This is a genomic window from Kribbella qitaiheensis (assembly GCF_042657745.1).
Classification (GTDB): Bacteria; Actinomycetota; Actinomycetes; order Propionibacteriales; family Kribbellaceae; genus Kribbella; species Kribbella qitaiheensis.
On record NZ_JBHSKE010000080.1, the window covers coordinates 171,032 to 227,084 of the forward strand.

Genomic DNA, 56,053 nt, shown 5'->3' on the forward strand with positions numbered 1-56,053 from the left:
ATCCCGGGTACAAGCCGGTCGACGAGGAGCCGTCCGGACTGGCCGGCCGGCGGGTAGCCAAGGTGAAGACCGTCGAAATGGTCTACGTAGCGGACGATCGAGTCGCCGCCGCGGGTCTGGAGACGGGCGAGTTCGACATCATCACCCGGGTACCGCCGCAGGATGTCAAGCGCCTCAACGATCTGCCCGACGTGGACGTCGCAGCCAGTCCCGGATCGGCGTGGATCGCCATCAACCTGAACGCGAGTGCGGGCGAGGTGGCCAACCCGAAGATCCGGCAGGCGATCATGTACGCCACCGATCCGAGCGCCATGCTGCAGACGTCGGGCTTCGGTCAGGGCCGGCTGACCAACAGTTATACGCCGCCTGAGGTCGACTGGTACACCAAGGACGCCTCCGGGTACTGGCCCTACAAGTACAACCCGGACAAGGCCAAGCAGTTGCTCAGCGAGGCCGGTTACGACGGCGGGCCTATCACCGTCATCGCGGGTGCGCCGCCTTATCAGGAACAGAACGCGGTGATCCTGCAGCAGCAGGCCAAGGCAGTCGGGCTGAACCTGAAGGTCGACAAGATCGATCACACGACCTTCATCGAACGGACCCAGAGCGGCAACTACGAGATGAACTCGGCGGGCGGTCCGTTCCAGACGACGCCGGATCTCTTCTACGTGCAGTACTACTGCGGTGCCGCGGGCAAGAACCGGTACGGCTACTGCGACAAGGAGTACGACACGATCTATGACCAGGCGGCCGCTGTCACCGACAAGGCCAAGCGCAATGCCCTCTTCGCGCAGCTGGAGAAGAAGCTCAAGGATGACGCGATCATTCTGCCGCTGTATTTCAACGACGTCGATTTCGGCGTCAACAAGCGGGTCAGCGGATTGAGCGCCAATGCCTTCGAGTGGCTGATCATGTGGAATGTCTCGGTCAATAGCTGATCCTCTCCCGGGTTGACACCAACGGTGCTGACCGATCCGCTCGCCGCAGGCCAGGGCGGCGAGCGGATCGGTCGGCGGCGGAGGTCCCCAGTGGCCAGACCTGTCGATTGTGAGGGAAAGCCCGTGAACCCACGACAGAAGAAGCTTGCCGCCCCAGAGCTCAGTTCATGAGCTCGACATTCCGGGCGCTCCGCTATTTCAATTACCGGCTCTGGTTCTGCGGCGCCATCGTGTCCAACATCGGGACCTGGATGCAGCGGGTCGCGCAGGACTGGCTGGTCCTGACCAGGCTGACTGACGAGTCGGGCGTCGCGGTCGGCATCACCACCGGTCTGCAGTTCCTCCCACCGATTCTGCTTGCGCCGTATGCCGGTCTCATCGTCGATCGCGTCGACAAGCGGAAGCTGCTGATGACGACGCAACTGAGTTCCGGGGCGTCGGCTCTGCTGCTGGGCGTGCTGGTGCTGACCGGCACCGCGCAGCTCTGGCACGTGTACGTGCTCGCGGCCGTGCTGGGCGTGGCGACCGCGTTCGACTTTCCGGCCCGGCACACCTTTGTCGGCGAGATGGTCGGCGGCACCGACCTGCCCAACGCGGTCAGCCTGAACAGTGCCACCTTCAATGCCGCCCGCGTCGCCGGGCCCGCGGCGGCCGGCCTGCTGATCGCGCTGGTGGATATCGGTCCTGTCTTCCTGATCAACGCCCTGACGTTCCTTGCGGTGGTCCTCGCGCTCACTCGGATGCGGGCGAGCGAGCTGCAGCTGATTCCACGGGTCATTCGCGGCAAGGGGCAGATCCGGGAAGGTCTGGCCTACATCCGGGGGCGACCACAGATCACGATCGTCATGGTCGTCGTGTTCCTGGTCGGCGCCTTCGGGGTGAATTTCGAGCTGACGACAGCCTTGATGGCGCGGGTCGAGTTCGAGCGTGGCGCCGAGCAGTACGGCTTGCTGGTATCGGTCATGGCGGTTGGTTCGCTCGGCGGTGCCCTGCTGGCCGCCCGCCGGGAGAGACCGCGGGTGGGCGTCGTCATCGGTGCGGCGTTCTTGTTCGGCGTGGCGGAGCTCGTTGCCTCCGTCATGCCGACCTACCTGATGTTCGCCCTCGCGTTGATACCGGTCGGCCTGACCGCTCTGACGATGCTGACCACCGCGAACGCCGTCGTACAGCTCAACACCGATCCCGCGATGCGGGGCCGGGTGATGGCGCTGTACATGGTGATCCTGATGGGTGGCACCCCGATGGGCGCACCGCTCATCGGCTGGGTGGGCGAGAGGTTCGGGGCGCGTTACACCATCGCACTCGGTGGCGCCGTCTCGCTGATCGTGGCAGTCGCCGCAGCCGCCTATCTGCTGCGATCGCAACGGCTGCGGGTCAACTACCGCCTCCGTGCCCGGCCCCATCTACTCATCCGCAGCGCTGAGGTTCGTGCGGAGCAATCGTCCACGATTCCAGGAACAACGGAGGACAATGCATGTTGGCCGCAGTGATCGTCGAAGGTACCGTCGAGCTTCAGCAAAGACCCGACCCGCAACCAGGCAACGGCGAGTTGCTCATCAGGATCAAGGCCGCGGGGATCAACGGCGCGGACCTTCTCCAGCGCCGCGGCCGGTATCCCGCTCCGCCGGGCGCCCCAGCCGACATTCCTGGCCTGGAGTTCGCCGGCGAGGTGATCGAACGCGGCCCCGGGGCGACACGCTTCGAAGTCGGGCAGCGCGTGATGGGCATTGTCGGAGGGGGCGGTCAAGCGGAGCTCATCGCCGTGCACGAACGCCTGCTGATGCCTGTCCCCGACCTGCTCGACTGGCCTGAGGCTGGGAGTCTGCCGGAGATCTACTGCACCGCGTACGACGCGCTGTTCGGGCAGGCGGAACTGCGTGTCGGCGAGCGGGTGCTCATCAACGGGGGAGCGGGCGGCGTCGGTACGGCAGCGATCCAGCTCGTAACTTTGACCGGTGCTGTCCCAGTCGCGACGGTACGAAACCCCGCCATGGCGGCGAAGGTGACCCACCTCGGTGCGACGGTGGTGGTCGCCGAGGCGGGCTCCGACGCAGCCGGCGAGCACGGTCCGTTCGACGTCGTCCTCGAACTGGTCGGTGCCGGGAATCTGCCGAATGCTCTGCGCGCGCTGGCGCCCGGCGGCCGGGTCTGTTTCATCGGGGTCGGTGGCGGCGCGAAGACCGAGTTCAACGCCCTGTATGTGATGAGCAAGCGGGCCCGGATCCACGGTTCCACACTTCGGTCGTCGTCGCTCGAGGACAAGGCCGCGCTGGCGCGTGCCGTTGAGCGCCACGTGCTGCCCGCATTCGCCACCGGGGCCTTGCGGGTGGTCGTCGACAAGACGTTCGACCTGGCTGACGTGCACGACGCCTACGAGTATTTCGCGGCCGGAGGCAAGTTCGGAAAAGTCACCCTGCTGATGTAGGGGCTCCCGGCAACGGGTCGGACTTGATCGCGCCGGCTGAAGATCCGTCCTTTATGGGCCGGCAGGCGATTCAACCGTTGACACCGTCTGGGCAGACTGCTTCACTGATTCAACTGTTCCTGATAGAAGACCAGCGTTCCGGTCATCGGAACGAATTCGGGATGACAGCGACTCCGCCCAATGTCAGCACCGCCGCCAAGTGAGGCCGTACGGCTGAAAGGTGAGGAATGTGAGCGCGGGCAAGAAAAGACTCCGATTGGCAGGACTGGTTGTCGCGGTATGTGTCGTGGTGGCCTCGTGCAGCGGGAATTCCAGCGGTGCGGTTGATGCCGGCGGTGGCGGTCAGCAAGCCATGCCCGACAAGCCCTCCGGCAAGGTCAGCGTGCGGCTGTGGACCGGGATGCAGACGTCGGACCCCTTCCAGGACGTCGGCGCGTCGAGCTGGAACCTGCTGCGCTCGGCCTACGAAGGCCTGACGGCACTGGACGACAAGCTCGTCCCGCAGCCGATGCTGGCGAAGTCGTGGAAGGTGAGCGACGACGCCAAGACCTACACCTTCGCGCTGCGCGACGACGTGCTGTTCCACAACGAGAAGCCGATGGTCGCCTCGGACGTGAAGTACTCCTTGGACTACTACCGCTCCAAGTCGCTCGGCAAGGCGAATCTCTCCTCGGTCGGGAGCGTCGACGTCGTGGACGAACACACGGTTGCGATCCACCTCAAACGTCCGTCCGGGGGGCTGGCCGCCGACCTGGCCAATCCGATCGTCGTGCCGATCGTGCCCAGCGGCTCGGCCGACGGCGGCAAGCTCGCCACCACACCGATCGGCACCGGGCCCTATCAGATCGAGTCGTTCGAGCCGCAGGTGCGAGGTGTGCTCAAGCCGTTCGCCGGCTACAAGCCGCTGACCACGCCCGCCGCCGGGCTGGCCGGTCGCAAGGTCGCCCTGATCGACACCCTGGAGTTCCTGCTGGTCGCCGACGACCAGGTGGCCGCCGCCGGGCTGGAGACCGGTGAGTTCGACCTGGTGCCCCGGGTTCCGACGTCCGACATCAAGCGGTTCAGCTCACTGCCCGGCGCGAAGGTGCTCACCGGACCGGGTTCTGGTTCGGTGTCGATCAGCATGAACCTGGGCAAGGGGCCGCTCGACGACCCCCGGATCCGTCAGGCGCTCACGTACGCGATCGACAAGTCCGCGATGCTCGACGTCACGGCCTTCGGCTTCGGCCGGATCGCGAACAGCTTCCATCCGCCGGAGGTGAACTGGTACCTCAAGGACGCCGAGGACTACTGGCCCTACGCGCACGATCCTGAGAAGGCGAAGAAGCTGCTCGCCGAAGCGGGCTATGACGGACAGCCCATCGTCGTCTTCGCGGGCAGCCCGCCCTATCAGGAGCAGAACGCGGTCATCCTGCAGCAGCAGGCCCAAGCGGTCGGCCTCAAGCTGACGGTGCAAAAGATGGACCAGACCACGTTCATCACCAGGACGGCCAACAGCGACTATCAGATGTCGTCCACGGGCAGCCCTTTCCGGGCCTCGCCGGACCTGTTCTACAACCAGTACTACTGCGGCGGTGGCTCCGCCAAGAACCAGTACGGCTACTGCGATCCGTCGTACGACGCGGGTTTCGAGAAGGCGTCCGCCACGATCGACCAGGCGCAGCGCAACCAGTTGTTCGCCGGACTGGAGAAGAAGCTGAAGGACGACGCGGTGATTCTCCCGCTGTACATCAACGATGTCGCGGTGGGTGTGTCCAACAAGATCAGCGGCTTCACGCCGAACGTCTATGACTGGCTCATCGTCTGGAACGTCTGGATCTCGTCGTGATCACGGTCGGAGGGGGAGTCCGCGCATGATGTCCTACATCGTCAAGAGGCTGGGCAGCACGCTGCTGACCCTGTTGCTGCTCAGTATCGGCATCTTCATGCTGATCCGGCTCATCCCGGGTGACCCGGTGGTCGCGATGCTGGGTGAGGATGCCACCCCGGAACGGGTGGCGGACCTGCGGGCGCAGTACGGGCTCGACCAAGCACTGATCCCGCAGTTCCTGAACTGGCTGGGCAACGTGGTGACCGGCGATCTCGGCCAGTCGGTGCCGACCTCGCGTCCGGTTGCCGACCTGATCCTCACCAGATTCCCGGTCACCCTCGTGCTGGCGCTGTTCGCCACGCTGCTGACCATCGTCGTGGCCGTGCCGATGGGTGTCGCCGCCGCGACCCGGCGCGGCAAGCTGGCCGACAAGACCGTGCTGCTCACCAGCCTGGTCGGCATCTCGATCCCGAGCTTCTTCCTGGGCATCATGTTGTTGCTGCTCTTCGCGGTGCAGCTGCAGTGGTTCCCCACCTTCGGGTTCCGGTCGTTCAGCGAGGACTTCTTCGGCAGTCTCAAGGGTTTCGTCCTGCCGGCGGTGAGTCTGGGGGCGCTGTATCTGGCGATCGTCGCCCGGATGACCAGGGCGTCGATGCTCGAGGTGCTGTCGCAGGACTACATCGTCACGGCCGAGGCGTCCGGACTGAGCCGGCTGAGAATCCGCTACCGGCACGCGTTGAAGAACGCACTCATCCCGGTGGTCACGGTGGTGGGCCTCAACTTCGGCGCGTTGCTGGGCGGCAGCGTGATCACCGAGCAGGTGTTCAACCTGCCCGGCCTCGGAACCTTGCTGCTGGCAAGCATCGACCGCCGGGACTATCCGGTCATCCAGGCGATCGTGCTGCTGATCAGCGTGATCTACGTCGTCATCAACCTGCTGGTCGACCTCCTCTACGGCTTCCTGGATCCGAGGGTGCGCTATGCGAAGAACTGACATCACGCCGGAACAACCGGTGCTCGTGGAGGCGGCGGCGGAGATCGTCGTACCGCCCGCTGAGGTCCAACGGACCCGGATGAAGCTGCTGCGGCACATGAGCCCGATGTCGAAGATCGGCCTCGCCGTGGTCGGCATCATCGTGCTGCTGGCGCTGGCGGCGCCGTGGCTTGCTCCCTTCGATCCGCTGGCGCCGTCGGCGACCAGGCTCGCCGGGCCGTCCGAGACGCATTTGTTCGGTACGGACCTGTACGGGCGGGACGTGCTCAGCCGGATGCTGGTGGGGGCGAGGGTGTCGGTGATGGTCGGGTTCGTGGTCACGCTGTCGGCGCTCGTGATCGGCGGGACGCTGGGCTGTGTCGCCGGTTTCGTCGGTGGGGTGGCCGACGCGGTGGTCAGCCGGATCACCGAGGTGCTGCTGGCGGTGCCTGGTGTGCTGCTTGCGATCGCCATCGTCGCCACCCTGGGTTCTGGCGTGTGGAACGTCTGCATCGCGCTGACCCTCGGCCAGGCTCCGATCATGATTCGCGTGGTCCGCAGTTCCACCCTGGCACTGCGGGAGCGGCCTTTCGTCCGGGCAGCACACGCGGTCGGTGCCACCCGGGTGCGGATCCTGTTCCGGCACATCGCGCCGTACGTGCTCGGTGTGGCCGCTGTCCAGGGCACCTTCGTGTTCGCGCACGCCATCTTGTACGAGGCGGCGCTCAGCTTCCTCGGAATCGGGGTCAAGCCACCGGATCCGACCTGGGGCAACATGATCAGCGAGTCCCGGGCGTTCCTGAGCGTGCAGCCGTGGAACGCGATCTTCCCCGGCCTGGCGATCACGGTGCTGGTGCTGGGTGTGAACTTCCTCGGCGACGGACTCCGTGACCTGGTCGATCCCGAGAATCAGGAGAGGTCATGACGAGCACGATCCAAACCGGCCCGCGCGAGAACGGTTCCGCGCCGAAGCCGCTGCTGGAGGTCGAGAACCTCCGGGTGAGTTTCCAGCTCGCGCAGCGAACGATCGACGCGGTCCGTGGGGTGAGCTTCGCCGTCCAGCCGGGCGAGGCCGTCGGGATCCTCGGCGAGTCCGGGTCGGGCAAGAGTGTCACCGGTCGCGCCCTGATGGGAATCCTGAAGTCCCCGCCGGCCCTGGTCACCGCCGACCGGATGCACTTCCGTGGCACGGACCTCGACCAGCTCCGGCAGGAACGGCGCGGGAGTGACGGGTCCGGGCAGCCGATCGCGATGATCTTCCAGAACCCGTTCACCGCACTGAACCCGGTGTTCCGGGTCGGCAACGCGTTGACCGAGGTGCTCGTCAGCCAACGTGGAATGACCGCCGCGCAGGCTCGCACCGAGGCGGTCCGGCTGCTCGATGCCGTCCGGATTCCCAACGCGAGCAGGCGGATCAAGAGCTATCCGCACGAGTTCTCCGGCGGCATGCAACAGCGGATCATGATCGCGCTCGCGCTCGCTCTGAACCCGGACGTGCTGATCGCCGACGAACCCACCACCGCCCTGGACGTGACCGTACAGGCCCAGATCCTGACCCTGTTGCGAGAGCTGCAGCAGGAACGCCAGATGGGGCTGATCTTCATCAGCCACGATCTCGACGTCGTCTCCGAAGTGGTCACCCGGGTGTACGTGATGTACGGCGGCCGCATCGTGGAGTCGGGTCCGGTCGACAGCATCTACGCCGACTCGCGGCATCCCTACACCAGAGGACTGTTGCTGTCCGCACCGACACCGGGCGTCCACAAGAAACGGCTGGTCGCCATCGCGGGCAGCCCTCCGGAGGCCGGCGCCACGCCACCTGGCTGCCCGTTCCACCCACGGTGTCCACACCAGACGGAGGTATGCCGCGAGGAGATGCCGCCGCTGTCGCCGTCGGTGGACGGACCGGGTGTCGCGGCCTGCCACCACGCCGCGCAGCTGCCCCGCCTGGAGGTCGACACCCATGTCTGACATCGACACCGACGCAGTCCTCGAATGCCGTGACCTCCGCAAGTACTACAGGCCGTCCGGGCGCAAGTGGCGGGGCGAGGCGGGTGTCGTGCGAGCGGTCGACGGTGTGTCGCTGAGCGTACGGCGTGGCGAGACGCTGGGCATCGTCGGTGAGTCCGGATGCGGTAAGAGCAGCCTCGCGAACGCCGTCCTGATGCTCGACCCGCCGACATCGGGTGAGGTGCTCTTCCGTGGCCAGGACCTGACCAAGGTCAGCGACCGTGAGCTCCGCAAGGTCCGCCGGCGACTTCAGGTGGTCTTCCAGGACCCGTACGCGTCGCTCAACGCCCGGATGACCGTCGAGCAGATCGTCGCCGAACCGCTGGTGGTGCACGGCGAAGTACGAAGCCGTGCGGAGCGCGCGATCCGGGTCGGCGAGGCGCTCGAGCGGGTCGGCCTGAGCAGCCGGGACGCCGCGCGCCACCCGTTCGAGTTCTCCGGCGGCCAGCGTCAGCGGATCGGCATCGCCCGGGCGTTGATCTCCAGCCCCGAGGTGGTGATCTGCGACGAGCCGGTGTCCGCCCTGGACGTCTCGGTGCAGGCACAGGTCCTCAACCTCCTGCAGGACCTGCAGGCGGAGCGAAATCTGTCCTATCTGTTCATCAGCCACGACCTGTCGGTGGTGAGCCAGCTGGTCGACCGGGTGGCGGTGATGTACCTGGGACGGATCGTCGAGGTCGGTTCGGTGGCCGAGATCTTCCGCGAACCCAAGCATCCGTACACCCGCGCGCTGCTCGGCGCGGTCCCCAGCCGGCGCCGCGGTGGTGGCAGCCGGATGGTTCTGGCCGGGGACGTGCCGAACCCGGCCGCGCCGCCATCCGGGTGCACCTTCCACCCTCGTTGCCCGCTCAGTGACGGCGTCCTCTGCGCCGAGGCCGTCCCGGAGCTGAGGCTGCTCGGTGAAAGGCAGGAGGCGGCCTGCCACCACCCATTGCTCGATGCCGCGGCGCCGGCCGGCGTGCGGCCGCATTGACCCAGACCCGTCACGAGACCACTGACACGCTGTCGTTTATCCAAGGAGCTGGACATGGAGTACGAAAACATCATCTATGAGACCGTGGACCGGGTCGCCCGGATCACTCTGAACCGGCCGGAGTACCGCAACGCACTGTCGCGTCCGCTCCAGGAGGAGCTGGACCACGCGCTGCAGGCCGCGATGGCCGACGACGGCATCGGAGCGGTCATCCTCGCGGCCAACGGGAAGATGTTCTCCGCGGGACACGATCTCGGTACGCCGCAGCAGAAGCAGGACCTGATCGATCGGCCGAAGCTGGAGCCGGAACTGCGCGGCGACTTCCAGTTCGCCTTCGACACCGTGCTCGGCATGCCGCTGCGATGGCGGGACCTGCCCAAGCCGACCATCGCGCAGGTGCACGGACTGTGCATCTTCGGTGGCTGGAAGGTGGCCGCGGCGATGGACATCATCGTCGCCTCGGACGACGCCCGCTTCATTCCCGGCCCACCCCAGTGGATGTCGCTGCCCTGGGACATCGGCGCCCGCCGGGCCAAGGCGATCCTGCTGGACGATCAGTCGCTGACTGCGGAGCAGGCGCACGAGATGGGCATCGTCTACAAGATCTGGCCGCGGGAGGAGCTGGAGGAGCAGACGCTTGCCCTGGCGGCCAAGATCGCAGCCCGGCCGCCCTTCCTGCTGCAGATGACCAAGCTCGCGGTCAACCAGGCCCAGGAGTCGATGGGATACCGGGCCGGGGCACTCGCCTCGATCGGGTACCGGGCGCTGCACCACGCGAGCGGGGAGCAGAAGAAGTTGCAGGAAGGCGAGCGTCGTCAGATCCCGTCGGTAGCCCGGATCCTGGCGACCGACGGCGGCGTCTCCAGCAACGGTGCCGCCGACGAGGTTGCCTCCAGCAACGGTGCGTCAGCTGAGCCGGCACCCACCGCCGACAAGCCCTAGCGCGGCGCCGGCAATGCCCGAGGGCAACGCCTTGTGACTTCAGCTCGAGTGGAGGGAGATTTCCATCGTCACCGACCAGAACGACCAAGTGGCACCAGACTCGGCGCTTGCCGGCCTACGCGTACTGGACCTGAGCGACAACGTCGGGGGACAGTACTGCGCACGGACCATGGCCGACTTCGGCGCGGACGTGCTGCTGATCGAAGGCGTTGACGGATCACCCGTTCGGCGGGCGGCCGCCTGGACAGCCGCCCGCCCTCCGGCGGCCGACGCGACCTTGTTCCGCCACCTCAACACCGGTAAGCGTTCGATGACGCTCGACTGGCGATCACCCGAAGGGATGGCCGTGTTGTCGGCACTCGCTGCCGGCAGTGACGTGGTCGTCGCGGGGGAGCAAGCCGTCTGCCGCGCGCTGATGGCCGTCAACCCACGCCTCGTCGCCTGCGCCATCACGGATTTCGGTGCGGGGCCACATGAGGACTGGACCGGGACGGAGATGATCTTCCAGGCGCTGTCCGGGGTGATGTTGCTCAACGGTGAATATCCGAAGCCCCCGCTCTACGGGCTGGGGGCCCGGGCCCAGTACTCGGCCGGAATCACCGCGTACGGCGCGATCCTCGCCGCCTTGTTCTGGCGGGAGAAGTCAGGGCGGGGCCAGTTCGTGGAGACGGCCGTGCTCGACTCCGTGGCCGTGATGAACGCGATGGTCTCCGCGCGGTACTTCTACAACGGCACGTACCAGGCGAGGCTTCCGCGGTCCGGTCTGGTCGGTCTGTTCCGTTGCTCTGACGGCTGGGTGGTGGTGTACGCCGCTCGGCCGAACGACTGGGCGGGCTGCTGTGCTGTCTTCGAGCTGCCGGAACATGCGGACGATCCGCGGTTCGTCGACCTCGCCGACCGGCTCAAGCACTGGCCGGAGGCACTGGAGTTGATCGGCACGCGGGCGGCGACGATGACGTGCGACGAGGTCACTGTCGCAGGGCGGCAGTGCAAGCTACCGGTCAGCAGGGTGATGGATGGCCCGGCTTTGTGGGCCGACAAACACCTCAACGTGCGCGGGTTCTGGCAGCGGGCGCGGTCCGGGGACGCGAGTCATCCGGTCATCGCGCCGGCCTTCCGGATGTCGGCGACTCCGCGCGCCGACGTAGTGACGACAGCACCAGGTCTCGGCGAAGAGGACCGGCAAGCACTGGGCTCCGTCGGACTGTCGGATCAGCATCAGACCCTGCAGGCGAACGGGGTGATGAGATGACCACCCGGCAGCCCGGCGCCCGGCCGCTGGACGGCATCCGTGTTCTGGACTTCACCGGAGCGTGGGCCGGCCCGATGGCGACACGATCGCTGGCTTTCCTCGGCGCTGAGGTGATCAAGATCGAAGGGCCGTCGCGGATGGATTCGTGGCGGGAGACCGTGGCCGGGGTGGAGAAGTCTCGCTACCCCGACCTGGTCAGAGGCGAGCGCCCGTACAACCGGAGCTTCCGGTTCAACAGCCAGAACCACGACAAGCTTGCCCTGAGCCTGGACCTCAAGAGCCCGGCCGGCGTGCAGATCGCGCTCGACCTGGCGAGAGTCTGTGACGTTGTGGTCGACAACTTCTCGCCAGGCGTGATGGAGTCACTCGGCCTGGGTTACAAGGCTTTGTGCGAGGTTCGTCCGGATCTCATCATGGTGCAGATGCCCGCCTACGGCAGCTCCGGGCCGGATGCCTACGCGGTTGCCTTCGGTCCGAACATGGAGGCCATGACCGGGATGGCCAGCCTGATGGGCTACGGCGGCGAGGACGAGACCCCGGTCCTCACCTCGAACGCGTACCTGGATCCCATCGGCGGCCTGCACGGTGCGGCCGCCGTACTGACCGCGTTGATGTATCGCAGCCGGACCGGGCGCGGCCAGCATGTCGAGGTGCCGCAACGGGAAACCGCCATGCAGTTTGCCGGTGAGCTGCTGCTGGAGCAGGTGGAGACCGGAAAGGTGTTCGTGCCGCGGGGAAATGCCGTGCCCTACGCGGCTCCGCACGACGCGTTCCCCACGCTGGGCGAGGACGAGTGGATCGCGATCGCGGTGCTCGATGACGAGCAGTGGCGGGTGCTGTGCGAAACCCTCGGCTGTGGTCAGCTCGCGGCTGATCCGGACTTCGCGACCGCTCACGAGCGCCGGCACAACGCCGTACGACTGCACCAGGAACTGAGCTCCTGCACCATCCAGCAGGAGAAGTGGGCACTGGCCGAGCAACTGCAGAGCCGGGGTGTGCCTGCCGCGCCGGTCTGTACCGGGGAAGACGTGGCCGAGAACCCCCATCTGGTTTCCCGTGGGGTGTTCGTCGAAGTGGATCACGCTGAAGCCGGGCGGCGCCGGTATCCCGCACTGGGCTACCGGCTGGAGTCGACACCGGGCCGGATCGAGCGGGCGTCACCGCTCTACGGCGAGCACAACCGTCGCGTGCTGTCGGACGTCCTGGGCCTGTCCGACGAACAGATCGATCAGCTCGAGGCCAGTGGAGTCATCGCGTCGGCGCCGAGAACCGCGCCGTCGGCAACCATTCCCAAGGAGAAGGTGCTATGAGTGCGAGCAATGATGCGACGGCCGAGCTAGCGGAGTGGGCGACCGGCTTCGGCTACGCCGACGCCCCGGCAGACGTGCTGCGGGCCGCCGGGCGCGGACTGATCGACACGATCGGGGTCATCATGGCCGGCGCGCCGGAGGAGACCGCCGTACGTGCCGGTCTGGTGGCGCGAAGCCAAGGTGGGAAGCCGGAATCGAGCGTGCTCGGCACCGACCTGCGGACCTCCGCGAGTCTGGCGGCGCTCGTGAACGGCACCGCGGCGCACGCCCTCGACTACGACGACACGCAGGGCAGTGTCCACGGCCACCCGAGTGCCGTCATCGTGCCGGCGGCCCTCGCTGTGGCGGAGTCGGTCCAGGCCACGGGCAAGGAGTTGGTCGAGGCATTCGTGGTAGGTACTGAGGTGATGGGCAAGGCCGGCCGGATGCTCGGCTCGGTGCCGTACGAGAAAGGCTGGCACCTGACCTCCGTACTCGGTCCGCTCGGTGCGGCGGCTGCTGCGGGCAAGCTACTGGGCCTGTCGACCGAGCAGTTCCGGGTCGCGCTGGGCATCGCAGTGTCCCAGGCGAGCGGGAGCCGGCAGAACTTCGGCACGATGACCAAGCCGTTCCACATCGGATGGTCCGCGCACGGAGGGGTGTTGGCAGCACTGCTCGCCGCCAACGGCTACACCGCCAACGAGGCGATGCTGACGGCCCCGCTCGGCCTCACCACCCTGTTCGACGGCGATCCGGCGCGCTGGAGCTCGACCCGGCCGGGGGAGCCGTTCGAACTCGTCGACCCCGGGCTGAACATGAAGGTCTATCCCTGCTGCGCGGGCACGCACTGTGCCCTGGACGCGACGTTCGAGTGTCTCGAGCAGTTGTCGGACACGGAGGTGGCCGCGATCGAGCAGATCGACGTCAACGTGCACGCCACCGGCCTGGTCCCGCTCATCTACGACTATCCGGCCACCGGACTTCAGGGCAAGTTCTGCCTCCGGTATGTGGTGTCGGCGGCACTGCAGGACGGCCGGATCACGGTGGAGACCTTCGATGACGACCGGGTGCGGGATGGTGTCTACGCCGGACTGATGGACCGGGTCAAGGTGTTCCAGGACCCGACCATCAAGGAACGGTTCGCCGAGGTCATCGTGCACATTCCCGGCCGCGAGCCGGTGCGGTCCCGGGTCGAGGAGGTCAAGGGCAGCGCAACCAAGCCGATGACGGACGAGGACCTGGACAACAAGTTCCAGGCCTGCGCCCAACGCGTGATCTCCTCCGGGTCCGCCAAGGAGGCACTGGTGCGGCTGCGGGCGGTCGAGCACGTCCGCAACGTGTCCGACCTGGCCGCGCTGTTCGTCGCCTGATGGAACGACTGGATGGTGAGTCTGGTACCGAGGTGCAGGACGAGGTCCGCCCGTCCGAAGAAGTCGCCACGGAGCTTCCGCGCGAACCGCGCATCCGATCCTTCACGGCGTTCGCCCGGTACCCGGACTTCCGGCTGCTGTGGGTCTCCAGCCTGTTCTTCTTCGCCGGGGTCTGGACCCAGACGCTGGTGTTGGGCTGGCTGGTCTACGAGCTGACCGGGTCCGAGCTGCAACTGGCGATCTTCACCGCGGCCAGGCTCGGGCCGATGCTGCTCGGACCGATCGGCGGTGTGGTCGCCGATCGGTTCGACCGGATGCGCTTCCTGCTCGGCACCGTGGTCTGGGAGCTGGTGGCGGTGTCGGCTGTCGCGATCCTGGTGATGCTGGGCGACATCACCTACTGGCAGATCGTCGTCGCCGGCTTCATGATCGGACTGGCTCAGGCACCGGCTCAGCCGGCCCGGTTCACCCTGGTCCTCGACATCGTCGATCGCCGTCACCTGAGCAATGCCAATGCCCTGAACACGGTGGCGCTCAACATGACTCAGGTGATCGGGCCGGCGCTGGGCGCGGTGATGATCAGCACGCTGGGGGTGGCGACAGCGCTGTGGGTCTCGGCAACGTGGTACGTGATCTCCTTCGCCACCTTGTGGCCGATCCGGCACGTCGGCAGGCGGACGGTCCTGGCCGGCCGAGCCTCACCCTTCGCGGACCTGCTGGAGGGGATCCGTATCGTGCTGTCGCACCGGACGATGGCAGCGGTGCTGTTCATCAGCCTCGCCGCGAACATCTTCCTCTGGCCGGTCTACCAGGCGTTCATGCCGGTCTTCGCCAAGGACATCCTGCTGCTCGACGCGGGTGGGCTGGGGTTGTTGATGACACTGGGCGGTGCGGGCGCGCTGGTGGGCTCGCTGCTGATCGCCACCCTCGGAGACTTTGCGTTCAAGGGAAAGCTATACATCTTCGGCACCTGCGCCTTCGGCGTTCTGTTCGCCTTGTTCGCCCTGTCGACCTCTGTGCCGTTGTCGATGGCACTGATGCTGGGCATCGGCCTGGCCAGCTCCGCGTTCGGTGTCATGCAGAGCACCTTGCTGCTGATGCTGGCGCCGCCGGGGGTCAGCGGCCGGGCGATGGGGCTGCAAGGCCTCGCGATCGGAATCCTCCCGATCGCGACCATCGGGCACGGCCTGGCCGCGGACGCCATCGGTGTCTCGGCGTCGACCACGATCAGCGGAATCGCCGCCGCCACTCTGCTGATCGGAGTGGCGCTCTGGGTGCCGAGCCTGCGGCGGCTCGGATGACGATGTTCGCTACGGCAGCCGACTGCATGGACGTCCAGAGCTGCACTGTCCGCTACTTCCGGTTGGGCCGCCCCGGCAATCCTCCCCTCATGCTGGTGCACGGCGGCGGGGCCCACGCCGGGTGGTGGACAGCGGTCGCTCCGCTGCTCGCCAAACGGTACGACGTTGTGGTCCCGGAGCTCAGCGGTCACGGCGACAGCGACCACAGAGAGCAGTATTCGGCAGAGATCTGGGCAGCGGAGCTGGCGGAGATCGCCGCGCGGGTGGGCTGGGGGACCTTCGACCTGGTTGGCCACAGCATGGGCGGCAAGGTGGGGGTCTTCCTCGCGACCCACCGGCCCGACGTCCTCGACCGTCTCGTGATGGTGGACTCAGCGTTCCGCCGGCCGGGGGAGGCGGCCTGGGACCCCCGGGACAAGCCAAGGCAGGAGCATAAGGTGTATCCCAGCCTCGAGGACGCATTGGCCCGGTTCCGCTTGCGGCCCGGTGATACCTCGGCAGAGCCCGAACTCCTGCGACTCGTGGCCCGCAACGCATTGGCCGAGGTACCGGGCGGCTGGGCATGGAAGTTCGATCCAAGGGCGCGCCAGCGCGTCACCAACGAGGCGTTGCACGACGAACTCCCGAAGATCCGCTGCCGGGTCGGCATGGTGCACGGCGAGCGGAGTCCACTCGTCGGTGCCGAGACACTGGAATACGTCGAAACGCGATTGGCGAGGTCGATGCCGCGCGTGCCGGTGGCCGGCGCCTACCACCATGTGCCGCTGGACAAGCCCGAATCCTGTTGTGCCGCCATCGATGAATTGCTCAAGACCTTGGGCTCTGCAGCTGGCCAGTCCGAAGCCCTCTGACGAGGTGTTGTGGTCATCCGATCTAGGGTGGTCGGGTGGACGATCAGGTGAGTTGGCGGGAGAGGCGGCGGGAGGCTTCGGCTGTTCAGGCTGCTGCTCTTGAGCGGCGTAAGGCTGCTGAGACCGAGCAAGCTCGCGCGCAGTTGGCTGACTTCGTCCTGAAGATGAAGGAAAAAGGCATCCAGCCGGAGTTGCTGCGGGCGCCGGTGGTGGGATCGGGCGCGAGCTATCGGACCGGTATCACCGGCTGGTATCTGCGGCGTAATCGGTCGCTCGGTGTGGACACCGAGGGCAACTTCTACATTCTTGGCGCACCGGCCAGCCTGAAGGCGCGACTGTTGGGTCTTCGGATCTTGCCCTCCGACCCGCCGCTCACGGTCGGCCTCGGCGCGCGCGACGGTGAATCACTGCCCCTCAAGAAGCTCCTGCGGCTTCGGCTGGAGGAAATCGACGACGCGCAGCGGCAGGCCGGCGGCGAAACCCCGGAGCCGGAGCACCCGGGCGCCGGCTAGCGCAGTACGGGCACGACCAGCTCGACCAGGGCGTCGACGTCGGCGTCGACCATCGGTTCGCCGGTCATGCCCATCCGGTGGAGCAGGGTTCCGACGACGACGTCGATGAAGAACAGGACCCGGTTCTCCGGTTCGCCCAGCGCGTCCTGGAGCGCGAGCCGGTACGGGTCCTGCAACTGGGTGGACAGGATCTGGCGCAGGTCGGGATCGGCGACGGCATCGGTGAACACGCCCGCGAAGGCCGCACCGATTCCGGGTTCACCGATCTTCGCCGCGATCCAGCGGATGGCTGACGACAAGACCTCCGCCCGGTCGGCGCCCACGAGCGGCACCGGGCCGAACGCGTCGACGAGGCAGGCGGTGATCAGCGCGCCCTTGGACGGCCAGCGACGGTAGACCGTCGTCTTCGCGACTCCTGCCGTGGCGGCGACGCGGTCGACGGTGGCGCGCCCGTAGCCGAGTTCGTGGACCGTGCTCAGCGTCGCCGCGAAGACCGTGGCGTCGACGCCGGAGCGGGGCCGGCCGGGTGGTCTGGTGGGGGTGGTTGCTCGGGCCATGGTGACACGATACCGAGTTATGCTACTTTCGGTATCGATACTTCAAGTAGCGAAACCATCGAAGGCCGAGGGGAAGACATGCACGACGCAACCACCACCATGAAGCAGCAGCCACCGCTGGGTATCCGCGTGCTGCACGCCCTGAGCAAGGAGCCGGACTGGTTGACCATGTCGCCCGAGGCGCTGGTCGCCTTCCGCGAGGCGGAGAACCGCAAGCGGTCGTCGAGTCTGGCGCGGGTGATCACCGGGTTCCCGGACCGTGGGGCCACGATCCGCTGGCAACAGGTGACGCTGCCGGACCGTGTACTGCGGGTCCGCGTGCACCGGCCGTCGCGCGGCGGCCCGGGTGCCCGCCTGCCGCTAGTGCTCCACGTGCACGGCGGCGGATTCGTCGGCACGGCGGTGCAATGTGACTGGGTCACCAGTCACCTCGCCGCCCAGCTCCCCGCAGTCGTCGTGTCGGTCGAGCACCGGCTTGTCTCTCCGGAGATCCCCGTTGTCAGCGGCAGTCGACGACGGCTGGGACGTACTGCGCCACGTGGTGCACGACGCCGCGCAGTGGGGGATCGACCCGGCACGGGTTGCTGTCTTCGGAGAGAGTGCCGGTTCGATGGTCACTGCCTTGGCCGCGATCCGGGCCAGGGAGTCCGAGCTGCCGCTGCGGGCGCAGGTAATGGTCAATCCCTGCGTCGATCTGACCTCGACGGCGTTCGACTACCACTCGATGGCCGAGCATGCCGACAGCCCGACCCTCACCCTGGAGCAGATGGAGTTCTTCCGCCGATTGGCGGTTCCGGAAGGAGCTGATCCTCGTGCGGTCTCGCCGCTGTACGCCGACGACCTGAGCGGGCTGGCCTCGGCGCTCGTGGTGGTGCCGACACTCGACCCGGTGGCCGATCACGGACGCGCGTACGCCGACCGGCTGCGTGCGGCCGGAACGCCAGTGCAGGTGAGCGAACACCCTGGGGCGGGGCACGCGTTCCTCAGCATGCCGGGCGTCGTGCCGCAGGCCAGGGCCGCGCGGGCCCGGATCACAGAGTTCCTCGGCGACCTTCTCGCCGGCTGACTTGCCTTGTATTGAGGGGCTAGTTGCCGGTAGCAACTAGCTGAGGTGTCTACGGTTTCGTGGCGGGCGTCCCGGCGTCCGGCTCGGCGACGTGACAGGCCGCGTCGTGCCCCTCGCCCAGGCGGCGGAGGGTGGGGGTGACGTTGTGGCACTCGTCGACGACGAGGGGACAGCGCCAGCGGAAGCGGCAGCCGGGGGTCGGGTCGATGACTTTGGGCGGTTCGCCGGTATCGCCTTCGACGGCGACGCTGAGCGGTGCGCGGGGATCGGGCACCGCTCCGAGCAGCAGGTCGGTATAGGGGTGTTTGGGGTTGGCCAGTACCGACTCGGCCGGGCCGGACTCGACGATGTGACCGGCGTACATGATGAGCAGGCGGTCGGCGACGTACCGGGCGCTTGCGATGTCGTGGGTGATGTAGAGGAACGAGACGCCGGCCGACCTGCGCAGCTCCGCCATCAGGTTGAGCAGACCGATCCGGATCGACACGTCGAGCATCGACACCGGCTCGTCGGCCAGGATGAGCTTGGGCTTGTGCGCCAAGGCCTGGGCGAAGCCGATACGTTGCCGTTGTCCGCCGCTCAACTCATAGGGGTAGCGGTACATGAGGTCGGAGGCCGGCGCCAGACCGACCGCCTCGATCACTCGCTCGGCTTCCTCGTTCCGCTGTGCCCGGGTGAGCTCGGGCTGGTGCAGCTTCAGGCTGCGCAGGATGCCGTGCGAGACGCGGAAGGCGGGATTGAGCGAGCTGAACGGATCCTGGAACACCATCGGCACATCGCCGCGGTAGGCCAGCTGGTCGCGTCGCGATCGCATGCTCGACACGGGGCGGCCCTGGTAGTAGATCTCGCCGCTCGTCGGTGTGTAGACACCCGCGAGCAGGCGGGCGATGGTGCTCTTCCCGCTGCCGCTCTCGCCCGCGAGCGCGACGATCTCCTGCCGGTCGATGGTGATGTCGACGTCGTCGACGGCGTGCAGCATCTTGGGGGAGAACCCGCGGCCGACCCGGAAATGGCGGGTCAGCTTCCTGGTCTCGATCAGCGGCGCTGTCGCCGCGGCCTCCTGCGTCTCGGTGTCGACGCTCACCTCGGTCATGACCTCGCCTCCTGTACGGGTTCCACCGCGGTCGCAGCGCCGGGAGCGTGCAGCAGGCAGCGCGCCTGCACGGCACCGACCTGATAAAGCTCGGGCTCGATCTTGGGACAGTCGGCGAACACCTCTGGACAGCGCGGATTGAAGCGGCAGCCGTTCGGCGGGTGGGCGAGGTCGGGCGGGCTCCCGGGAATCCCGATCAGTGGCACCTTCGGTCCGCGGATCGACGGGAACGCGTCGAGCAATCCTTTGCTGTACGGATGCGCCGGATGATCGAAGACCGCTCGAGTGGCCCCCAGCTCGACCACCTGGCCGGCATACATCACGACCAGCTGGTCGGAGAAGTGGCTGATCAGGGACATGTCGTGGGTGACGAAGACGACCGCGAAGCCGAGTTGCTGCTGCAGCTCCTTGATCTGCACCATCAGGGACCGCTGGGCAACGACGTCGAGGGCCGACGTCGGTTCGTCCATGATGATGAGGTCGGGCGTGAACAGCAGCGCCATCGCGATCATGGCCCGTTGCCGCATCCCACCACTGAGCTGGTGCGGATAGCTCTTGAGGTGGATCGGATCGATGCCGACCAGTCGCATGACCTCGGCCGGGCGATCGTCGGCCACGGCTTCGTCGTGCGCCATGATCGCGTCCCTGAACTGGGTGCCGATGCTCGTCACCGGGTTGAGGGCGTTCATCGCGCTCTGCATGACGACGGAGAAGTCGCGCCAGCGCAGGGCGGCCAGCTTCTTCTCGCTCATGGCGACCAGGTTCTGGCCCTGGAACCGCACGTCTCCGCTGGTGATGGCGGCCGGTGGGCTGAGCAGTTGGGCGATGGCGAACAACAGCGTCGACTTGCCGCAGCCCGACTCGCCGACCACACCGACGAACTCACCGGCATGGACCTCGAGATCCACCGCGTCGACCGCGACGACGGGACGATCGCCGCCGGTGTCGTACTCGACGGTGAGATCACGGACCTCGAGAATGGGCTTGCCCTCAATGTGACCGTGCACGTCGCCTCCGAACCGGCCGCAGCGCGGGGTTGCTGATCTCGTCGAACGCGTAGTTGAGCATGGCGAACGAAACACCCAGGAGCGCGACCGCCAGTCCCGGCGACAGTGCCCAGGCGGGCAGGCCGTTCACCAGCGCACCCTGGTTCTGCGCCCAGTAGAGCATCGTGCCCCAGCTCAGCGAGTTGGGGTCGCCGAGTCCGAGGAACTGCAGGCCCGCGGCGGTCAGTACGGCGTACAGCGCGGCGCCGAGGAAGTTCGCGACGATGAGGGAGATCATCGTCGGCAGCATCTCGACCACGATGATGTACGACTGGCGTTCACCCCGGACTCGGGCCGACTCGAGGAAATCACGGTTGCGCAGGGAGAGCGCCTGCGCGCGCATCTGCCGGGCGCCGTACGACCAGCCGGTCAGGATCAGCACGACGACGATCACGGTGAGGTTGCCCTTGCCGGCGTACGTCGCCAGCACGATGATCAGCGGGAACGTCGGCAGCACCAGGAACACGTCGGTCAGCATCGACAGCGCGTCGTCGGCATAACCGCCGAGATAGGCGGCCGAGACACCGATGATGACCGACAGGAAGGTCGCGCCGAGACCCACCACGACCGCGATGATCAGCGACTCCCGCGTGCTGTAGATCAGCTGGGCGTACACGTCCTGGCCGAGGCCGGTGGTGCCGAGCCAGTGCTTGCCGGAGGGATGCTCCAGCGGCAGGTCGCCGATCGCGCGTGGATCGCCGTGCAGCCACGGCACGAACAGATGCGGGAAAGCGGCCAGCAGAACGAAGAGGACGAGCAGCACCGCACCCAGCATGGCCTTGCGGTTGTGCAGGATGGCACGCCACAGCCCGCCCCTCGGGCGGCGGGCCGCAGTCGGTGCCGGCGCGGCGGTGCCGGCGACGAGCGCGCTCATCGGTGTCCTCGCTTCGCTCCGGGCGCCGATGAGCGCGGGAAGCGGCTGTGCTTAATGGTGACCTCGCTACGCTCGTTCACTGCCGTTTACCCCTTCGTCCGGGCTCGCGGGTCGAGCAGGAACACCGCGAAGTCGCAGAGCAGGACACAGATCAGCACGCACAGCGTCACGAGCAGGAACAAGGCCTGCAGCAGTGGGTAGTCCGTGCTCACCGTGGCGTTGTAGAACATGTAACCCAGGCCGGGATAGTTGAAGACGTACTCGACCAGGATCGTGCCGGAGATGACGAAACCGAGCGACATCGCGAAACCGGACAGATTGGGCAGGAACGCGTTCCGGCCCGCGTAGCCGAACATGATGCGCCGGTTCGGGATGCCCTTGGCCCGGGCCATCCGGACGTAGTCCTCTGCCAGTGTGGTCACCATGTTGTTGCGCATCGTCAGGATCCAGCCGCCGATGGCGGTGATCAGGATGGTGCCGGCCGGCAGGATGCCGTGCTTGAGGACGCTGCCGATGAACGGCCCGTTGAAGCCAGGCGTCAACCCCTGCTCGTAGTTGAAGTCGTTGGGCAGGATCGGATTGCTGCCGATCGCGAAGAGCGAGATGAACACCAGCGCGACCCAGAAGTACGGCAGGGCCGAGGTGACGATGAAGACCGGCGGCACGATCCCGTCGATCAGCCCGCCGCGTCGCCAGCCGGCGATCGTGCCGATCAAGGTGCCGAGCAGGAACGCCAGCACGGTGGCGATGCCGACCAGGCCGACTGTCCACGGCAACGCGTCGCCGATCAGGGTGGTCACCGGGACGCCGAGGCTGCTGCCGATCGACACGCCCCAGTGTCCGGTGACCATCGCTTTCAGATACTCGCTGTACTGCAGAAGGATGTTCTTGTCCGGGTCGAAGCCGAACTCGGCCAGGACCGTTCGCAACTGCTCGGGCGAGACGACCGAGCCGCCCTTGCTGAACCGCTCCCGCAGCGCTTCCTCGGGACTGCCGGGCATCATCCGCGGGATGAAGAAGTTCAGCGTCATGGCCGCCCAGAGGGTGAGCACGAAGAATCCGAGGCGACGGATCAGGAACCTCACGGACACCAGCTCCTCGTGCTCACTCTCACGGACGAGTCCTTACTTCTGGGCCGACTTGGAGTACAGGTTCGTCAGGACCTGTCCGACGTCGGGGATGTTGTAGGGCGCGGGCTGGGCGTAGGGGTCCTCCTGCGTCGGCCAGCCCTCGAGGTCCTTGGTGTTGTACTGGTACCAGTCGACCGACTCGGTGGTCGGGATGAGCGGCACATCCTTGATCATGTACGACGAGATCTGCTTGATCAGCTTGACCTGCGTGTCCGGGTCGGCACTCGCGTACTGGTCGAACAGCTTGTCCACCTCAGGCTTGAGGTAGCGCGAGTAGTTACTGCTGGCCTGCGTGCCGATCGGGGCACTGTTCTTCGAGTACAGCAGTTGCCGCAGCTCGTAGTACGGCGTAGGCCCGCCGGACTGGCTGTAGTAGGCCAGGTCGTAGTCGCCGGTGAAGAGCTTCTGGTTGAACGACTGCTGCTGCAGGTCCTGGATGGACAGCTCGATCCCGACCGCGGCGAGCTGTTGCTTGACGACCGCCAGGGAGGCGTCCCAGTCGGTGTAGCCGGTGATCGTGATGATGTTGAGTTTGAGCGGGTTGGACGACGAGTACCCGGCGCTCTGCAGCAGTTGCTTGGCCTTGTCCGGGTTCGGCTTGTCGTAGCCGGCGGCCGTCAGCGCGTCTTTGTCGAAGTACTTGTCGAAGGTCGGCGTGACGACGCCGGTCTGGTTCGCGGCCGGCTGGTAGCCGCTCTCACCGATCTTCGAGATCTGCTCCCGGTCGAGCGCGTAGGCGATCGCCTGCCGGACGGCCAGGTTGCTGGTCACCTTGTGCGACGGGTCGAGGTTCGGGATGATCGCCACGTTCGCGGTCGGCGGGAACCAGTAGTTGTTCTCCGGCGACTTGGACTTGTAGAAGTTGTCGATATTCGGGATGTATTGACCACCCCACTGCGCCTTGCCGCTGGCCAGGTCGAGGTTGGCCGGGTTGTTGTCCAGGTACGCCGGGTACTGGACCTTCTCCAGGTACGGCTTGCCCGGCTGCCAGTAGCTGCCGTTGGCAACGTAGGAGATGTTGTTGCTGGTGCAGGACCCGACCGTGAACGCCCCGGTGCCGACCGGTTTCGTATTCGGCCAGGTGGCAGGCTTGGCGGCCGCGTCGCCGGTGGACCAGATGTGCTTGGGCACGATGCCGACCTGGTTCGCGAAGTTGAAGAAGTACGGCTCGGCCGGTGCCTTGAACTTCATCGTGACCTTGTCACCGGCCGCGGTGACACTGGTCAGGCCGGCACCGGTCCACAGCGAGTACAGGTCGAGGGCCGGCTGCTGCTTCATCAGGTTGAACGTGTAGACCACGTCGTCGGCGCTGAACGGCTGCCCGTCGCTCCACTTCACGCCCGAGCGGATGGTGAAGACGATCGAGTCCTTGGTCGGCGACCAAGTGAAGGCGCTGGCCAGCATCGGCGTGGTGGCACCGCTCTTCAACACGTTGACGAAGGTCAGGGGCTCGTAGACGAAGCCGAGTGCCTGCTGGTTGACCGCCGGGTTGAACGGGTTGAACTGGCACGGCCAGGTCTGCCCGCCCACGTTGGCGATCGTGACGGTGCCGCCCTTCTTGAACTGACCTGTGCCTTGGCCTCCGCTGCTCGTCGAGGACGACGGGTTGCTGGATGACGCGCTTCCGATCGGCTTGTCGCCGCCGCCACACCCCGCGGCCAGTACGCCGACCGCCACTGCGGTGACGGCGATACGTTTGATGCCACTCATCGTCTCTGCCTTTCACTCCTCGATCTCATGGTCATGCGAATGCCTCCGCACCGAGAACCGCACCCGCGGCCTCGACACCGAGGGCGAGTGCCCCCACCAGCGGCGCGTCCGAAGGGAATCGGGCCACTGTCAGCTCCGGTGGGAAGGGGACTGCCGCGTCGAGTGCCCGGCGCAGCTCAGGTGCGATCCGGTCCCACGCACCGACCAGCCCGCCACCGACGGCGATCCGGGCCGGGTCGATGGCGATCGCCAGGTTGACGACATGCATCGCCAGTTCACGCTGGAACTCCTCGGTGAGTACGGCGGCGTCCGGCTGTGTCCGCGCCAGCGTGAACACATCGGCCGCCGTGACCGGCTTGCCCAGCCGGGCGCTGCCGGTCGTCTCGAGTGCTTGGCCACTGACGACATGTTCCAGGATCATGCGCTCTTCGGCGCCGATCCAAACGTCCGCGGCGGATCGCAGGTTGTAGCCGATCTCGCCGGACGCGCCGTGCGCCCCGGAGATCACGGTGCCCCCGGCAACGATCGCGGTCGCGAGACCGGTACCGAGATTGAGGTAGATGCCCGGATCGCAGCCGGCCAGCGCACCCCACCGCAGCTCGGCGGCAGCGGCCGCCTTCACGTCGGTCCCGAGCCGGACGGGGATGCCGGGAAACGCGTCCCGGACCAGCTGTCCGAAGGGGAGTGCACCCCAACCGGGAAAGGTGGGCGCGAGCTCGACGCGGTCGTCGTACGGGATGCCGAGGGTGGCTGCGCCGACCCCGGCGAGCTCCTGACCCGGGGCGACGTCCGCGAGCAGATCGCTCGCCGCGGCGAGGCCACGAGCCATGGCTGCGTCGGCTCCGGCCTCGGCCAGGCTGTCGATGGTCGCGTCACCGAGACGCCGGCCGGACAGGTCTCCGACGGCAAGAGCGATCTTCGTCCCGCCGAAATCGAGTCCGAGGACGACCGGCCTACGTTTCATGGACTGGCACCTCCTCGTGCCGACCAATAGAATCGATAGGAAACTAACTTAACAATCAGGTCGGGCACAAGGGCTAACCCGACTGTTGCCCGAACTGTTAACAGCAAGGAGATCGACGTGACGGTTGTCGCCGGGGGTGGCTCCGCGGCCCGCCCACAACTGATCCGCGCGATCAACGAGAAGGTCCTGCTGGACCACATCCGGCGGTCCGGTCCACTGTCGAGGACAGAACTGGCCAGGCTCTCCGGCCTGTCGAAACCGACGGTCTCCGCCGCACTGGGGACCATCGAGCGCGCCGGACTCGTGCACGCGACCGGTCAGCGGACGGGCGTCCCCGGTCCGGCCGCGATCCTGTACGACGTAAGGCCGGAAGCAGGGTTCATCCTCGGGCTGGACGTCGGGCGGGAGTTCCTGCGTGGCGCGGTCGCCGATCTGGCCGGCACCGTTCGCAGCCGGCTGAGTGTGCGCACGAAGGCCGTGGACGCGATGGCCCGGATCCAGGAGTTGGCCGGCCTTGCGAAGAAGCTCTTGGGTGACGCCGGCATCAGCGCCTCACAGCTCACCCAGACCGTGATCGGAAGTCCCGGTGTCTACGACCCGAAGCTCGACACCCTGACGTTGACCGGGCGCCTGTCCGGCTGGGACTCCCCGGCCGTGCTGCCGGCGCTGCGCGAGGAGTTCGGGCCGGCGTTGATGATCGAGAACGATGTGGACGCGGCCGCCCTGGCCGAACGGGTGCACGGTCATGGTCGCGACGTCGACAGCTTCGCGTTCGTATCCGTCGGCACGGGGATCGGCATGGGCCTGGTGCTCGACGGCAAACTCCGGCACGGCTCTCACGGTGTGGCCGGCGAGATCAGCTACCTGCCGTTCGCCGAAGGCACCGGCAGCGATGCGCGGGATGCCCGCAAACGGGGCAGCTTCGACGCTTCGGCCTCGGCGGCGGCGGTGGTCCGGGCCGCCAGACGTGCCGGCGTCCGTGGTGCGTCGTCGGCCGAGAAGGTGTTCGCCGCCGCGGCGCGTGGCGATGCGGTCGCCGCCGAGATCGTGGCCGAAGAGGCACTGCTCGTGGCCAAGGCGGTGTGCACCGTCATCACGGTCGTCGACCCCCATCTGATCGTCCTGGGCGGCGGCATCGGCCAGGCGCCAGGTTTCCTCGACGCCGTCGTCGACCGGCTGCGCCTCCTGGCACCGGTCCTACCGGAGGTGAAGGTCAGCGTCCTCGCCGCCGACACGGTCGTGGCCGGCTGCATAGCCGCCGGCCTCGACCGAGCCTGGCAACACGTCGTAGCCCGAATAGGGAACGCGGCCAGTTGAGCTACAGCGGCACGCCCCAGGCGGCGAAGGTGGCGGGGGCCGGGTCGTAGTACTGGCCGGGGTTCTGGTGGAGCCAGCGGACGTTGGCGGCGCTGATGGGGGTGTCGAACAGACGCAGGTCGTCGACGTCGGCCACTGACGAGTCCGGGTTGTCGCCGCCGACGTTCAGCTCGTTCGGCTGCAGGAGCGCGCCCACCGAGTAGGCCTCGACTGTGAACATCTTCCCGTTCAGGAAGAACTGGATCGCCTTCTGATCGCATGATGCCGCCACATGCGTCCAGGTCTCGGCGGCGATCGGGCCTCTGGTCGAGCTGATGATGCCGGTGGTGCCGCTCGCGCCGAACAGCCGCACCCAGAACAGCCCGTCCAGGTAGCCCGCATGGGCGACCTCGCCGCCACCGTTGCGCAGTACCAGGAATCGGGCGCCGCTGCTGCTGGCGCGACACTTGACCCACGCCGACAACGCCCAGCCCGGGGGAGACGCCGGCCAAGTGAACCCGGTCCTCGACGCACCCGGACCGGTGCCGTTCGACCCGAGCGCTGATCCCTGGACGCCGGTCACCCACGACCCGGCCGCCGTGAGGGTGAGGTCGTTGCCGGACGGCGACTTGTCGTCGACCACCGTCCCAGCGTTCTCGTTGAAGTGGTAGACGCCGCGCGCGACGTTGGCCGGCCGGTACGGCGTGACGACCGGCGCGCCGCTCCAGTACCCCGAGGTCACCTCGGCGAGGAAGTTCTTCGTGAAGGTCAGGTAGTCGTACGACACCCCGCCTCCGGCGGTGGCGTCGCCGCCGACGTACAACTGGTCCAGTCCGTCGATGGCCGGCGTCACGTGCGGGACACCGTCGCCGATGTTCACCGTCGCGTTGTCGGCCTCGAGCCGGACCTGCACGTAGGTCGGGTTGATCGCGAACTGGAACCGGGTCCACTGGCCGACGGTCAGCGTCGCGGTACTGGTCACCGAGACGGTGCCGTCGTCGATCGTGGTCCAGGTGGCGGTGACGGTTCGGGCCGTGTTCACCACGACGCGGGCCCGCGCGCTGCCCAGGGTGTCGTTGATGGCCAGGATCGGGGCGGGTGTGCCGATGGGCGCGGTATCGAGGCGGAGCCAACCGCAGATGGCGAGCCGGTCACAGTCGGGGAAGTTGACGGCGCCAGTGGCCCCGGCCGCCGCGGCGCCGGAGACCAGGGCGTTTCCGTACAGGCCCGTCGCGAAACTGGCGGACGGTGCGACCGCGAGGTCCCGCCCGTAGCTGCCGAAGTCCTCGGCGGTGTCGTGGTCGAACGGGTAGACCGCCAGTTGGTGGTCGATCTGCTCAGCGGCGACGAGGGTCGGCCAGTACGCCGCCTCGACCGGGTCGTTCCACCAGCGCAGGTCGTCGACGATCCCGTCGAGTGCCTCGGTGCCGGTGAGCGTGTTCCGTCCGGCCTCCATGGTGACCTCGGTGTCGGAGTAGGTCATCGTGGCGCCGGCGTTGACCGACAGCACCTGGACGCCGTCGACGGCGATCTTCACGGTGTCGGTGGACGGCGTGGCGTCGTACACGACGAGAACGTGATGCTGCAGGCCGTCGCGAATGCTCGTGCTGGTGCTGTACGTCGCCCCCGCGATCCTCGCCTCCACGTTGCCGGTGGCGTTGGAGGCGTACACGGCCCAGTTGAGCGTGCCGTCGCTGGTCGCCGAGGCGATGCAGCGGGGCGCGGCGGTGCTGTTGTTGAGTTGGACCCAGGCGGCGACGGACAGCCCGCCGTCGGTGTTGAGAGGGTAGAAGTCGTCTCCGGCCTTCGGCGGCCGCACGAGAACGTGCATCGCGCCACCGGTGCAGTTCAGGCCGTTGCCGTACCTGCCTGCCACGAGCGCTGCCGATCCGACGATCGTGCCGTGCAGGAAATAGCCGGCGAGGTCTCGAACCGTCGTGCCGTCGACCGTGTCCGCGTTGAACGTGTACCCCGCTGCTTGCGCCACGGCCGTCGCCTAACTGGCCTTGCGGACCCGGACGGTCACCGTCAGGTCAGCGCCCGCGGCCGTCGATCCGACCTGGTCGACATCGACCGTGAGGTAGTCGCCGGCGGCGAGTGTGGTCACGGCCGGATTGTTGCCGGTGGCACTGTTCGTCCCGGCCGCGATACTCGGCCGGTTGCCCTGGTCGGTGTACATCGTCGTGCCGTTCTTGTTGAGATCGACAACTAGCGCGGCACCGGTCGGCGCGGTGTTGACCGCTGCCCGGACCGTCTCGACGACGTAGTCGCCCTCGAGGTAGATCCGCGACTTGCCGGTCGCGACCGCGACGGCACCCGTCACGGAAAACGTGTACGCCTCGATCGGTACGAGCAAGACCCCGTCAATGGTCAGACTGCCCTGAATCTGCATCAGCGATTCCCCCCAGCATCGTGGTGAACTCCCCGGCCGCCGTCACCCCACGACGACCCACATAGCGGACGAGCGTACGGGGTCTACCGGCCGCCCGGAAGTGGCCAGGTCCGAATATTCGGTGGAGGGTCGATCAGGGCGCTGGTAGCGTGTTCTGCCTGTCTTTGCGGGTGGTTTGCCCGCACTGCGTGAAGGATCGAATCGAACCGGATGGTTCTCCGGGGCGGGACCCTGTTGATCGCCGCCAGTCCGTCGTTCGTACACCTCTCAACCCAAGTCGAGGCTCCTTCCGATGGTTCAATCCGCACTCATCCCTGCCGGCTCCCCGGAACTCGAGGCCGAACGGGCCTTCCTGAGCGAGGCTCGCGCGGCCCTGACTCGTATGCACCAGGTCGTCGAGGAGCGGGATGTCCCGCTGATCGGCGGCGAGGACAATGACGAGCGCTTCACCAACGAGTCCAACATCCGCGCCAAGCGGCTTCGTGCGCAGGCACTGCTCGACCTGCCCGATGTGCCGCTCTTCTTCGGGCTGCTCGACTACGAGACCGGCACTATCGAGGGGCTGGACCGGGTTCACATCGGCCGTCGGCACGTTCACGACGGCAGCGGCGCCCCACTCGTGATCGACTGGCGGGCGCCGGTGTCGGTGCCGTTCTATCGAGCGACCCGCAGCGACCGGCAGCGGGTCCTGCTGCGGCGCCGCTACGGCTTCTCCGATGCGGCCGAGCTGACCGGTTTCGAGGACGAGCCGATGATCGGAACCGGCGAGTCCGGTCAGGCTGACGCGTTCCTGCGCGCCGAGATCGAACGCCCGCGCACCGGACCGATGCGCGACATCGTGGCCACGATCCAGCCCGAGCAGGACGACCTGGTCCGGGCGCCGCTGCATCCGAGTGTCTGCGTGCAGGGCGCGCCCGGTACGGGGAAGACGGCTGTCGGCCTGCACCGCGTGGCGTACCTGCTCTACACCGAACGGGAACGGTTGAGCCGTGGCGGTGTCGTGATCGTCGGGCCGAACCGCTCGTTCCTCTCCTACATCCGCAAGGTCCTGCCGGCGCTCGGTGAGGTCGACGTACGGCAGATCACCATCGAGGAGCTGATCAGCCAGCCCGCCACGGCGTCGGACGAGCCGGAGGTCGCGCGCGTCAAGGGTGACGCCCGGATGGCCCGCGTACTGCGACGCGCGCTGTGGTCGTATGTTGGCGCGCCGTCGGAAGGAATCCTTTACAGCAAGGGTTCCCAGCGTTTCCGGGTGCACGACTACGAGCTCGCCGAGATCGTGTCCGCGCTGCGCGAGTCGACCAGGTACGCCCCGGGACGAAACGCCCTCGCGCAGCGGATCGCCCACGCCGTACTGGTCCTGATGGAGCAGCGCGGCGACTCGCCGGACGACCGCGTGCAGAATGCCGTGGCCCGCTCGAAGCCCGTGAAGCAACTGCTCGACGCGGTGTGGCCCCGGGTCGTTCCAGAGCAGGTCCTGCACCGGCTGTTCTCCGATGCCGACTTCCTGGCGCAGTCGGCCGATGAGCTCACAGAGGACGAGCGCACCGCGCTCCTGTGGCGCAAGCCTTCGCGCTCCTGGAAGTCGGCGACGTGGTCGGGCGCCGACACCGTGTTGCTCGACGAGCTCGAGGACCTGATCGAACGCAGTCCCGGCTCACTCGGCCATCTCGTTCTGGACGAGGCGCAGGACTTGTCGGCCATGCAGTTGCGCGCTCTGGGCCGACGTTGTCGCACCGGCTCGGCAACGGTCCTCGGCGACCTCGCCCAGGCAACGACCCCGTGGGCCGCGGGCTCCTGGGACCGGGTCCTCGACCACCTCGAGAAGTCGGACGCCATCGTGGCCGAGCTCGACCGTGGTTTCCGCGTGCCGGCCCAGATCATCGACTTCGCGGCGAGGCTACTGCCACAGATCGCTCCGACTCTCGGCGTGCCGAGCGGTATCCGGACGCTCGCCGATGCGCTCTCGATCGTCTCGACCGATGAGCCCGCGTTCGCGGACGCTCTCGTCGCCGCCTGCAGGACCGCGCTCACCGGCGAAGGCTCGGTCGCACTCATCGCAGCCGACGAGCAGATCTCAGACCTGCACGACGCGCTGGCCGCCGCCGGTCTCCACCCGGCCCTCCTCGGCGCGTCCGAGGACGAGATGGACACGGAACGACTGGTCTGCGTCCCGGCATCTCTCGCGAAAGGCCTGGAATTCGACGCGGTGATAGTGGCCGAACCAGCCCAGATCGTGGCAGCCGAACCCCGCGGCCTCCACCGCCTCTACGTAGTCCTGACCCGCGCCGTCACTCGTCTCCAGATCATCCATGCAACACCGCTACCCACCGCCCTGACCGAGTCCCCAGCCGGCGTCAGCTGAGGGAAGCCACGGCAGCGATGAGCCTGGCCCAGAAGGCCGCCTTGTCAAGTTCCACCGCGACCTGGGCATTGGCGGGCCGGCCGGTATAGCTGTGCAGGTCGACAGCTGTCGCTCCCGCGGTCCACTGACCGGCCGTCTCGACGACCACGTTCGCCTCGACGCATTGGACGATCGCCGGATCGATGACCCTGGCGACGGCGACCGGGTCGTGCAGGGGTGGTGACTCGAAGCCCCAGAGCTGCCGGTAGGTCGAGGCGAAGAAGGTCATCCACTCGACGCAGATCTCCGCCAACGGCGTGCCGATGCGCGCGAACGCCGCCAGTACGTCGTCGGTCACCAGCGCCTGGTGGGTGACGTTCAGCCCGCACATGGTGAACGGCAAGCCGGACCGCAGTACCTGATCTGCGGCCTCCGGATCGACGAAGGCGTTGGCCTCGGCGTACGGCGTCACGTTGCCGCGCTCGGTCGACCCACCCATCCAGACGATCTGGTGGATCCGCCCGGACAGGTCCGGCCGGTCGGAGATCAACCTGGCAACGTTCGTCAGGGCACCGGTCGCCACGATCGTGACCGGCCCGTCGTGCTCGCCGAGTACCTCGATGAGCAGCTCAGTGGCCGTCAGCGGGGACTCCGGCACCGTCGGTTCGCCCTCGAAGCGGGGGCCGTCCAGACCCGTCACGCCGTGCACGTCGTTGGCAATGCGCAGCGGCCGGACCAGGGGACGGGCGGCGCCGCGGGCCACCGGAACGTCCACCGCTCCCGCGAGCGACAGCACCCGCCTGGCATTGACCGTGCACTTCTCGACGGTCTGGTTGCCAGCGACCGTCGTCACGGCCAGCAGGTCGACGGCCGGATCGGCGACCGCGAGCAGCAACGCCATCGCGTCATCGTGCCCAGGGTCGCAGTCGAGAATCAGCGGTATCGCCATGCAGCAGTTTGTACCAGCAGCAAGACGCCCGGTGACCCATCACATGGTCACCGGGCGTCTGTGCGGGTGGTGTCAGCTCAGCTCAGGGAAGCCAGGGCGTCGTTCCAGGTCTTCGACGGGCGCATCACGGCCGCCGCCTTGGCCGGGTCGGGCTGGTAGTAGCCGCCGAGGTCGACCGGGCTGCCCTGGACGGCAAGCAGCTCCTCGACGATGGCCTGCTCGTTGCCGGCGAGGGTCTCGGCCAGCGGGGTGAAGACCTTGGCCAGCTCGGCGTCGTCGGTCTGGTTGGCCAGCTCCTGCGCCCAGTACAGGGACAGGTAGAAGTGGCTGCCGCGGTTGTCGATGCCGCCGACGCGGCGGGTGGGGGACTTGTCCTCGTTGAGGAACGTCGCGGTGGCGCGGTCCAAGGTGTCCGCGAGCACCTGGGCACGGGCGTTGCCGGTGGTCTGGGCAAGGTGCTCGAAGCTCGCGGCCAGGGCGAAGAACTCGCCCAGGCTGTCCCAGCGCAGGTAGTTCTCCTTCACCAACTGCTGGACGTGCTTCGGCGCGGAGCCGCCCGCGCCGGTCTCGAACAGACCGCCGCCGGCCATCAGCGGGACGACCGACAGCATCTTCGCGCTGGTGCCCAGCTCGAGGATCGGGAACAGGTCGGTCAGGTAGTCGCGCAGGACGTTGCCGGTGACCGAGATGGTGTTCTCCCCCCGGCGGATCCGCTCCAGCGAGAACTTGATCGCGTCCACCGGCGCCAGGATCTTCAGCTCCAGACCGTCGGTGTCGTACTCGGTCAGGTACTCCTCGACCTTCGCGATCAGCTTGGCGTCGTGGGCGCGGGTCTCGTCCAGCCAGAACACCGCCGGGTCTCCGGTGGCCCGGGCCCGGGTGACGGCCAGCTTGACCCAGTCCCGGATCGGAGCGTCCTTGGTCTGGCAGGCGCGGAAGATGTCGCCCGCCGCGACCTCCTGCTCCAGTACTACCTTGCCGTCCGCATCGACCAGCCGGACTGTGCCGGCTGCTGCCAGCTCGAAGGTCTTGTCGTGGCTGCCGTACTCCTCGGCCTTCTGCGCCATCAGGCCGACGTTCGGGACCGAGCCCATCGTCGCGGGGTCGAACGCGCCGTTGGCCCGGCAGTCATCGAGGACGACCTGGTAGATCCCGGCGTAGCTGCTGTCCGGCAGTACTGCGAGGGTGTCGTGCTCCTCGCCGTCCGGACCCCACATGTGCCCGGAGGTACGGATCATCGCCGGCATCGAGGCGTCGACGATAACGTCGGACGGCACGTGCAGGTTGGTGACGCCTTTGTCGGAGTCCACCATCGCCAGCGTCGGGCCGTCGGCCAGCTCCGCGTCGAACGACGCCTTGATCGCGTCGCCGTCCGGCAGCGCGGCCAGCCCGTGGTAGATCCCGCCGAGTCCGTTGTTCGGGGACAGCCCGGCCGCGGCCAGCGTCTCGCCGTACTGCGCGAAGGTCTTCGGGAAGAAGGCGCGGACCACGTGCCCGAACACGATCGGGTCGGACACCTTCATCATGGTGGCCTTCAGGTGCACCGAGAACAGCACGTCGTCGGCCTTCGCCCGGGCGATCTGGGCGGTGAGGAACTCGCGCAGCGCGGCGACGTGCATGACCGAGGTGTCGACGACCTCGGCGGCCAGCACCGGCACCGACTCACGCAGTACGGTCGTCTCGCCGTCCGCGCCGACGAACTCGATCAGGAGCGAGCCGTCGGCCTCGATCACGGCGGACTTCTCGGTGGAGCGGAAGTCGTTCTCGCCCATGGTGGCGACGTTCGTCTTCGACTCCGGCGTCCAGGCGCCCATCCGGTGCGGGTGGGTCTTGGCGTAGTTCTTCACCGAGGCGGGCGCGCGGCGGTCGGAGTTACCCTCGCGCAGGACCGGGTTCACGGCCGAGCCCTTGATCTTGTCGTAGCGGGCCTGGATCTCGCGCTCGGCGTCGGTCTTCGGCTCGTCCGGGTACTCCGGCAGCGCGTAGCCCTGGCTCTGCAGCTCCGCGATCGCGGCCTTGAGTTGGGGGAGGGAGGCGGAGACGTTCGGCAGCTTGATGATGTTCGCGCCCGGCGTCTTGGCCAGGTCGCCGAGCTCGGCCAGCGCGTCCGGGGTCCGCTGGGCCTCGGTCAGGTGGTCGCCGAAGACGGCGATGATCCGCCCGGCCAGCGAGATGTCCCGGGTCTCCACGCCCACCCCGGCCTGCGCGGCGTACGCCTGGATCACCGGCAGGAACGAGTAGGTGGCCAGGGCCGGGGCCTCGTCCGTGTGCGTGTAGATGATGGTTGACTCAGTCACCGCGTACTCCGCTTCCTCTACTCCGTCGATGTCGCTCCCGGTCACCCCGTGGAGGCATCCCCACCCTAATGGGCGGACCGCCCGCGGCAGCGGGGGAGTGGCGATGGTCACCGCCTTACCGGAGGTTGACGCCCCGGCCGGCCCGAGCCTCGCTTGCGCGAGGTTCGTGTCTACTCACCCTGGTACGGCGAGCTCGGGACCCAGAAACCGCTGGAGCTGATCAGCTCGACAGCGTTCGAGAGCGGCGTGGTCGCGATGTACTGCAAGCCCACCTGACCTCAGGCGCGGTCAGGCGGCCAGTTGCAGCGACGGCGATACTTCGAGGCCATCGTGGTGGCCGCTGACGCGGGGGAGCCGGTGCGTGGTCTGAACAGTGGCGGACAGCTTAGCCAGTTGGTGGCAGCCTGCTGTGATCGCGTCCTGCAGGGTCGGCCATTGGTCGACGCACCAGTACGGGTCGTCGGGCTGGCGGTCGTGGTCGTCGTCGATGTCGGCGCACCAGCCGCCGGTGAAAGCGTGGTGGATGTGCAGTCTGAGGTTCATGGCCGTAGGTCTGTCGGGTTGAGCGGGTGGGCTGGGGATCAGAAGGGGAGCGGTCGGCCCGACGGAGTGCGCAGGTCGAGCGGCTGCGTGCTCTTGCGGGTCAGTGGTCGTTGTGGTCTTCGGCGGATCTTGATCTGGATCTGTCGCATCGTCCTGCTCCTGTCTGGGGGAGTGGTGCGACGGACCGCCGTACCGCTCGATTACTTGGTATGAACAACATCGCAGCCTGAAAGTTCAAGCGCATGCGGGGAATTACCTATATCGGTACCTACGCACCCCTGACCTAATCCATAGGGAGCCTCACCCGCCCCCTGACCCCATCCTCAGGGTGAGTCACCTCTGAGCCGATCAGAGCCAGCCGGCAAGGCGGATCTGCGCGGGGTCTTCCTCGGGGTGTTCGCGTGCGCCGTATAGCCCGCTGACACCGGCCCACAGCACCGTCCGCCCCGGATAGTCCGGGTACCTCGTGATGCTGGCGTTGAAGAAGTCGACTGCGGTCTTCTCGGTCCGCAGGAACTCGTCGGCGTCATCGAGGTACTGCCGGGTCGCCGCGATGGTCCGGTCGGCGTCGTCGTCGAGATGCTTGTTCTGGTGTCCGGCGACGATGTGCCGGGGTTCCAGCGCCTCGACCTTGTCGATCGCCTCTCGCCATGGTCCGAAGACCTCGACGACGTTGCTATCGCCGAGGTACTGGTGGGCGCCGTTGTAGATGACATCCCCGGCGACGACCAGCTCGAGATCCGGCACATGCAGGACGCTGGTGTCGTCGGAGTCGGAGTGGCCGACCTCGATGATCACGAGTTCGTGTCCTTCGAGCGTGAAGCGGTTGTCCGGCACCGTCACGGCCGTCACCGGCGATGGCGGGACGGTCGAGTACAGCTTGTCCCAGAAATACGGCCGCGAAGCGACGCTGGCGTGCATCTGGGCGATGGTTCCCGCACTGGCGACAACACGGGCGCCGAATCGCTCGGCCAGCAATCCGGCCGCGAACCAGTGATCGCCGTGGCCGTGGGTGATGAAGATCTCGGTGAGGTTCCGGCCCTTTCCGGCGACCCAGTCTCCGACTGCTTGCGCGTGTTCGGTCGTCAACCCGGGATCGACGAGTACTGCGTCCTGGCTCCCGTAGATCAGGGTGCTCGCGATGGGAGAGAACTTCTTCGGCTCCCCGTTCGGAAGCAATCCGCTGTCCTGTGCGATCGGCTCGTGGACGAACACGTCGTACGCGAGGTTCGTGCTGCTCATGGGTATCTCCAGAAGTTTGTCGGTACTCCCGAAGGTCCCGCGTTCCGGCATCCGTCGCACCAGTCACCGGCACTGGTCACTTCCCTGGCCTACCGGCCTCCGCGGGCGCCCAGGGTGAGGTGGGTGCGGGGGGAGCCGCGAATTGCAGAGCCATGCAAAGTTAGTCAAATGTTGGACAGGCCTTGTGTGGGTGCCGGTGGCGGATCATCTTGGAAGGCATGGACAGGTCAGATGAGGACCGTGCGATCAACGAAATCATCGATCGGTTGGCCAAGCAGTTCCCGCGGGTGCCGGCGGACGAGGTGGCGCAGGTCGTGAGTGAGTCTCGCCCCGAGTTCGAGGATGCTCCGATCCGGGACTTCGTGCCGTTGTTCGTCGGGCGGGAGGCCAAGGCCCGATTGCGAGAGCTGGCCTAGTCACCATTCGTCCACGGCGCGGTTGACCTGCCTGCCTGCCAGTCGGCGGTCTGGCGGCTGCGCCGCTCGTCAACGCCAAGCATCGCCGGGTGTTCGGACGTAGCGCCTCCAGGTGTATCGCCAAGGGATGACGGCGAGGATGACGACCACGAAGGAACAGTTGAACAGCACCTCGCGCGCTGCGGCGTTCAGGTCGTCGGAGACCAGGTTCGGAATGGCGACCGCGGTGATCCAGATGACCTTCCAGGTCACCTCCAACAGCAGGATCGGTAGCATCCGGACTGGGTATCTGAGCCCGAGGAACGCCAGCAACGACATGGCCGTGAGCAGGCAGGCGACGACCCCCTCCATCACCGGGAGGGATCGGGCGTCCTGGACGAGCACCGGCCACTTGACGATCGCGATCCCCACCCCCATGAACGCGTAGCCGAAACGCAGGACGTTCAGACGCCGCGTACGCAGCTCTTGATCGATACCGATCGCGTCGGCGATCCGGGCAACAGCCATGGCGAGCTCCTCTTCCTTATGGTTTGTCGATGTGACGTACTGCGGGTCGGTGGCGGCTCAGCTGGTCGCGGTCCGGGTCAGGAGGCGTCGGCGGAGCCGGTGCAGCTGCGGCATCAGCCCGTAGATGACGATCGGCACAGCGATGGTCGCGAGCACGAACGTGCGCACGACCGGTGCCAGCGTGCCGAGCCAGTCACCGAGGGCAAGGTTGAGGACTGTGAGGGTCGGGAAGACGGCCAGCCAGATCATCAGGGCCAGCTGGTGCTTGGTCGGCGGTCCAGGAACCCCAGGCGGCGAAATCGGGGCGGCGAGGTTCGGGTTTGGCGTTGGGGTGGTCACGGGGACTCCTTCGGGTGGGCGTGCGCGTCGCTGTCGCGCGACGGGTTGCCCTAAGGCTGGGCGCGCGGGCGCCGTTCACCTACGAAGGTTGCTGTTTGTGGGAAATGGGCGTCAGATGAGCTCGTGGAGGACGCCTCAGCGGCGGAGATCGCCGCAGTGCTCGGCCGGGTCGGTGGCCGGCTCAAGCGACTCCGCACCCAGCGCCGGATGACCCTCGCCGATGTTGCGAACGCGACCGGTATCTCGAAGAGCACGCTGTCGCGGCTCGAGAACGGAGAGCGGCGGCCCACCCTGGAACTGCTCCTTGTGTTGTCGCACGCCTATCGGGTGCCGCTGGACGACCTCGTCGCGGCGCCGGAAGAGGGCGATCCGCGGATCAGGCTCAAGCCTGGTCGGGTCAAGGGCAGGACGGTGATCCCGCTGACCCGGCAGCCCGATGGCACGCAGGCGTGGAAGATCGTCATTCCGACCAGCAAGGTCACGCCCGAGCCACGGGCGCACGACGGGTACGAATGGCTCTACGTCCTGTCCGGCCACATGCGTCTCGTGCTCGGGGATCAGGACTGGGTGCTCGGGCCCGGCGAGGTCGCCGAGTTCGACACTCTGGTGCCGCACTGGTTCGGCAGCACCGGCGATGAGCCCGCGGAGATCCTCAGCATCTTCGGCCGACCCGGCGAACGAATGAACGTCCGAACGACCAAGGATCAGGCGAAGGCGGAGTGACCGGCGATGGATTTGCCGACGGTCACCACTGACCATGGCCTTGCCCTAGAGACCTACACCTCGTACCGCTAGCGACGCGGGCGGCGGCCGCCCGCGTCGCTAGCGGTTACTTGGTCAGTACGCCACGGTCAGGTCGTCGCGCACCGTCGTGACTCCCGGCGCCGACCAGGCGGCGTCGATCGCCTCGTCGCGCTCGGCCCACGATCTCACGGTCCCCTTGACGGTGACGACGCCGTTGTCGGCCGAGACGTGCAGGCCCTCGGCGTCGAGGGCGGCGTTGCGCTTGAACGCCTTGTCGATCGACTCCTGCAGGTCCCCGGCGCTCGGCTTCGGCTTCTCGATCTCGATCTCGTCGAACACGTCGAGGGCGCCGACGATGTTCGAGGCAACGAACTCCGCTTCGTCGCGCTGGTACTGCCAGTCCACCGTGCCGGTGAGCGTCACCACGCCGTCCCGCACCTTGGCGTCGACCGTGCTCGGTACCAGGCTGTCGAGCATCAGCGCCTGCAGGACGTCGCCGCGGATGTCGGCGTCGACGCGCCCCTGGTCGCCCATCAGTCGCACCTTTAGCTGGTTGTCGACGTCCAGCACGCCGACGACGCGCCGCGCCGCCTTCTTCGCCTCCCACTTCTCGCGCAGGCTGCCCACGGTGCCGCGCAGCGTGATCTCGCCGGCCTTCGCGGATACGGCGATCGCCACGTTGTCGACCTTCGGGTCCCAGAACAGTTCGTCGCTGACGTCGTCCACCAGATCGCTGTCCCAGCTCATCTCAGTTCCTTTCGTCGGTGTCACCTGTGCCTTCGATCCTCGGTCGGCCGAACCCCAGCGACATCGGAGCCGCCGCTGACCGGTTGCGGAAATCACGAAGGAACCTGTGGCGCGTCCTCGTCGGGTGCGAGAGCATCCAGGGCGGCGCGCAGGGCCGTGCGCGAGGCGACACCGAACTTTGGGTACAGCCGGTGAAGATGGGAGGCCACCGTGCGGTGGGACAGGAACAGCCGTTCGGCGATCTGTTTGTTGGTCAGCCCGGTCGCGGCCAGATCGGCGACCTGCCGTTCCTGCGCCGTCAGGTGCGCTGCTGGGATGTCGGGCTGTACGGCGTACGCGACGCCGGCCGCCCGGAGTTCCGCGGACCCGCTGTGCGAAGCCCTCGGCGCCGATCCGGGCCTCTACCAGGATCCGAGCCGTGCGAGCGCCAGTCGATGTATGCGCCCACAGCGTTTGGCGGAGTCGGCAGTGGCGGGGGAACAGCCGGCCCGACCACCAGCAGCCGGTGTCGTCCGCGAGGGCCCGTCTACTGCGAGTTACAGCACGAAAAGCCGAGACCTGAGCATCATCCGCAGGCCACGCCCGGCTGCGCGCTCGTACGGTCGTACGCAGTCCAGGAACGAACACAACCCCAACGATTGCGAAGGGCCTCTACCGTGAAGAAGCTCTCGGAGCAGCTCAGCGACCTATCCGACCGCGCGAAGAAGACCGAGGATGTCGTCGACGCTGCGAAGACGAAGAACCGAGAACGGTTGCAGGCGCAGAAGGCGCAGCTGCAGACTGCCGTCAGCACCGAGCAGACCCGGATCGACGAGCGGGCGACCAAGGCGCAGGCCGACGCCCACTCGAAGTGGCACGACCTCCGAACTGCCATGGACAGCCACTTCGCCGAACTTCGCACCAAGGGCGAGGAGCACAAGGCCGAACGCGACCTCAAGCGCGCCGAGCAGCGCGCCGATGACGCCGAGCTGGATGCGGCCGACGCGATTGATTTCGCGATCTACGCCCTTGACTACGCGGAGTACGCCATCGTCGACGCCACCATCGCCCGTGCCGACGCCGACGACCTGACGCCGACGAGCTGACCGGAAGGCCGCCTAGCTGCGCAAACATCTGATCCGGGAGTCGAGCAGCGGCCAAGTCCCATCCATAACCGACGGTGATCACCACGAGCGGCCGACACCATGCCGATCTGGGCGTACCGCTGGCCAAGGCGATCGACGCCTACCGGGCCGGCGGCAGGTTCATCTGGGAGGCCCTGGTCGCCGAGGCGCACGCGACCCGCTCGCTCAGCAGCGAGGCGCTGGTTCGCGCCGCGTCCAGGATCTGGCTGATCCTCGACGACTTCACGGACGCGATGGCAGACGCTTACCGCGACGCGGTGGCCGAGCGGATCGTCGCCCAGGAGCACGAACGCTCCGCCCTGGTCGCGGCGCTGCTGGAAGGGCGGATCACCGAGAACGAGACCCTCTGGGAGGCCGCCGAGATGCTGAGGATCTCGGCGGCCGGGGACCGTTCGTCGTGGTCGCCGCGGAGGTGCCGGAGGCCGGCCGGCAGGCGTTCCCCGAGATGGAAGCGCGGCTGCGGTCGGTCGACCTGTCGTCAGCCTGGCGACTGATGGCGGACCTGCAGGTCGGCATCATCGTGGTGCCCGAGAGCGGCCGGCTGGACCGACTCGTCGCCGTGCTGACCAAGCACGCCGAGCACCGGGTCGGCGTCAGCCCGGTGTACTCGACGCTCGACGGGACCCGGGAGGCGCTGCGGTTCGCGAAGTTCGCGATCCTCGGTACGGCGGCCGGCGCCAAGGTCACGCTCTTCGACAGCTCGCCGCTCGCAGTGACCGCGGCCAGTACGCCCGAGGTGATGGCCCGGATCGTCAGCTCGACCCTGGGCCCGCTGGACGCGGCCGCCGATCGCGAGGTTCTGCTGGACACTCTTGAGGCTTGGCGCGACAGCGGCGGATCGACCGAGCGGGCAGCCAAGCAGCTCTTCGTCCACCCCAACACGGTTCGCCAACGAATGCGTCGGACCGCGGAGCTGACCGGCTGCCAGCTGAGCGCACCTCGCGATGTCGCCAAACTCTGTCTGGCCCTCGAGGCCGTACGACAGCAGCCACACTGAACCTGGCTGCGCGCAAAAAGCCGAGAGTGGTGCATCGCGCGCAGACCACGGTGGCCGGTGCTCTCCTACCGTTTCGGCAAGGCATGACCCGCATGCCGACCCGAGAAGGAGCGCACGATGAAGGCCATGCTCGAACACCTGCGCAAGCTGTCCGGTTGGATCTTGGCGGTCGAGACCACCAAGAAGAGCCTCGCCCGACCTCTGGTCCGCAAGGGCATCCCCGCTGTCCTGATCGGTTCCGTGGCAGTCGCCGGACTGCGCCGTCGCCGGGCCCGGCGCAAGTGACTGTCTCAGCGCAATTGGGTCATCGTTGCGTCGGATTGCCGATGTCTGGGCCGTACCCGGCCTCCTAGCGTCGTTTAGGTCGAGCGCATGACGCTCGCGACGATCGACAGGAGGTTCCCATGGTACAACCGTTGCCATTCCACCGGAACAGCTCGCTGCCCGAGTTGTTCGACACCGCGACGATGCCGCCGGACGACCGCCTCCGGCTGCTGCGGATCGCGATGGGCAGCGCCGCGGTGCCGGTCGAGATCCAGCATCACGTCGGTCCGGACGACGTGTCCGCGCGCGGTGCCGGTCGCCGGCTGGGCCGGTTGTCGATCCTCACGGTCACGACGACGCCGTTGACTCTGCGGCGCACGGTACGACTGGCCCGGGCCGATCCGGAGCCGAGCATCGTAGTCGAGCAGCAGTTGGCCGGCCGGCGATCTGTCGCCCAGTACAACCGGCGGACAGTGCTGTCGCCGGGCGATCTCGTCCTGCTCGACGCTCGCCGGCCGTACCTGTCGGCCAGCCTGGCTGGAAGCCACCAGCATTCCGTCCGGATCCCCAGGCTGGATCTGGCTCTGACCGACCAGGCGCTCGCCCGCGTCGCCGGGTTGCGGCTCGGCCCACGGAATCCGGTCGCGAACTTCGCGGCGGCGTACCTGACCCGGCTGGTCGGCGATCAGCGGCTGGCCGCCGAGGCGGACCTGGACGTGTTCGAGGCGTCGACGATCGAGCTGATCCGGGCTGTCGTGGCCACCCAGCTCGGCGACGGCGTACTCGCCAGGGAACCGATGGAGAACACGCTCGCGCTGCGGATCCTGGAGTTCGCCCGGCAGCATCTCACCGATCCCGACCTGACCGCGGCGAAGATCGCCAGCGCCCACAACATCTCGGTCCGGCACCTCTATACGACGCTGTCCCGGTCCGGCGTCGGACTGGGTGAATGGATCCGGGTACGCCGGCTGGAGGGGTGCCGGCGCGAGCTCGCCAGGAGCGCGGCGACCGGCCGGACGATCTCCTCGATCGCGCGTGCCTGGGGCTTCGGCGACGCGACCCACTTCAGTCGCACCTTCCGCGAGGCCTTCGGCCTGTCACCCCGTGATTGGCGCGCGCTGCACCAGGACAAGCGCCGTGCATACCTGACCGACGACTACGCACAGATAGCGAACCCGACCTACGAGGCCCGCCAGTGCGTCGCCTCGTAACCCATCACCTCGTAACCCATCACCTCGAACCCCTCTACCAAGGAGGCTGTTGATGTTCTCGTCTGTTTCGTCGTCACTTTTGTGGCGTGGACTGCTGGCCGTCGTGATCGGCGTGGTGTCGGTCGCCTGGCCGAATGTCACCGTCGGCGCGATCGTGATTCTGTTCGCTGTCTACGCCTTCGTCGCCGGCGCCACGGATGCCGCCCGCGCGTTCGCGGGCCGCAGTGCCGGCCCGGTGATCGGCTACCTCTTGCTCGCCGTGCTCGATGTCGTCGCCGGCATCGCCGCGCTGGCGTGGCCCGGCATCACCGCGCTCGTACTGACGATCTGGATCGCCGTGTGGGCGTTCGTCTCCGGCGTCATCGAGGTCGCGATGGCCTTCCGGCAGGACGAGTACGCCGGGGAGCGGGCGATGTGGGCCCTCACCGGTCTCGTCTCGATCGCACTCGGCATCGTGCTGGCGATCCGGCCCGACCTCGGCGCTGTCAGCCTGGCCACGGTGTTCGGTCTGTTCAGCATCGTCTACGGCATTTCCACGCTGGTGCTGTCTGCGCAGCTGCGGAAGTCCGGATCGGCCGCACAACCGCTGGCCGACCCCGCCGGCTGACACACAACCAGACGCTACGCGGTCGGCCCAGAGGCCTTGTTCTACGGGCTTTCCGCAGCCGATCAGCGGCAACCCCGATGTGGCGGAGCGGTCCGGCACAGAGGATCGAAGTGTCCGATGAACCGATGCGAAGGAGGACACAAATGTCCTGGGACGACGATGTAATGGCCAACGTCAATGACGAGCTCTTCTGGGATCCGAAGGTGGACAGCGCCGCGATCGCCGTGTCCGCGGACGATGGCACGGTGACGCTTCGCGGCACTGTCGGCAGTCTGCGCGAGAAGCGAGAAGCGCGGAAGGCGGCACAGCGGGTCTTCGGCGTGAACTCGGTCGACAACCAGTTGAAGGTGCGGCTGCTGGGCGGCCAAGGGCGGTCCGACTCCGAACTGCGCGGCTTCGTCCTGCAGGCGCTGATGCTGGACAGCCTCGTACCGGCGACGGTCGACGCCAAGGTGAGCGACGGTTTCGTCACGCTGACAGGAACGGTGAGCTGGCAGTACCAGCGCGACGAGGCGGACCTGGTCGCCTCGAGCATCGCCGGCTTGCTCGACGTCTTCAACGAGATCGAGATCACGCCGCCGGCGCCGAGCGCCGCGGACACGCAGGAGTCGATCAAGAAGGCGTTCAAGCGCAATGCCGCCCTGGATGCGGACGAGCTGCAGATCTCGACCCGCGACGGCGCCGTGACCGTCAAGGGAGCGGTCCGATCGTGGGCCGAGCACGACGAGGCGATCGCCGCCGCGTGGGCGGCACCGGGGGTCACGTCTGTCAGTGACGAGCTGACGATCAAGTACTGACCAGCGAACCAGGCACGGGCGACGCCAAGACGTCGCCCGTGCCTGGGCGACCGGCAGCCACGCGCCGACTGCGGCCGTGGCTCTTCAGCCGTTTCTCGACCGGGTGGTATCTATGACCTCGATCTCGGGCCGGCCTGTTCCGCGTCGCTCCGGGCGCGGGCCGGCGTTCAACCAGCGGCTGCGGGCCCAGCCCGTCGCCACACTCGTGTCTCTCGCCGGTCTGACCGGACGATCGGTCTACGACCGGAGGGGCAACCGCGTCGGGCGGGTGCACGACCTGGTCGTTGCCTTGGGCAATGGCGGTGAGCACCCGCCGCTGCACGGAATCCTCGTCCGAACGCGCCGCAGGATCGTCTTCATCCCCTACACCGCAATGGCGGGCATCTCTCGGTGGGAGGTATATCTCACCACCTCTGGTCTCCAGCCGCACCCGCTCCCGGACCAGAACGGTCTGGTCGCGCTGGCCGTCGACCTTCTCGATCGCCGGATCCTCGACGGCGATGGACGGCTCGTGCGGGTGTCCGATCTCGTCCTGGCCTGCATGGTCGACGAGATCGTCCTGGTCGGCGCCGACGTCAGCTTCGGCACACTGCTCCGCCGCGCCGGCACTGGCTGGATGAGGCGGAGGGTCGCCGCCCGACGGGTCTATGACTGGGCTGCCGTAGACACGACCTCGCCAGCCCAGTCCGCCCATCGCACCCGGTTCCTGATGCAAGAGGTCGGGACTCGGCACGGGCCGCAGGGGACAGTGCACGGAGAACACAGCCGTACGTCGGGGCCGTGGCTAGCGTGGCAATCATCAGCACCCCAACGGCCGGAGCGTCCGGCCGAGGCCCCGATCCTTAGGAGAAGACATGACTGACGAGGCACTGGCCCTGAGCGTCCAGGACGAGCTGTTCTGGGACCCGAAGGTGGACAGCGAGGAGATCGCGGTGTCGGCGGACGACGGAACGATCTCGCTGCGCGGTACCGTCGGCAGCTTCCGGCAGAAGCGGGACGCCAGGAAGGCCGCGGAACGTGTCCACGGTGTCGTGTACGTCGAGAACGAGCTGACGGTACGGATTCTCACCAAGAGCCGGCGCTACGATGCTGACCTGCGCGGCGATGTGCTGCGGGCGTTGCTGCTCGACTCCCTGATCCCGACCACGGTCGATGCCAAGGTCAGCGACGGGTACGTCACCTTGTCGGGTACGGTCGACTGGCAGTACCAGCGTGACGAGGCGACGTTTGTCGCCGGCAACATTCTCGGCGTGACCGGCGTGGACAACGAGATCCTGGTCGGCGGCGACGGCTCCACGGTCGGCGAGGTCGCGGACGACATCCAGAAGGCGTTCAAGCGTGACGCGAAGATCGATGCCGACAGTCTCACGGTGGCAGCCTCGGACGGAAAGGTGACCCTCAACGGCAGTGTGCGGTCCTGGTCCGAGCACGACGCGGCCCTCGCGGCTGCCTGGGCGGCGCCGGGGGTCACCACCGTCAACGACCGGCTGACCGTCTCGTACTGATGGAACTGATCACGTCAGTCGATCGGCATCGCCGTATGCCGAGTCTTCCATCGGGAAAGTCCACTACCGTGCGGCGACCGTGCGCCACCTCCGAGCGTCTCGCGGAGCACGCTGCCCGGCTTGCTCGGAAGAACGAAGCACTCGAGGATCATGCGGCACTGCTTGCGCACGAGGTCAAGTCGTCACTCCTCAGCGCCCTCCACAGTGATGACCTGCGCCTGGGTGTGACCCGTGCGGTCGAGCTGGTCGACACCATCCTGGACGCGGTGCACGCCGAATCCGATCCCGGCCACGGGTCCGCACTGACGGCGGACTGCCTACGGCAGGCGGTTGCCGACAGCAAGCTCCGGATCGAAGTCATCACGGGACCGGTCGACGACCTGCCGATTCCAGCAGGCGTTCTCCGGCTCCTGCTCAGGAATCTCGTCGCCAACGCGACAGCAGCCGGTGCACGCCGGATTCATGTCTGGTCCCGGGTGCAGAGCGATCGCAGCGTCCTCGTCGTCGAGGACGACGGGGTCGGGCCGGCCTCGAGCCAGGGCTACGCGACGGGCACTCGACTCGGTCTCACCCTGTGCCGCCGGCTGGTCGCCCGGTTCGACGGCATCATCGAGCTCGAACCCCGAACCGTCGGAGGAGCCCGCGCCATGGTCATCGTCGGACGCCGCGGATGATCCGCCTCCTGCTCGTCGATGATCATGGCCTGTTCCGTTCGTCGCTGCGGACCCGACTCGATCGCGAGCCGGACCTGACAACCGTCGGCGAGGCGGGAACTGTCCCGCAGGCCGTCCGAACGGCACGCGCGGTCCAACCCGATGTCGTCCTGCTGGACCTGGTGCTGCCGCGGCGGGGCGGGACCGACGCCATTCCGGATCTCCTCAAGGAGGCTCGGTCGACGAGAATCCTCGTCGTCTCGTCACTGACCCAGCCGACGTCAGTACGGCGGGCGCTGGCTGCGGGTGCGCACGGATATGTGCCCAAACGAGCGTCCGACACCGAGTTGATCGAGGCGATCCACCGCGTCGCGGCCGGTGCGCGGTACGTCGATCCCGATCTCGGCGCCCACCTGGTGGTCGACGACGGCGTACCGGCACTCGAGCCGATCTCCGAGCGTGAGCGTGATGTTCTGGCACTGCTTGCCCTCGGTTACACGAATCAGGAGATCAGCGGGAAGCTCTACATCTCGGTACGCACGGTGGACACCCACCGGGCCCACATCATGCGAAAACTCGACCTGGCGACCAGAGCCGAACTCGTCCTGTTCGCACTCGCCCACGGCCTGATCGGAGCGAGCTGAGTGTGAAGCGATGAGCTTCAGCCTTGCGCCAGCAACGTCCGCACAGCGGGCGTACCGGCCCGAGGGCTGGTCACGCGCGGCCGGCTGACAGCAGGCGCAGGTCGCGTCCGCGTTGCACGGCCGAGGATCGGTCGGTGGCGCCGAGCTTGGCGTAGATGCGACGGATGTGGGTGTTGACCGTGTTCAGCGAGACCGACAGTTCGCCGGCAATCTCGGGCCTGGTGAGGTTGGTCGGCAGGTAGCGGAGCACGCGGAGCTCGGTCGGGCTGAGGTTCTCAACCGGCGCAGGGGCTGTGGGGCTCTCGCCGCGAACGGCGTCGAGGATGTCGGTGATGAGTGCGGCGTGCGACGTGCCGTGCGGTGGCAGGGCGGTCAGCAGCTGCCAGGCGCCGGTCATCGCGAAGGGCAGGATCAGCCGGTCCGGTTCGGCCAGGTGCAGCGCGCGCTCCATGGCTGCTCGTGCCGCACGCTCGTCGCCGAGATCCCGGCAGGCGAGCGCCTCCAGCAGGTGAGCCTCGATCAGGGTGGCGTACGGGTTGACCGGGGCCAGGCCGTCGAGCACGGGCCGGAGTTCGCGGCGGGCGGCGGCCGGATCGTGCTCGGCGAGGCGGATCACCGCAGCCGCGTTGCGGATCTCGCCGGTGGCGGCCAGCTGGTCGTCGACGGTGGCGAGGGTGGCTCGCGCTTGGTCGATCTTCCCGAGACGGGCCTGGGTGGCGATCGTCCAGCCGACGACCCGGGACGTCAAGGCGTGCCTCCCGGTGATGCGGGCGCGGACCTGCTCGGCGGCGATGAGTTCGGCCAGCGCCTCGCGATGGCGGCCGCGCCCGGCCCAGAGGATTGCGGCGATCAGGTGGATGAGGAGGCGAAGGCCTGGCTCTCCGCCGGCCTCGGTGGCGTGCTTGGCGCGCTCCAGCCATTTCTCGCCGCTGTCGAACTGGCCAGCCGAGACGAGGATCCCGGCGAGCGTCGCCTGCGCGGGCGCGATCACCGGTTCGGCGTCCCAGCCGTGCCGCGCCGCCTGCGCTATGGCGTTCTCGCAATGCTGCCGGGCCAGGGCGTAGGACTGGCCGGTGGCGGCGAACCCGAGGTGCGCGAGGCACGCCACCTCGAGGTACGGCCGACCGATGTCGCGGGCTAGGGCCGCGCCCTCCAGCAGACTCTTCTCGCTCTCCGCCAGCCGCAGCGACCACGCTTCGGTGACGCCGAGGTTCAGCAGCGCGATGGCCCGCAGGTCGTTGCCCAGAACCACATCTGCGGTGGACTGCCCGGCGGTCGGGGCGGGCAGCGCGTCCACCTGCTCGAACACGCTGACGAAGTGACCGCGCAGGCGCGCCGACAGGAGGTCCAGACACGCGACGGCCATCCGCAGCCGGTACTGCTGGTCGGGCGCTGTCGTCGCGGCGTACACCCTGACCACGTCGAGGTGCGCATCCGCCTGGTCGAGGTGGAGCTGGTCGAGGTCGGCGATCGCGTGCACCAACGCCAGCCCGGGGAAGTCCTCGCCGATCCGGGCCGGGAAGGTATGGAGGAGCACCGCCACGGTCCCGGCCTGGCCGTCGAGGGTGAGGCTGAGGGCGTGGTCCGTGAGAAGCCGGGCCGCCTCGGTCCAGTCACCAGCGGCCTGCAGATGGCGGATGGCGTCGGCGGTGTCACCGTTGTCGGCGAACCACCGCGCGGCGATCCGGTGGAGCTCCGGGACCTCCGCGGGGACGGTACGGCGGAGCTCCAGCCGGAGCAGGCCGCTGAACATGTGGTGGTAGCGGAACCAGGTACGAGCGGGGTCGAGGGACAGGACGAACGCGTTGGCGTCCTCGAGCTCCAGCAGGATCCGTTCTGAGCCTGTGGCCCCGGTGAGCAGGTCGGCCAGCTCGCCGTTGACCCGGTCCAGCAGGGAAGTACGCAGTAGCAGGCGTTGTACCTCTGGTGGCTGCCGGTCCAGCATTTCGGCCATCAGGTACTCGGCGACCGTGCGATCGCTGCCGGAGAACTCGGCGACGAACCGTTCCGGGTGCGGGTGCCCGGCCAGGGACAGGATGGCCAGCCGCAGCCCGGCCGCCCAGCCTTCGGTCCGCTGGTACAGCGTGGTCACCGCCTGGTCGGGCAGCGTGATCCCGGCGGCCGTGAGCAGCTTGCGAGTCTCGTCCTCGGTGAAGAGCAGTTGCGCCGCGCGGATCTCGGCCAGCTCTCCCGCCAGCCGGAGCTGATGCAGGCGCAGCGGAAGGTCGCGGCGGGTGGCTACGACCACATGGACGTTCGCGGGGAGGTTCGTCAACAGGGCGGTGAGCTGCTCGATGGCCTCGGCGGAGGTCAGCTCATGCAGGTCGTCGATGATCAGGACGCAGGGATCGCCGGACGCCGCGAGCTCGGACAGCACCTTGTCCACCATGGCCCGGCCGTTGAACCCAGGCGCCGGGGGCGGGGCCTCGGAGCCACGGATCGCGCCCAGCAGGGTGAGCCAGAACAGCTGCGCGTCGTGCTGGCCGGGCTTGACCGACACGAAGGCGATCCGGCCGCGCTGGCGCTGTCGGTCGGCCCACGCGTGCAGTAGCGACGTCTTCCCGCTGCCGGCGGGCGCGGAGATGACCGTCACGCGCTTCTCGACCGCGTGGTCCAGGGCGGTGAGCAGCTCGCGACGGTCGATCAGCCCAGGCCGCGTCCCGCCATCTTCTCCAGGCACCCGGTCAGCGTACTCGCGGAGATCACTGGAATCAGGTGACGACCTCTCACCGGCCTGATCGCGAAGCTGAGCACATCTTGATCGACTGCGCAACGAAACAGAGGGTGATCATGACTTCGTCGAGTCCAAGCGAGAACGAACTACCGGACTACGCTCCGGTCCCCGAGGCGGCCTTCGGCCCGGCCCTCAACGAGCAGGGGTACTTCGTCGGCCGGGTCGAGCGCAACCTGTTCTGGGTCACCGACGGCACCTACCAGTCGGCGTTCCTCGCGACGCCCGACGGGGTGGTCCTGTTCGACGCCCCGCCGACCATCGGCCACAACCTGCGGCGGGCCGTGGACGAGGTGGCGGCGGCCGAGGGCATCGGCAACACGGTGACCCACCTGGTCTACTCCCACCACCACGCCGACCACGCCGGCGCGGCGAACCTGTTCGGCGACGACATCGTGCGGATCGGGCACGCGGAGTCCCGGCGGTTGCTGCTGCGGGACAACGACGCGACCCGGCCGGCCCCGGAGGTCACCTTCGAGGACCGCTACACACTCGAGGTCGGCGGCGAACGGGTCGAGCTGGCCTACCACGGGCCCAACCACTCGCCGGACAACATCTACATCCACTTCCCGGACCACGACACGCTGATGCTGATCGACATCGTGAACGCGGGCTGGGTACCGATCTACAACCTGAACCTGAGCGAGGACGTGCCCGGGTACATCGGCGCGCCGGATCAGGCGATGGACTATCCGTGGAGCCAGTTCATCGGCGGTCACCTCGGCCGGCTGGGCACCCGCGACGATCTGGTCCTGCACCAGCAGTACATCGCCGACATCGTCGAGAGCTCGCACACCGCGCTCGCCTCGGTCGACCCGACCCCGTACTTCATGAAGTACGGCGCCAACGTGTGGGCCGGTGTGGGCGGCTACCTCGACGCCGTCACCGCGGAGGCCGCCGCACCAGTGATCGCCAAGTACACCGGCGTTCTCGCGGCCGCCGACGTACCCGCCTTCACCACCAGCACGACCTTCAGCATCCTGCAGTCCATCCGTCTCGACCTCGGCACCGGATCGCAGGTGCACCCATGAGCGCGCGGGTGGCAATCGTGGTCGGCGCGGGCGGGGAACTCGGCCGGGCGACGGCGCAGAAGCTGGCAACCGGCGGGTTCACGGTGGTCGCTGTCGACCGGAACGCCGAGGGCCTGAAGGAACTGCCGGACGGCATCCGCTCCGAGGTAGGCGACGCGGCCGACCCGGCCGTCGCGAAGGTCCTTGTCGACCGGATCGCCGCCGAGGTCGGTCCGCCCGAAGTACTGGTCAACACCCTCGGCACCTATGGCCTCGGTGATGCACTCGACGCGACCCCGGAAGATCTGCGGCTCATGATCGACGTCAACGCAGGCGCCGCGCTGTGGCTGACCCAGGCGGTGGCGCCGTACATGAGAGACCGAGGTACGGGCGTCATCGTGCATGTGGCCTCCAAGCCCGGGTTGGAGCCGACCCCTGGGATGGCGGCGTACGGCGTGAGCAAGGCCGCGCTGGTCCATCTCACCCGCGTGCTCGATCTGGAGCTCCGCCCGCTCGGGATCCGGGTCAACGCCATCGCACCGGACATCCTCGACACCGCCAAGAACCGGCCGTACCTGAGTCCCGAGTTGATGGCGCACGCGGTCTCACCGGAGGCCGCCGCCGACGCCATCGCCTTCCTCGTCAGTGACGCCGCGGCTCCGATCAGCGGCGCCATCGTGCCGACCTACGGCCCCTGACCGTCAACCCGTCGTACCCCTGGAAAGGTCCACCATGTCATCCAGCTCAACCCCGAACCGCCGCTCGTTCTTAGCCCGTGGGGCGGCGATCGCGGCAGTCCCGGCGCTAGCCACAGTGGCCGGGGGAGTCCTCGCCGAGCCGGCCGCGGCCGACGACACGTTGCCCGACTACGCGCCGATTCCGCCGTCCGCGCTCGGCCCGGCCGTCAATGCGCAGGGCTACTTCGTCGGGCGGCTCGAGAAGAACCTGTACTGGGTCACCGACGGCACCTACCAGGCCGCGTTCCTGACCACCAAGGACGGAGTGGTGCTGTTCGACGCACCCCCGAGCATCGGGCACAACCTGCAGCGAGCCATCGACGAGATCGCGTCCGCCAACGGCGTGTCCAACAAGGTGACGCACATCGTCTACTCGCACCACCACGCCGACCACCTCGGCGCCTCGTCCCTGTTCGGCCGTCACGTGGTCCGCGTCGGCCACACCGAGACGAAGCGGTTGCTTGCCCGGGACAACGATCCGACCAGGCCCGTGCCCGACCTGACCTTCGAGACCCGTCGCACGCTGCGCATCGGCGGCGAGCGGATCGACCTGGCTTGGCACGGCACGAACCACACGCCCGACAACATCTACATCCACCTGCCGAACCACGACACGCTGATGCTGGTCGACATCAACCTGCCCGGCTGGGTGCCGTTCGCGAGCTTCAACATCAACGAGGATGTCCCCGGCTCCATCGCGGCCCCGGCCAAAGCCCTGACCTACCCGTGGAAGCACTACATCGGCGGCCACATGGGCCGGACCGGCACCCGGAAGGACATGGTCGTCTACCAGCAGTACGTCGCCGACCTCATCGACGGCGTGAAGAAGGCGCTGGTGGCGGTCGATCCGACCCCGTTCTTCACCAAGTACGGCGTCAACACCTGGGCCGCGGTCAAGACCTACCAGGACGCGCAGGTCGACTACGCGGCCGCGCCGGTGATCAAGAAGTACACAGGGGTGCTCGCCGCCGCCGACGTCTACACCGCCAGCACCGCGTTCCTCATCCTTGAATCGGTCCGACTCGACAGCGGTGTCGGCTCGCAGGTCCACCCGTGACACTTGGCGGATCCTTCGCACTCGGCCCGTGGCAGGTGCGCCGGGCCGGGTACGGCGCGATGCAACTCGCCGGCGACGGGGTCTTCGGTCCGCCGGGAGACCGCGACGAGGCACTGCTCGTACTGCGCGCGGCTGTCGCGGCCGGGGTGAACCACCTCGACACCGCGCAGTACTACGGGTCGGGCACGGTGAACAAGCTCGTCCGCGAGGCCCTGCACCCCTATCCAGACGACCTCGCGATCGTGAGCAAAGTGGCCGCCCGCCCCGACACGGATCCCGCGCTGCTACGCCAAGGTATCGAGGACAACCTCGCCACGCTCGGCACCCAGCGGCTGGCGGCGGTGAACCTGCGGATGACGGATCCGGCCGAGATCCCGGGCAGGCAGTTCGACGCCCACCTCGCGGCTCTGATCCAGGCCCGCGAGGAAGGGCTGATCGACGGCATCGGACTCAGCAACATCTCCCGGTTGCACCTGCTGCGAGCGGTCGACCAGACGGAGATCGTCTGCGTGCAGAACCTCTTCAACCTGGCCGACCAGCGGTCCCTCGACGTCCTTTCCGAATGCGAGGCACGCGCGATCGCGTTCGTACCGTTCTGTCCGCTGGGCTTACCCGGCGAGCAGCGGCACCAGCTGCTCGCCGACCCCGTCCTCGCCACACTCGGCGAACGACTGGGCGTGTCGCCGGCCCAGCTCGCGCTCGCCTGGCTCATCGACCTCGCCCCGAACATCCTGCTCATCCCAGGCACCCGCACCCGCGCCCACCTCGCCGAGAACCTCGCAGCCGCCGACCTCCGCCTCGACGAAGAGACCCGCACCGAGCTGACCCGCCTTGGATCGCGAGTGAGATAGGAGTCGTGGGGCCCAAATCTTGACAGAGTTAAGTAAAGGCTCCAATATCCTATCGGATCCGTGTTTCTGGGAAGCGCGAAGACCGCGAGCACCAGGAGTCTCGGCTGTCAGCTCATCAGAGAGGTCACCGCTCATGACCAGATCCCTTCGAAAGAGGGCGATGCAAGGCATAGTCGCGCTTGTCGCCGTCGGCGCGCTGCTCCCGGCGGGCGCGGCGGCGACGCCATCCGCCGTACCGGGCGCGAGTGGACCGCCGCGGGGGCCGCGCGAGGTCACCACGACGGCGAGCGCTCCCAGCGCGGCGAGCATCAGCAGCCCGGCGAGCGTCACCGCGGCGGCGAACCCTTCACTCGGTCCGGCGGGGGAGGCGGCGCAGAAGCCCTACATGGGCTGGAGCAGTTACAGCATGCAGGTGTACGAAACCAAGCCTGGCGCCCCCAGTTGGATCACGGCGGACCAGATCATCGCGCAGTCGGATGCGATGCACACCAAGCTCCAGCCGTTCGGGTTCAAGAACATCAACATCGACGCGGGGTGGAACGACGGTGTCGACGAGTACGGCCGGCCCGTACCGAGCAAGAAGCTGTATCCGGATGGTCTGCAGGCGGTGATCAAGCACATCCACGCGAACGGCCAGAAGGTCGGGCTCTACAGCATCCCGGGAATCTCGCAGGCGATGATGGACGCCAACTATCCCGTCTACGGCCACCCTGGCTGTACGACGGGAGACCTGGCTAAGCAACCCCTGCAGCAGGGGGACTACTGGGGCTTCGGGTACCGCATCGACATGACGAAGCCGTGCGCCCAGGCGTACATCGACTCGATCGCCGATCAGTTCGCCGCGTGGGGCGTCGACTTCCTGAAGTTCGACAGCGTGACCCCGGGCTCCGGCAAGAACGATCTCTCCCTCGACGCACGCGACGAGGTCAAGGGATGGTCGCAGGCGCTCGCTCGCCACAAGATCTGGTTCGAGCTCTCCTGGGCTCTCGACATCAACTACGCGGACTACTGGAAGCAGTGGGCGAACGGGTGGCGACTCGACTGGGACGTCGAGTGCTACTGCCCGGGTGAGGCGCTGACGGCCTGGCCGAACATCTCGCGGCTCTTCCCCAAGGTGGCGGACTGGTGGCGCCATGGTGGGCCGGGTGGCTGGAACGATCTCGACTCGCTGAATGTCGGCAACGGCACGATGGACGGCCTGACCAAGGACGAGCGTCGTACTGCGGCAACGCTGTGGGCCGTCTCCGCCGCTCCGTTCTACATCGGCAACGACATGACCAAGCTCGACTCGTACGGGCTGGAGTTGCTCACGAACCCCGAGGTGATCGCGGTCAACCAGACCGGGCGTCCCGCCCAGCCGGTGTCGACCAAGACCAACCGGCAGGTGTGGTACTCGCTCAACGCCGACAGTTCGTACACCGTCGCGATGTTCAACCTCGGGACCACCGAGGCCAACATGACGGCGAACTTCGCCGACCTCGGTCTGGACGGCTCCGCGAAGGTGCGCGACCTGTGGGCGAAGAAGGACCTGGGACAGTTCGCGTCCAGCTACACCGCGGCGACTGTGCCCCCGCACGGTGTCCGTCTGTTCAAGGTCACGCCGCAGAAGAACGCAGCGATCCGCGTCAACGACGATGACCTGCGCGTCTCCTACGAGGGCGCCTGGAAGCGCAACGGCAACAACGAGGTTCCGGCGGTCTCGGAGCCGCTGACGGTCACGGTGGCGGACTCTGGGGCTCCCGCGGCCGCCAAGGCGACCACGTCCGCCGTACGGACGGTCGACCTGAACAACGACGACCCGGGCATCGTCTACACGGGTTCGTGGAGCCGGAGTACGGGCCGTGGGCTCGGTGACTATCAGGACGACGTGCAGTACACGGAGACCAACGGCGACGCCTTCTCGTACAGCTTCGTCGGCAACGGTGTCGACTACGTGACGGAGAAGGACCCCTCGCAGGGTGAGGTCGAGATCTACGTCGACGGTGCCTTGAAGGCGACCGTGGACACCCACGCCGACACGCGCTCGGCGCAGCAGGTGGTGTACAGCATCTCGGACCTGCCGAACGGGAGCCACACGATCCGCGGTGTGAAGAAGTCGGGACAGTTCATGCTGGTCGACAAGCTGGTCGTGCGGCAGGAGAGCCTGCTCAACCCGGGTACCGCGGCCTTCGACAAGTCCGCTCAGGCCGATGTCAGCACCGAGATCGGGCGCGACCCCGGCGAGCTGGTCTCGATCGCGAACACCGGCAAGATCCTTGTCATGGGCACCGACTACACGGTCGCGGGCAAGGTCGTGACCATCAAGAAGGAGTACCTCGCGACGCAGCCGGTCGGCAGCACGGCGCTGGACTTCAGCTTCCGTGGTGACTACCGCGACGACGTGCACTCCGCCACGGCGAACGGCGCGGCGATCACCTTCGCCTTCCGGGGCACCGGCGTTGACTGGATCACGGCGCTGGCTCCGGATCAGGGCGACGCCGACGTCTACATCGACGGCAAGCTCGTCCGCCGGGTGAACCTCTCCAACGAGGCGCGTGTCACGGCGCGGCAGGTGTTCACCCAGACCGGCCTGACGGATGGGCAGCACACTCTGCGCATCGTGAAGGTCTCGGGTGAGGTGCTGCGAAGCGACATCATCGGGTACACGATCGCGAAGTAACCCTGAGGTCGTAGGAACTGGGAGATCTGGAACCTGTCGAAGGTTCCAGATCTCCCATGCGTGTCCGCCTGATCTACCGGAGGATTGGTGGCGGCCCGGTATGGTCTTGTTGGGTTGATGCCGCTGTGATGAGAGGTGCGGGTGAGCAAGGGCTGGTGGTGGATCGCGGTCGGCGCCGTTGCCGTGGCGGCCTGGGCCGCGCGCGGGGGAGAGTCGCCGGAGACTGCGGCCCCGCCTCGGGCCGTCGCGTCGGACACGCCCAGTCGTCCGGCACCGAAGCCGAGCGCCACGATCACGCCGAGTC

Annotated in this window: 56 protein-coding genes (2 of these 56 cut by a window edge); 38 read left to right on the forward strand and 18 right to left on the reverse strand. The window is 67.6% G+C overall.

Going from position 1 to position 56,053, the window contains the following annotated elements; all coding sequences use genetic code 11:
* The 15 genes from ACFPJ1_RS42390 to ACFPJ1_RS42460 all read left to right on the forward strand — a co-directional run.
* Window positions 1-938: the 3' portion of an ABC transporter substrate-binding protein gene (locus ACFPJ1_RS42390; RefSeq protein WP_380112089.1), read on the forward strand. Its footprint begins 616 nt before the window's first position; the window shows 938 of its 1,554 coding nt (coding positions 617-1,554); the start codon falls outside the window, past its left edge; it ends in the stop codon at window positions 936-938.
* Between the two features lie 167 nt (window positions 939-1,105).
* Window positions 1,106-2,428: an MFS transporter gene (locus tag ACFPJ1_RS42395; RefSeq protein WP_380112090.1), complete on the forward strand. Its 1,323-nt coding sequence runs from the start codon at window positions 1,106-1,108 to the stop codon at window positions 2,426-2,428.
* Window positions 2,413-3,363 (forward strand): NAD(P)H-quinone oxidoreductase, encoded by a 951-nt coding sequence (locus ACFPJ1_RS42400; protein WP_380112091.1) that lies wholly within the window; start codon window positions 2,413-2,415, stop codon window positions 3,361-3,363. Before ACFPJ1_RS42395 ends, ACFPJ1_RS42400 begins: the two co-directional genes overlap by 16 nt.
* Window positions 3,364-3,715: 352 nt before the next feature.
* Window positions 3,716-5,191: an ABC transporter substrate-binding protein gene (locus tag ACFPJ1_RS42405; protein ID WP_380112092.1), complete on the forward strand. Its 1,476-nt coding sequence runs from the start codon at window positions 3,716-3,718 to the stop codon at window positions 5,189-5,191.
* 25 nt (window positions 5,192-5,216) lie between these two features.
* A complete protein-coding gene (locus ACFPJ1_RS42410) occupies window positions 5,217-6,167 on the forward strand; it encodes an ABC transporter permease (protein WP_380112093.1) in 951 nt (316 codons plus the stop codon).
* A complete protein-coding gene (locus tag ACFPJ1_RS42415) occupies window positions 6,154-7,071 on the forward strand; it encodes an ABC transporter permease (RefSeq protein WP_380112094.1) in 918 nt (305 codons plus the stop codon). The genes ACFPJ1_RS42410 and ACFPJ1_RS42415 overlap by 14 nt, the downstream gene beginning before the upstream one ends.
* A complete protein-coding gene (locus tag ACFPJ1_RS42420; RefSeq protein WP_380112095.1) occupies window positions 7,068-8,117 on the forward strand; it encodes an ABC transporter ATP-binding protein in 1,050 nt (349 codons plus the stop codon). The genes ACFPJ1_RS42415 and ACFPJ1_RS42420 overlap by 4 nt, the downstream gene beginning before the upstream one ends.
* Window positions 8,110-9,129 carry an ABC transporter ATP-binding protein gene (locus ACFPJ1_RS42425; protein ID WP_380112096.1) on the forward strand — a complete coding sequence of 340 codons (1,020 nt, stop codon included), beginning with the start codon at window positions 8,110-8,112 and terminating at the stop codon, window positions 9,127-9,129. Before ACFPJ1_RS42420 ends, ACFPJ1_RS42425 begins: the two co-directional genes overlap by 8 nt.
* 54 nt (window positions 9,130-9,183) lie before the next feature.
* Complete coding sequence (locus ACFPJ1_RS42430) at window positions 9,184-10,071, forward strand: enoyl-CoA hydratase-related protein (protein WP_380112097.1); 888 nt, start codon at window positions 9,184-9,186, stop codon at window positions 10,069-10,071.
* Window positions 10,072-10,159: 88 nt separating this feature from the next.
* Window positions 10,160-11,323, forward strand: coding sequence for a CaiB/BaiF CoA transferase family protein (locus ACFPJ1_RS42435; RefSeq protein ID WP_380112098.1), 1,164 nt, complete (start codon window positions 10,160-10,162; stop codon window positions 11,321-11,323).
* The gene (locus ACFPJ1_RS42440; RefSeq protein ID WP_380112099.1) at window positions 11,320-12,633 is read left to right on the forward strand and encodes a CaiB/BaiF CoA transferase family protein; all 1,314 of its coding nucleotides are present in this window, start codon (window positions 11,320-11,322) and stop codon (window positions 12,631-12,633) included. Before ACFPJ1_RS42435 ends, ACFPJ1_RS42440 begins: the two co-directional genes overlap by 4 nt.
* Window positions 12,630-13,982 (forward strand): MmgE/PrpD family protein, encoded by a 1,353-nt coding sequence (locus ACFPJ1_RS42445; protein WP_380112100.1) that lies wholly within the window; start codon window positions 12,630-12,632, stop codon window positions 13,980-13,982. Before ACFPJ1_RS42440 ends, ACFPJ1_RS42445 begins: the two co-directional genes overlap by 4 nt.
* Complete coding sequence (locus ACFPJ1_RS42450; protein ID WP_380112101.1) at window positions 13,982-15,283, forward strand: MFS transporter; 1,302 nt, start codon at window positions 13,982-13,984, stop codon at window positions 15,281-15,283. Before ACFPJ1_RS42445 ends, ACFPJ1_RS42450 begins: the two co-directional genes overlap by 1 nt.
* Entirely contained in the window at window positions 15,280-16,134 is an 855-nt protein-coding gene (locus tag ACFPJ1_RS42455; protein ID WP_380112102.1) for an alpha/beta fold hydrolase, read from the forward strand. Before ACFPJ1_RS42450 ends, ACFPJ1_RS42455 begins: the two co-directional genes overlap by 4 nt.
* Window positions 16,135-16,169: 35 nt before the next feature.
* Window positions 16,170-16,646, forward strand: a complete 477-nt coding sequence (locus ACFPJ1_RS42460) for a hypothetical protein (protein WP_380112103.1) — start codon at window positions 16,170-16,172, stop codon at window positions 16,644-16,646.
* On the opposite strand, the gene ACFPJ1_RS42465 is transcribed toward ACFPJ1_RS42460, so the two are convergent.
* Entirely contained in the window at window positions 16,643-17,203 is a 561-nt protein-coding gene (locus ACFPJ1_RS42465) for a TetR/AcrR family transcriptional regulator (RefSeq protein WP_380112104.1), read from the reverse strand. The genes ACFPJ1_RS42460 and ACFPJ1_RS42465 overlap by 4 nt on opposite strands.
* Before the next feature lie 496 nt (window positions 17,204-17,699).
* Between ACFPJ1_RS42465 and ACFPJ1_RS42470 the strand changes: the two genes are divergently transcribed.
* Complete coding sequence (locus ACFPJ1_RS42470) at window positions 17,700-18,269, forward strand: alpha/beta hydrolase fold domain-containing protein (RefSeq protein WP_380112106.1); 570 nt, start codon at window positions 17,700-17,702, stop codon at window positions 18,267-18,269.
* A 49-nt stretch (window positions 18,270-18,318) separates the two neighbouring features.
* Here ACFPJ1_RS42470 and ACFPJ1_RS42475 read toward each other — a convergent pair whose 3' ends face one another.
* The 6 genes from ACFPJ1_RS42475 to ACFPJ1_RS42500 form a co-directional block, all read right to left on the reverse strand.
* Window positions 18,319-19,362 carry an ABC transporter ATP-binding protein gene (locus ACFPJ1_RS42475; protein WP_380112107.1) on the reverse strand — a complete coding sequence of 348 codons (1,044 nt, stop codon included), beginning with the start codon at window positions 19,360-19,362 and terminating at the stop codon, window positions 18,319-18,321.
* Window positions 19,359-20,369, reverse strand: a complete 1,011-nt coding sequence (locus tag ACFPJ1_RS42480) for an ABC transporter ATP-binding protein (protein WP_380112108.1) — start codon at window positions 20,367-20,369, stop codon at window positions 19,359-19,361. Before ACFPJ1_RS42480 ends, ACFPJ1_RS42475 begins: the two co-directional genes overlap by 4 nt.
* Window positions 20,353-21,282, reverse strand: coding sequence for an ABC transporter permease (locus tag ACFPJ1_RS42485; protein ID WP_380112110.1), 930 nt, complete (start codon window positions 21,280-21,282; stop codon window positions 20,353-20,355). Before ACFPJ1_RS42485 ends, ACFPJ1_RS42480 begins: the two co-directional genes overlap by 17 nt.
* Window positions 21,283-21,368: 86 nt before the next feature.
* On the reverse strand, window positions 21,369-22,367 hold the full coding sequence (locus ACFPJ1_RS42490) for an ABC transporter permease (RefSeq protein WP_380112111.1): 999 nt from the start codon (window positions 22,365-22,367) through the stop codon (window positions 21,369-21,371).
* A gap of 39 nt (window positions 22,368-22,406) precedes the next feature.
* The gene (locus ACFPJ1_RS42495; RefSeq protein WP_380112112.1) at window positions 22,407-24,122 is read right to left on the reverse strand and encodes an ABC transporter substrate-binding protein; all 1,716 of its coding nucleotides are present in this window, start codon (window positions 24,120-24,122) and stop codon (window positions 22,407-22,409) included.
* 31 nt (window positions 24,123-24,153) lie between these two features.
* The gene (locus ACFPJ1_RS42500; protein WP_380112113.1) at window positions 24,154-25,086 is read right to left on the reverse strand and encodes an ROK family protein; all 933 of its coding nucleotides are present in this window, start codon (window positions 25,084-25,086) and stop codon (window positions 24,154-24,156) included.
* Between the two features lie 117 nt (window positions 25,087-25,203).
* On the opposite strand from ACFPJ1_RS42500, the gene ACFPJ1_RS42505 reads away from it, so the two are divergent.
* The gene (locus ACFPJ1_RS42505) at window positions 25,204-26,403 is read left to right on the forward strand and encodes an ROK family transcriptional regulator (protein WP_380112114.1); all 1,200 of its coding nucleotides are present in this window, start codon (window positions 25,204-25,206) and stop codon (window positions 26,401-26,403) included.
* A gap of 1 nt (window position 26,404) precedes the next feature.
* Here the strand turns inward: ACFPJ1_RS42505 and ACFPJ1_RS42510 are convergent, their stop codons facing one another.
* Window positions 26,405-28,369 (reverse strand): LamG-like jellyroll fold domain-containing protein, encoded by a 1,965-nt coding sequence (locus ACFPJ1_RS42510; RefSeq protein WP_380112115.1) that lies wholly within the window; start codon window positions 28,367-28,369, stop codon window positions 26,405-26,407.
* A 9-nt stretch (window positions 28,370-28,378) separates the two neighbouring features.
* On the reverse strand, window positions 28,379-28,774 hold the full coding sequence (locus tag ACFPJ1_RS42515; RefSeq protein WP_380112116.1) for a hypothetical protein: 396 nt from the start codon (window positions 28,772-28,774) through the stop codon (window positions 28,379-28,381).
* Window positions 28,775-29,066: 292 nt separating this feature from the next.
* Between ACFPJ1_RS42515 and ACFPJ1_RS42520 the strand changes: the two genes are divergently transcribed.
* Window positions 29,067-31,139 carry a HelD family protein gene (locus ACFPJ1_RS42520; RefSeq protein WP_380112117.1) on the forward strand — a complete coding sequence of 691 codons (2,073 nt, stop codon included), beginning with the start codon at window positions 29,067-29,069 and terminating at the stop codon, window positions 31,137-31,139.
* Here ACFPJ1_RS42520 and ACFPJ1_RS42525 read toward each other — a convergent pair.
* Window positions 31,132-32,067 carry a nucleoside hydrolase gene (locus ACFPJ1_RS42525; protein ID WP_380112118.1) on the reverse strand — a complete coding sequence of 312 codons (936 nt, stop codon included), beginning with the start codon at window positions 32,065-32,067 and terminating at the stop codon, window positions 31,132-31,134. The genes ACFPJ1_RS42520 and ACFPJ1_RS42525 overlap by 8 nt on opposite strands.
* Before the next feature lie 77 nt (window positions 32,068-32,144).
* The gene (locus tag ACFPJ1_RS42530; protein ID WP_380112119.1) at window positions 32,145-34,364 is read right to left on the reverse strand and encodes an NADP-dependent isocitrate dehydrogenase; all 2,220 of its coding nucleotides are present in this window, start codon (window positions 34,362-34,364) and stop codon (window positions 32,145-32,147) included.
* A gap of 153 nt (window positions 34,365-34,517) precedes the next feature.
* Between ACFPJ1_RS42530 and ACFPJ1_RS42535 the strand changes: the two genes are divergently transcribed.
* Window positions 34,518-34,640 (forward strand): hypothetical protein, encoded by a 123-nt coding sequence (locus ACFPJ1_RS42535; protein ID WP_380112120.1) that lies wholly within the window; start codon window positions 34,518-34,520, stop codon window positions 34,638-34,640.
* A 12-nt stretch (window positions 34,641-34,652) separates the two neighbouring features.
* Here the strand turns inward: ACFPJ1_RS42535 and ACFPJ1_RS42540 are convergent, their stop codons facing one another.
* Window positions 34,653-34,907, reverse strand: a complete 255-nt coding sequence (locus ACFPJ1_RS42540) for a hypothetical protein (protein ID WP_380112121.1) — start codon at window positions 34,905-34,907, stop codon at window positions 34,653-34,655.
* A gap of 348 nt (window positions 34,908-35,255) precedes the next feature.
* Window positions 35,256-36,149 carry an MBL fold metallo-hydrolase gene (locus ACFPJ1_RS42545; protein WP_380112122.1) on the reverse strand — a complete coding sequence of 298 codons (894 nt, stop codon included), beginning with the start codon at window positions 36,147-36,149 and terminating at the stop codon, window positions 35,256-35,258.
* A 218-nt stretch (window positions 36,150-36,367) separates the two neighbouring features.
* On the opposite strand from ACFPJ1_RS42545, the gene ACFPJ1_RS42550 reads away from it, so the two are divergent.
* On the forward strand, window positions 36,368-36,565 hold the full coding sequence (locus tag ACFPJ1_RS42550) for a three-helix bundle dimerization domain-containing protein (protein WP_380112123.1): 198 nt from the start codon (window positions 36,368-36,370) through the stop codon (window positions 36,563-36,565).
* Between the two features lie 69 nt (window positions 36,566-36,634).
* On the opposite strand, the gene ACFPJ1_RS42555 is transcribed toward ACFPJ1_RS42550, so the two are convergent.
* Both ACFPJ1_RS42555 and ACFPJ1_RS42560 read right to left on the reverse strand, forming a co-directional pair.
* The gene (locus tag ACFPJ1_RS42555) at window positions 36,635-37,072 is read right to left on the reverse strand and encodes a hypothetical protein (RefSeq protein ID WP_380112124.1); all 438 of its coding nucleotides are present in this window, start codon (window positions 37,070-37,072) and stop codon (window positions 36,635-36,637) included.
* A 57-nt stretch (window positions 37,073-37,129) separates the two neighbouring features.
* On the reverse strand, window positions 37,130-37,411 hold the full coding sequence (locus ACFPJ1_RS42560) for a putative antibiotic biosynthesis monooxygenase (RefSeq protein ID WP_380112125.1): 282 nt from the start codon (window positions 37,409-37,411) through the stop codon (window positions 37,130-37,132).
* Window positions 37,412-37,534: 123 nt separating this feature from the next.
* Between ACFPJ1_RS42560 and ACFPJ1_RS42565 the strand changes: the two genes are divergently transcribed.
* Complete coding sequence (locus tag ACFPJ1_RS42565) at window positions 37,535-38,134, forward strand: helix-turn-helix domain-containing protein (RefSeq protein WP_380112126.1); 600 nt, start codon at window positions 37,535-37,537, stop codon at window positions 38,132-38,134.
* 114 nt (window positions 38,135-38,248) lie between these two features.
* Here ACFPJ1_RS42565 and ACFPJ1_RS42570 read toward each other — a convergent pair whose 3' ends face one another.
* Together ACFPJ1_RS42570 and ACFPJ1_RS42575 are read right to left on the reverse strand one after the other, a co-directional pair.
* Complete coding sequence (locus ACFPJ1_RS42570) at window positions 38,249-38,902, reverse strand: BON domain-containing protein (RefSeq protein WP_380112127.1); 654 nt, start codon at window positions 38,900-38,902, stop codon at window positions 38,249-38,251.
* Between the two features lie 92 nt (window positions 38,903-38,994).
* Complete coding sequence (locus ACFPJ1_RS42575) at window positions 38,995-39,219, reverse strand: response regulator transcription factor (protein WP_380112234.1); 225 nt, start codon at window positions 39,217-39,219, stop codon at window positions 38,995-38,997.
* Between the two features lie 339 nt (window positions 39,220-39,558).
* On the opposite strand from ACFPJ1_RS42575, the gene ACFPJ1_RS42580 reads away from it, so the two are divergent.
* From ACFPJ1_RS42580 to ACFPJ1_RS42630, 11 genes are all read left to right on the forward strand, one after another.
* Window positions 39,559-39,987 (forward strand): hypothetical protein, encoded by a 429-nt coding sequence (locus ACFPJ1_RS42580; protein ID WP_380112128.1) that lies wholly within the window; start codon window positions 39,559-39,561, stop codon window positions 39,985-39,987.
* A gap of 74 nt (window positions 39,988-40,061) precedes the next feature.
* Window positions 40,062-40,520, forward strand: a complete 459-nt coding sequence (locus tag ACFPJ1_RS42585) for an RsbRD N-terminal domain-containing protein (RefSeq protein ID WP_380112129.1) — start codon at window positions 40,062-40,064, stop codon at window positions 40,518-40,520.
* Complete coding sequence (locus ACFPJ1_RS42590; RefSeq protein ID WP_380112235.1) at window positions 40,439-41,023, forward strand: helix-turn-helix domain-containing protein; 585 nt, start codon at window positions 40,439-40,441, stop codon at window positions 41,021-41,023. Before ACFPJ1_RS42585 ends, ACFPJ1_RS42590 begins: the two co-directional genes overlap by 82 nt.
* A 117-nt stretch (window positions 41,024-41,140) precedes the next feature.
* Window positions 41,141-41,308: a hypothetical protein gene (locus tag ACFPJ1_RS42595; protein ID WP_380112130.1), complete on the forward strand. Its 168-nt coding sequence runs from the start codon at window positions 41,141-41,143 to the stop codon at window positions 41,306-41,308.
* 119 nt (window positions 41,309-41,427) lie between these two features.
* Window positions 41,428-42,498 carry a helix-turn-helix domain-containing protein gene (locus ACFPJ1_RS42600; RefSeq protein ID WP_380112132.1) on the forward strand — a complete coding sequence of 357 codons (1,071 nt, stop codon included), beginning with the start codon at window positions 41,428-41,430 and terminating at the stop codon, window positions 42,496-42,498.
* Between the two features lie 52 nt (window positions 42,499-42,550).
* Window positions 42,551-43,105: an HdeD family acid-resistance protein gene (locus ACFPJ1_RS42605; RefSeq protein WP_380112133.1), complete on the forward strand. Its 555-nt coding sequence runs from the start codon at window positions 42,551-42,553 to the stop codon at window positions 43,103-43,105.
* Window positions 43,106-43,248: 143 nt separating this feature from the next.
* The gene (locus ACFPJ1_RS42610) at window positions 43,249-43,902 is read left to right on the forward strand and encodes a BON domain-containing protein (protein WP_380112134.1); all 654 of its coding nucleotides are present in this window, start codon (window positions 43,249-43,251) and stop codon (window positions 43,900-43,902) included.
* A 112-nt stretch (window positions 43,903-44,014) separates the two neighbouring features.
* Complete coding sequence (locus ACFPJ1_RS42615; RefSeq protein ID WP_380112135.1) at window positions 44,015-44,764, forward strand: hypothetical protein; 750 nt, start codon at window positions 44,015-44,017, stop codon at window positions 44,762-44,764.
* Entirely contained in the window at window positions 44,757-45,407 is a 651-nt protein-coding gene (locus ACFPJ1_RS42620) for a BON domain-containing protein (protein ID WP_380112136.1), read from the forward strand. The genes ACFPJ1_RS42615 and ACFPJ1_RS42620 overlap by 8 nt, the downstream gene beginning before the upstream one ends.
* 68 nt (window positions 45,408-45,475) lie before the next feature.
* Window positions 45,476-46,081: an ATP-binding protein gene (locus ACFPJ1_RS42625; protein WP_380112138.1), complete on the forward strand. Its 606-nt coding sequence runs from the start codon at window positions 45,476-45,478 to the stop codon at window positions 46,079-46,081.
* Window positions 46,078-46,704 (forward strand): response regulator, encoded by a 627-nt coding sequence (locus tag ACFPJ1_RS42630; RefSeq protein ID WP_380112139.1) that lies wholly within the window; start codon window positions 46,078-46,080, stop codon window positions 46,702-46,704. The genes ACFPJ1_RS42625 and ACFPJ1_RS42630 overlap by 4 nt, the downstream gene beginning before the upstream one ends.
* A gap of 70 nt (window positions 46,705-46,774) precedes the next feature.
* Here the strand turns inward: ACFPJ1_RS42630 and ACFPJ1_RS42635 are convergent, their stop codons facing one another.
* Window positions 46,775-49,384 (reverse strand): winged helix-turn-helix domain-containing protein, encoded by a 2,610-nt coding sequence (locus tag ACFPJ1_RS42635; protein ID WP_380112140.1) that lies wholly within the window; start codon window positions 49,382-49,384, stop codon window positions 46,775-46,777.
* A gap of 110 nt (window positions 49,385-49,494) precedes the next feature.
* Between ACFPJ1_RS42635 and ACFPJ1_RS42640 the strand changes: the two genes are divergently transcribed.
* The 6 genes from ACFPJ1_RS42640 to ACFPJ1_RS42665 all read left to right on the forward strand — a co-directional run.
* Window positions 49,495-50,466 carry an MBL fold metallo-hydrolase gene (locus ACFPJ1_RS42640; RefSeq protein ID WP_380112141.1) on the forward strand — a complete coding sequence of 324 codons (972 nt, stop codon included), beginning with the start codon at window positions 49,495-49,497 and terminating at the stop codon, window positions 50,464-50,466.
* Window positions 50,463-51,143 (forward strand): SDR family NAD(P)-dependent oxidoreductase, encoded by a 681-nt coding sequence (locus ACFPJ1_RS42645; RefSeq protein ID WP_380112143.1) that lies wholly within the window; start codon window positions 50,463-50,465, stop codon window positions 51,141-51,143. Before ACFPJ1_RS42640 ends, ACFPJ1_RS42645 begins: the two co-directional genes overlap by 4 nt.
* Before the next feature lie 34 nt (window positions 51,144-51,177).
* Window positions 51,178-52,239 (forward strand): MBL fold metallo-hydrolase, encoded by a 1,062-nt coding sequence (locus tag ACFPJ1_RS42650; RefSeq protein WP_380112144.1) that lies wholly within the window; start codon window positions 51,178-51,180, stop codon window positions 52,237-52,239.
* The gene (locus ACFPJ1_RS42655) at window positions 52,236-53,090 is read left to right on the forward strand and encodes an aldo/keto reductase (protein WP_380112146.1); all 855 of its coding nucleotides are present in this window, start codon (window positions 52,236-52,238) and stop codon (window positions 53,088-53,090) included. The genes ACFPJ1_RS42650 and ACFPJ1_RS42655 overlap by 4 nt, the downstream gene beginning before the upstream one ends.
* Before the next feature lie 160 nt (window positions 53,091-53,250).
* A complete protein-coding gene (locus ACFPJ1_RS42660) occupies window positions 53,251-55,749 on the forward strand; it encodes a X2-like carbohydrate binding domain-containing protein (protein WP_380112147.1) in 2,499 nt (832 codons plus the stop codon).
* 141 nt (window positions 55,750-55,890) lie between these two features.
* A protein-coding gene (locus ACFPJ1_RS42665; RefSeq protein ID WP_380112149.1) for a transglycosylase SLT domain-containing protein crosses the window boundary here: on the forward strand, window positions 55,891-56,053 show its 5' portion. 506 nt of this gene lie beyond the right edge of the window; 163 of the gene's 669 nt are visible here — the first part of the coding sequence; the start codon lies at window positions 55,891-55,893; its stop codon lies beyond the right edge, outside the window.

What these genes read in the sequence shown, in the direction of transcription:
- ACFPJ1_RS42395 (WP_380112090.1), top strand. Translation starts at nt 1,106, where the DNA reads ATGAGCTCGACATTCCGGGCGCTCCGCTATTTCAATTACCGGCTCTGG.
- ACFPJ1_RS42400 (WP_380112091.1), top strand. Translation starts at nt 2,413, where the DNA reads ATGTTGGCCGCAGTGATCGTCGAAGGTACCGTCGAGCTTCAGCAAAGA.
- ACFPJ1_RS42405 (WP_380112092.1), top strand. Translation starts at nt 3,716, where the DNA reads ATGCCCGACAAGCCCTCCGGCAAGGTCAGCGTGCGGCTGTGGACCGGG.
- ACFPJ1_RS42410 (WP_380112093.1), top strand. Translation starts at nt 5,217, where the DNA reads ATGATGTCCTACATCGTCAAGAGGCTGGGCAGCACGCTGCTGACCCTG.
- ACFPJ1_RS42415 (WP_380112094.1), top strand. Translation starts at nt 6,154, where the DNA reads ATGCGAAGAACTGACATCACGCCGGAACAACCGGTGCTCGTGGAGGCG.
- ACFPJ1_RS42420 (WP_380112095.1), top strand. Translation starts at nt 7,068, where the DNA reads ATGACGAGCACGATCCAAACCGGCCCGCGCGAGAACGGTTCCGCGCCG.
- ACFPJ1_RS42425 (WP_380112096.1), top strand. Translation starts at nt 8,110, where the DNA reads ATGTCTGACATCGACACCGACGCAGTCCTCGAATGCCGTGACCTCCGC.
- ACFPJ1_RS42430 (WP_380112097.1), top strand. Translation starts at nt 9,184, where the DNA reads ATGGAGTACGAAAACATCATCTATGAGACCGTGGACCGGGTCGCCCGG.
- ACFPJ1_RS42440 (WP_380112099.1), top strand. Translation starts at nt 11,320, where the DNA reads ATGACCACCCGGCAGCCCGGCGCCCGGCCGCTGGACGGCATCCGTGTT.
- ACFPJ1_RS42445 (WP_380112100.1), top strand. Translation starts at nt 12,630, where the DNA reads ATGAGTGCGAGCAATGATGCGACGGCCGAGCTAGCGGAGTGGGCGACC.
- ACFPJ1_RS42450 (WP_380112101.1), top strand. Translation starts at nt 13,982, where the DNA reads ATGGAACGACTGGATGGTGAGTCTGGTACCGAGGTGCAGGACGAGGTC.
- ACFPJ1_RS42455 (WP_380112102.1), top strand. Translation starts at nt 15,280, where the DNA reads ATGACGATGTTCGCTACGGCAGCCGACTGCATGGACGTCCAGAGCTGC.
- ACFPJ1_RS42465 (WP_380112104.1), bottom strand. Translation starts at nt 17,203, where the DNA reads ATGGCCCGAGCAACCACCCCCACCAGACCACCCGGCCGGCCCCGCTCC.
- ACFPJ1_RS42475 (WP_380112107.1), bottom strand. Translation starts at nt 19,362, where the DNA reads ATGACCGAGGTGAGCGTCGACACCGAGACGCAGGAGGCCGCGGCGACA.
- ACFPJ1_RS42485 (WP_380112110.1), bottom strand. Translation starts at nt 21,282, where the DNA reads ATGAGCGCGCTCGTCGCCGGCACCGCCGCGCCGGCACCGACTGCGGCC.
- ACFPJ1_RS42495 (WP_380112112.1), bottom strand. Translation starts at nt 24,122, where the DNA reads ATGAGTGGCATCAAACGTATCGCCGTCACCGCAGTGGCGGTCGGCGTA.
- ACFPJ1_RS42500 (WP_380112113.1), bottom strand. Translation starts at nt 25,086, where the DNA reads ATGAAACGTAGGCCGGTCGTCCTCGGACTCGATTTCGGCGGGACGAAG.
- ACFPJ1_RS42515 (WP_380112116.1), bottom strand. Translation starts at nt 28,774, where the DNA reads ATGCAGATTCAGGGCAGTCTGACCATTGACGGGGTCTTGCTCGTACCG.
- ACFPJ1_RS42520 (WP_380112117.1), top strand. Translation starts at nt 29,067, where the DNA reads ATGGTTCAATCCGCACTCATCCCTGCCGGCTCCCCGGAACTCGAGGCC.
- ACFPJ1_RS42525 (WP_380112118.1), bottom strand. Translation starts at nt 32,067, where the DNA reads ATGGCGATACCGCTGATTCTCGACTGCGACCCTGGGCACGATGACGCG.
- ACFPJ1_RS42540 (WP_380112121.1), bottom strand. Translation starts at nt 34,907, where the DNA reads ATGAACCTCAGACTGCACATCCACCACGCTTTCACCGGCGGCTGGTGC.
- ACFPJ1_RS42545 (WP_380112122.1), bottom strand. Translation starts at nt 36,149, where the DNA reads ATGAGCAGCACGAACCTCGCGTACGACGTGTTCGTCCACGAGCCGATC.
- ACFPJ1_RS42550 (WP_380112123.1), top strand. Translation starts at nt 36,368, where the DNA reads ATGGACAGGTCAGATGAGGACCGTGCGATCAACGAAATCATCGATCGG.
- ACFPJ1_RS42555 (WP_380112124.1), bottom strand. Translation starts at nt 37,072, where the DNA reads ATGGCTGTTGCCCGGATCGCCGACGCGATCGGTATCGATCAAGAGCTG.
- ACFPJ1_RS42570 (WP_380112127.1), bottom strand. Translation starts at nt 38,902, where the DNA reads ATGAGCTGGGACAGCGATCTGGTGGACGACGTCAGCGACGAACTGTTC.
- ACFPJ1_RS42595 (WP_380112130.1), top strand. Translation starts at nt 41,141, where the DNA reads ATGAAGGCCATGCTCGAACACCTGCGCAAGCTGTCCGGTTGGATCTTG.
- ACFPJ1_RS42600 (WP_380112132.1), top strand. Translation starts at nt 41,428, where the DNA reads ATGGTACAACCGTTGCCATTCCACCGGAACAGCTCGCTGCCCGAGTTG.
- ACFPJ1_RS42605 (WP_380112133.1), top strand. Translation starts at nt 42,551, where the DNA reads ATGTTCTCGTCTGTTTCGTCGTCACTTTTGTGGCGTGGACTGCTGGCC.
- ACFPJ1_RS42610 (WP_380112134.1), top strand. Translation starts at nt 43,249, where the DNA reads ATGTCCTGGGACGACGATGTAATGGCCAACGTCAATGACGAGCTCTTC.
- ACFPJ1_RS42615 (WP_380112135.1), top strand. Translation starts at nt 44,015, where the DNA reads ATGACCTCGATCTCGGGCCGGCCTGTTCCGCGTCGCTCCGGGCGCGGG.
- ACFPJ1_RS42620 (WP_380112136.1), top strand. Translation starts at nt 44,757, where the DNA reads ATGACTGACGAGGCACTGGCCCTGAGCGTCCAGGACGAGCTGTTCTGG.
- ACFPJ1_RS42630 (WP_380112139.1), top strand. Translation starts at nt 46,078, where the DNA reads ATGATCCGCCTCCTGCTCGTCGATGATCATGGCCTGTTCCGTTCGTCG.
- ACFPJ1_RS42640 (WP_380112141.1), top strand. Translation starts at nt 49,495, where the DNA reads ATGACTTCGTCGAGTCCAAGCGAGAACGAACTACCGGACTACGCTCCG.
- ACFPJ1_RS42645 (WP_380112143.1), top strand. Translation starts at nt 50,463, where the DNA reads ATGAGCGCGCGGGTGGCAATCGTGGTCGGCGCGGGCGGGGAACTCGGC.
- ACFPJ1_RS42650 (WP_380112144.1), top strand. Translation starts at nt 51,178, where the DNA reads ATGTCATCCAGCTCAACCCCGAACCGCCGCTCGTTCTTAGCCCGTGGG.
- ACFPJ1_RS42660 (WP_380112147.1), top strand. Translation starts at nt 53,251, where the DNA reads ATGCAAGGCATAGTCGCGCTTGTCGCCGTCGGCGCGCTGCTCCCGGCG.